The organism is Curtobacterium sp. RM9 (assembly GCF_054956955.1).
Map to the genome: position 1 here is coordinate 1,982,318 of NZ_CM143271.1, position 57,363 is coordinate 2,039,680.

The window sequence follows — 57,363 nt, forward strand, 5'->3', positions numbered from 1 at the left end:
GGGCACTCCTCGCCGCGTCGGGCAACGCCGTGTTCACGCACTTCGCGGGCACCGTCGAGGCGCTCCTGCGCACCCGGACCTCGGAGTCGCGGGACACCATCACGGGGTGGACGCGCGCGGCGGCGGCACGGCACGAGACCGTCGGGCACGCGCTCGTCGCGGGCGACGCGGCGACGGCGTCCGCCGCGACCGCGGAGCTCGTCCGGGTGACGCGCGACGAGTTCATCGCCGAGGCGCCCGAGCGCTGAGCGCACTGCGTCCAGCGCGGCCGTCGTGGCGAGGGTCGCTAGCCCCGCCCGCGCTGGAACAGCCGGGGCCCACGCAACCGCAGGCGCATCGTGACGGTGCCGAGCCACCGGTCGTACTTGTAGCCGACCTTCCCCATCCGGCCGACCTCCTCGAAGCCGAGCCGTTCGTGCAGGCGGATCGAGGCCTCGGCCTGCCGGTCGGCGATGACGGCGACGACCTCACGGACGCCGGCGGCGCGGCACTCGTCGAGGAGCGCCTCCATGAGTGCCCGGCCCAGGCCCTTGCCGCCCGAGGCGGCCCCGAGGTAGATCGAGTCCTCGACGACGCGGTTCGAGCGGTCGCGGGGGTTCCACGGGTCGACGAGGGCGTACCCGAGGATCTGCCCGGCGGGGTTCTCGGCCACGAGGAACGGCAGGCCCCGACGCCGGATCTCGTCGTAGCGGCGCTTCCACGCGGCGAACGTGAACGCGGACGGGTCGAACGTCACCGATGAGTTGCGGACGTAGTGCGTGTGGATCTCGCGGACGTCCGGGAGGTCCCGCGGCTCCGCGGCGCGGATCGTGTACGTGAACGCGGCCTCCTGCGGGACGGGCGCGCGCAGGTGCCGGGGCAGGACCCGTCGTCGCTGGTATTCCTCCTCGAGCACGGGTCGAGCCTACGGGCTGTGCCCGCGCCGTCGCCGCCGCCGCGCGCCGTCGCACGGGCACCCGTGCGCCGTCGCCGCCGCCGCGCGCCGCCGCACGGGCACCCGGCTCGGCGGATCAGGCGGGGAGGGTCCAGTCGATCGGCGCGGCACCCTGCTCGGCGAGGAGCGCGTCGACCTGCGAGAAGGGTCGGCTGCCGAAGAACCCGCGCGACGCGCTGAGCGGGGACGGGTGCGCCGACGCGACGACCGGCGTGTCCCCGAGCAGCGGCCGGACGGTCGCGGCCTGCGCACCCCAGAGCACGGCGACCAGGGGCTTCCCACGCGCGACGAGCGCACGGACGGCCTGGTCGGTCACGGTCTCCCAACCCTTCCCGCGGTGGCTGCCCGCGGCGCCGGCCTCGACCGTCAGCACGCGGTTGAGCAGCAGGACGCCCTGCGACGACCACGCCCGGAGGTCACCGTGCTGCGGCGGCGTCACCCCGAGGTCGTCGTGCAGCTCGCGGTAGATGTTCGCCAGGCTCCGCGGGACCGGGCGCACGTCCGGGCCGACCGCGAAGGACAGGCCGATCGGGTGTCCGGGGGTCGGGTACGGGTCCTGGCCGACGACGAGCACCCGCACGGCGTCGAACGGGTCGGTGAACGCGCGGAGGACGTGGTCGCCGGCGGGCAGGTAGTGCCGTCCGGCAGCGACCTCGCCGCGGAGCCAGTCGCCCATCCGGTGCACGTCGGCCTCGACCGGCGCGAGCGCCTCGGCCCAACCCGGGTCGACGAGGTCGGCGAGCGGTCGGGGCTGCACCACGCTGGCTACGCGCCCATCGTGGCGACGCTGACGGACTCGTCGCCCGCCACGACCCGCCAGACGCTGCCGGTCCCCCGGACCTCGAGCGCGCCCTCGCCGACGACGAGCGTGGTGTCCTCGTCGATCGCGAGGCCGGCCGTCACGAACTCGGCCTCAGCGCTCGCGATGAGCCTGGTCAGGGTGCCGGCCTGCACGGCGTGCACGTCGACGGTGAGGTCGACGAGCCCGAGGCCCTCGCGCAGCTCGACCTCGTCGAGCCCCTCGGAGGCCTCCTGCGGGCAGATCTCGACGCCCCCGATCCGCCAGCCGCCGACGAGGGCCCGGTCCGACGCGATCATCGCTCCGGCCGAGTAGCCGAGGTAGGGCAGGCCGTCGGAGACGAGCAGCCGGATCTGGTCGACGAGCGGGGCGATCGCGTCGAGGTAGTGCGGGGTGACCCCTCCGCCGACGACGAGCGCGTCGAGGTCACTGAGGACCGCGGTGCTGAACACGGCTCCGGGCGCGACCTCGGTGACGAGGACCTCGGCCTGGCGCGCGCCGCCGAGGACCTCGGCGATGTCGGCGGTCGACGACGGCGACTCCCCCGAGTCGCGGGCGACGGAGAGCAGGCCGATGCGGGGCACGGTGCGGCCGACGGCGGCGCCGCGGGCGGTCGCCTCGGCGAGGAAGGGCGCAGCGGCGTCCGAGGCGACGAGGGGCCCGCCGCCGACGAGGTGGATGCTCACGACTCGGCCGTCACCGGCGCGAGGGCGCTCCACGGGAACGTGATCCAGCCGTCGACGCGACGCCAGACGTGGTCGGGCTCGAGCACGGTGCCCGGCTTCGAGTAGAGGCAGGCGCTGCGGACGTCGCCGCCGGCGTTGCGGATGATGTCGACCACGAGCCGGAGCGTGCGGCCGGAGTCGGAGACGTCGTCGACCACGAGGACCCGCTTGCCCGCCAGGCTCGGGGCGTCGAGCGCCGGCGACAGGATGACGGGCTCCTCGAGGCGCTGCTCGACGTCGGTGTAGAACTCGACGTTGATCGAGCCGCACTCCTTCGTGCCGAGCGCGTAGGCCACGGCACCGGCGATGATGAGGCCGCCGCGCGCGACGGCGACGACGACCTCGGGCTCGAAGCCGGACGAGAGCACGTCCTTCGCGAGGAGGCGTGCGGCATCGCCGAACTCGAGCCACCCGAGCACCTCGGGCCCGCTCGTGACGGTCACGGTCGAGGGAGCCTGGGCGGGTGACCCGGAGTCGCTGCTGATCGGCATCCGACCACGGTACCGGCACCGAGCCCCTGCCCGCGACCCGTGCACGCCACACGGCAGCGCGGCCGCACGTCAGGCAGGCGCGTGCCTGCACGCCCTGCTGACGCGCGGCCGCCCGTCACGCAGGCGCGTGCCTGCCCGGTGCTCAGCCCCGCGGGGTGAGCGGCCCGCGCGCGAGCTTGTGCTGCGCCGACTGCGCCACCGGCCGGACCGTGACGAGGTCCAGGTTCACGTGCGGCGGCAGCTCCACCGCGTGCACGATCGCCTCGGCGACGTCGTCGGCCACGAGCGGGTCCGGCACGTCCGCGTACACGGCGGCGGCCTTCTCGGCGTCGCCGCGGAAGCGCGTGAGGGCGAACTCGTCGGTCTTCACCAGGCCGGGGGCGATCTCGACGACCCGGATCGGCTCGCCGTTCAGCTCGAGCCGCAGCGCCGCCACGAGGGCGTGCTCGGCGAACTTCGCGGCGTTGTACCCGCCGCCGTTCTCGTACGCGACGTGTCCGGCCGTGCTCGTCACGGTGACGACGTCCGCCGTGCCCGCGGTGGCGGCGCGGCGACGCAGGTGCGGCAGGAGCGCCGACACGACGCGCTTGGTGCCGATCACGTTCACCTCGAACATCGCGCGCCAGTCGTCCACGTCGGACTCCTCGACGCTCGCCGAACCGAACGCGCCGCCGGCGTTGTTGACGAGCACGTCGGCCCCGCCGAGCTCCTCGACCCGGGCGGCGAGCGCGGCCACGTCGTCGGCGCTCGTGACGTCGCCGACCAGGACGTCGGCGCCGGTCTCCGCGGCGAGCGCCTCGAGCTTCTCCCGGCGGCGGGCGACGGCGAGCACCTCCCACCCGTGGTCGCGGAAGCGGCGGACGGTGGCGGCGCCGATGCCCGAGCTGGCTCCGGTGACGACTGCGCGACGAGGCATGGGGACTCCAAGTGGGGAGGACGGGAGGGACCGGTCCCACCGTACCGATCCCCGGTACCGTGGCCCGCGATGACGACCGACGCCGCTGCCACCACGCGCCTCGAACCGGGCCGCGCGAAGCGCCGCATCCCGATGTGGGACACGGCCCGTTTCCTCGCGGTCACGCTCGTCGTCATCGGCCACGCGATCCAGCGGCAGACGCCGGGCAGTGAGCACGCGTTGGCGCTGTACACGTTCATCTACGCGTTCCACATGCCGGCGTTCGGCGTGATCAGCGGCTACTTCTCGTCGGCGGACACCCCGACGGCGCAGCGCATGCGTCGGACGATCACCGACATCGTGGTGCCGTACATCATCATGCAGACGATCTGGACCGTGGTGCAGGCGATCGTGGAGGGCGGCAAGACCTTCAACCCGACCCAGCCGACGTGGACGCTCTGGTTCCTGCTCGCCCTCGGGATCTTCCGGCTGATCCTGCCCTACCTCGCCCAGCTGCGGTGGCCGCTGTTCTGGGCGGTGGTCTTCAGCATCGGTGTCGGCTACTTCGACAACGTGGACTCGACGCTGTCCCTGTCGCGCGCGATCAGCCTGCTGCCGTTCTTCCTCGTCGGCTGGCAGGTCAAGCAGTGGGGGCTCTTCGAGCGCTGGTACGACGCGCCGCGCCGGGTGGTCGTCCGGGTGCGGGTGGTCGCGGCGGTGGTCTTCGCGGCGTGGGCGGCCTCGTGTGCGATCTGGATCCCGCAGTTCAAGGAGTTCGACCTGCACCACTGGTTCTTCTACGACGACTCGTACTCCGGGCTCGGCGAGGACACCTGGTGGGCCGGCGGCGTGCGCTTCGGGCTGATGCTGCTCGCGGCGCTCCTGACGACGTCGTTCCTGCTGCTCGTGCCCCGGCGGACCGTCTGGCTGACGCAGTTCGGCGCGGCGACGATGTACGTGTACCTGCTCCACACCTTCCTGCTCTACCCGATCCGCGAGAGCGGCATCCTCGCCGGGGAGCACTCGGCCTGGCCGTACGTGCTGCTGATGGTCGCGATCGCGTGCCTCGTCAGCCTGTTCCTCGCGCAGCCCTTCGTGCGGCGCGGGATGCGCTGGCTGCTCGAGCCGCGCGTCGATTGGCTGTTCCGGAGGGACGCCGCCTGACGGCGGTCCCGCTGCGCCGGTCGGTCGGACGGGAGGCGCGGATCGCCTGCGCGACGAGCGTTACGTCGTGAGGCGGCCGCGCTGGTGCCCGGCTGCCCACCTGGATACCGTGGCCTCCGACGTGCAGGTGCGCCGTTCCTCCGCAGCCGGCGCCGACCCGACACCCGCCGCACCGGACAGGAGAACCGCATGACCCAGAACGACGCCGCCACCTGGCGCTTCGAGACCGCGCAGGTCCACGCCGGTGCGCAGCCGGACCCGACGACGGGTGCCCGGGCCACGCCGATCTACAAGACGACGTCGTACGTCTTCGAGAACTCGGACCACGCCCGCGACCTGTTCGCGCTGGCGCAGCCGGGCAACATCTACTCGCGGATCATGAACCCGACGAACGACGTCGTCGAGCAGCGGATCGCGGCGCTCGAGGGCGGTTCGGGTGCGCTGCTGGTGTCCTCCGGGCAGGCCGCGGAGACGTACGCGGTGCTCAACATCGCCGGCGCGGGCGACCACATCGTCTCGTCGTCCTCGATCTACGGCGGCACGTACAACCTGTTCAAGTACACGCTCGCAAAGCTCGGCATCGAGACCACCTTCGTCGAGGACCAGGACGACCTCGAGGAGTGGCGCCGCGCGGTCCGCCCGAACACGAAGCTGTTCTTCGCGGAGACCATCGGCAACCCGAAGATCAACGTCCTCGACATCACCGGGGTGAGCGACGTCGCGCACGAGTCCGGTGTCCCGCTCATCGTCGACAACACGATCGCCACCCCGTACCTGATCCGTCCGTTCGAGCACGGCGCGGACATCGTGGTGCACTCGGCCACGAAGTTCCTCGGCGGCCACGGCACGGTGATCGGCGGCGTCATCGTGGACGGCGGCCGGTTCGCCTGGTCCGACCACGCCGAGCGCTTCCCGGAGTTCAACACCCCGGACCCCTCGTACCACGGCGCCGTCTTCGCGCAGGCCGTCGGCAACGAGCTGGCGTACGTCGTCAAGGCGCGCGTGCAGCTGCTCCGCGACCTCGGCGCCTCGAACTCCCCCGACACCGCGTTCGCGCTCCTGCAGGGCATCGAGACGCTCTCGCTCCGGATCGAGCGGCACGTGTCCAACGCGCAGGAGATCGCCGAGTGGCTCGACCGGCACCCGGACGTCGCGACCGTGGCGTACGCCGGACTGCCGACGTCGCCCTGGTACGCCGCGGCGAACCGGTACGCGCCGAAGGGCGTCGGCGCGGTGCTGTCGTTCGAGCTGAAGGGCGGCGTGCCCGCGGGCAAGGCGTTCGTCGACAACCTCCGGCTGTTCTCGCACCTGGCGAACATCGGCGACGTGCGCTCCCTCGTGATCCACCCGGCGTCGACGACGCACTCGCAGCTCACGCCCGAGCAGCAGCTCACGACCGGGGTCACGCCGGGGCTCGTGCGGCTCTCGGTGGGGATCGAGAACGTCGAGGACCTGCGGGCCGACCTCGAGGCGGGGCTCGCGGCGGCGCGTGCGGTCTCGCAGGAGGGCCTGCGCGCGTAGGTCATGTGCGTCCGTCGCGGTGCGTGTGCGGCCCTGCAGCCGGCGACGCGCCCGACGTGACGTAACACGGCGGTGGTGGGGCGCGCCTCCCGGCAGACTGGACGCACGATGGACTGGCAGACGACCCCCGAGGACTCCGTCCCGTCCACCCTCGTGCCCGGCGCCGAGCTCGGCACCATCGGCAAGCCGCCCGTGACCGGGGCCTGGCGCCCGGGCGACCCGCCCGGAGCGCGCCACTTCGCGACGATCGGCGAGCAGTGGGTGCGCGGGGGGCGCCTGCCGGCCGTCCGCATCGCGTACGAGACGTGGGGCGAGCTGAACGCCGCACGCGACAACGCCGTGCTGGTCTTCCACGCGCTCACCGGTGACTCCCACGTGGCCGGTCCCCCGGGGCCCGGCCACCGCACGGCCGGCTGGTGGGGCGACGTGGTCGGACCGGGACGGGCGATCGACACCGACCGGTGGTTCGTGGTCGCGCCGAACATGCTCGGCGGGTGCCAGGGGACGACCGGGCCCTCGTCGGTGGCGCCGGACGGCCACGAGTGGGGGTCTCGCTTCCCGTTCGTCACGGTGCGCGACCAGGTGGCCGCGCAGACGCAGCTCGCCGACGCCCTCGGGATCGACGTCTTCGCGGCGGTGGTCGGTGGCTCGATGGGCGGCATGCACGCGCTCGAGTTCGCGGTCACGCACCCCGCACGGGTGGAACGGCTGGCGGTGCTGGCGAGCACGGCGCAGACGACCGCCGACCAGATCGCGGCGAACTCGCTGCAGCGCGCCGCGATCCAGATGGACCCGGCGTTCGCGGGCGGCGACTACCACGAGGCCGACGCCGGCGACGGGCCGCACCGCGGGCTGGCGCTGGCACGGCGGATGGCGCTGATGACCTACCGCGCGTCCGACGAGCTGAACGGCCGGTTCGCCCGGTCCTGGCAGAGCGACGTCTCCCCCCTCGGCGACGACGGCCGGTTCTCCGTCGAGAGCTACCTCGACTTCCACGGCAACAAGTTCACCCGGCGGTTCGACGCCTCGTCCTACGTGACGCTGACGCACGCGATGGACTCGCACGACGTCGGGGCCGGGCGTGGCGGGGTGGACGCGGCGCTCGGTCTGGTGACGGCCCGGACGCTCGTGGTCGGGGTGTCGAGCGACCGGCTCTTCCCGGTCGAGGACCAGCACCGCATCGCCGCCGGCGTGCCCGACACCCTCGACGGCGACCGGGCGGCGGTCATCGAGAGCGAGTTCGGACACGACGGGTTCCTCATCGAGCACGAGGCCGTCGGGGCCCACCTGCGTCGTCTCCTCGAGGCCTGATCCAGGGCCGGACGGACCCCTCCGACCACCCTCCTCGTAACGATCCGAGACCCAACCGTTCCACCCCCGCGCGCCGAACACCCCCCAACGGGTGTCGCGCGTGGAATGATGGCGGGGAACTCGGCATGATCGAGGCTCGGTTTCCCTCCGGGTCGAACCACCACTCCGTCACCAACCAGGACATCGATGGACTTCATCGCACAGGAACGCGACCGCTTGCTGCGGTCGACCACCCGTGTCGTCGGCATCGTCTGCGCGCTGCTGTCGGTCATCGCCGTGCTCTGCGCCCTCGCCGTCCCGACGGTCCCGCTGCTCGGCGCGCTGGCCTGCATCGCCATCATGATCGCCGGCCTGCTCGCCACGGGCTACAACGCGTCGACGTGGTGGACCGTCCTCACGCTCGCCGGCGGCCTCGGCGCGGTCGCCCTGCTCCTCACGGGCGTCGAAGCGGACGTCCGCCCGGTCATCGCCTCGGCGATCGTGCCCCTCGCGTCGGGCGGCCTCTCGGCCCCGCTCATGGCGCAGCGCGGCAAGCCGATCGGACTCGGGCTCACCGTGCTCGCCGGAGCGGCAGCACTCGTCGCGGTCGTCTGGGCCAGTGGCAGCCCCGTGTCGGGCACCGCCGCCGCCGTCGCACTCGGCTGGATCCTCATCGCGGTCGTGACCGTCTGGATCTCCCGCAGCATCCCCCGGGTCGCCCGGCGGATCGCCAGCATCGGCACCGCGCACCGTGCCGAGCGGCAGGCGAGCGAGACCGAGGCGCAGCGCCGCCAGGGAGCGCGCCTGCTGCACGACACCGTGCTCGCGACCCTCACCCTCCTCGCGCACTCCGGCGTCGGCGTCTCCGAGCAGGCGATGCGCGAACAGGCCGCCGAGGACGCCCGGCTCCTGCGCCACCTCCGACTCGGCGCGACCCCGCAGCCGCAGCAGTCAGGCGACTACTCGCTCACCCGCGAAGAGGAGTCACCCCTCGGGCAGACCCTCGAGTCGGTGAAGCAGCGGTTCGGTCGGATGGGCCTCGAGGTCAGCTGGCACGGCACCGGCCAGGTCCTGCTGCCGTCGCACGTCCTCGACGCCTTCCTCCTGGCGCTCGGCGAGTGCCTCGAGAACGTCCGCCGGCACGCCGGGGTCGGCGAGGCCCACGTCACGATCGTCCACGACAACGAGATGGTCCGGGCGATGGTCACCGACTCCGGTGTCGGCTTCGACCTCGAGGGCATCAGCGCCGAACGCCTCGGCTTCAAGGAGAGCGTGGTGAACCGCCTCCGCGAGGTCGGCGGCGACGCCAAGCTCTTCTCCGCGCCGGGTTCCGGCACCACCGTCGTGCTGGAGGCACCGCGATGAGCCGCATCCCCGAGGACACCATCAGCCGTGGGCTCCCCGGCGAGACCGTGCAGCCCGCTCCGCGGACCAGACGGGAGGCGCGGGAGCGGTACCGGGGCAGCGAGCGTCGGCAGGCGCGCGGCCTCCCCTCCACCTCGACCGGTGCGCGCTCGCTGCGGCAGGCCGCCAAGCCCGGCGCGTCCCTCGGTGCCGGCTACCTCGGACTCGGCGCCGCGGTCCTCACCGCGATCCAGGGCGTGCTCGGCATCGCGTTCTTCATCAGCCGCTGGTCCGACCTCAGCCACCCGTGGTTGCCGGCGGCCGCGTGGGGGCTCTACGTCGTCGCTGCGATCGGCGTCACCCTCAGCCTCCTGACCTACGGGGAGCGGCTGACGGGCCTGGCCTTCGTGCTCATCTGCGTGGTGCTCGCGTGCGTGGTCACGCTCGACTTCGTCGGGATCTTCCCCGAGCACATGATCACGCGGACGGCGTCCGCCTCGGTCGCGGCGGGCTTCGCGCTGCTGCCGATCGCGACGCTCCGCCCCGTGCGCGAGGTCGCCGCCGCGATCGCCGTGCTCGGGCTGGCCTTCATCGGGATGGCCGCGGTGTCGACCCCGGTGACGACGGACACGCTCCCGGGCATGGTGTCCCTCATCGCCCTCGTGGTCGTGCCGCCGTCGGTCGCGCTGTACGTGGTGCACCGGTTCCGGCAGCTCGTGCAGCGCGAGCTCGACCGGGTCCTCGTGCAGAGCAACGTCGGGGCGCCGCAGTTCGCCGTCGGCATGCTCGCGTCGGACGAACTCGCTCGGCTCGACCTCGCCGCCGAGAAGCTCCTCGACGCGGTCGCGAACGGCAGCGACCCGCTGCCCCTCTCCGACGCCTCGGCCTCGGTCGCGGCGTCGCTCGCCACCGAGCTCCGGCTGCACCTCATCGAGGGCCGGCGTGAGACGTGGCTCTACCACGCGATCACGGAGTCCGACAACCTCGGCCGGTCCGTCAGCGTCGCGGACCCGCAGTCCCTCGCGGGGCACCTCTCCCCGAAGCAGCGCGACGGCCTCCTGCAGGCCCTCTGGCAGATGGTCGGCGACGGGCGCACGGCGCAGCCCGGCTCCCCCGTCGTGTCGGTCACGCTCGGGCCCGTGGGCTCCGACGGGCACCCGGTCACCGACGAGACGATGGACGTCCCGGTCGTCTTCGAGTCGCGCGGCGTCCCCCGCCGCCGACTCGGCCCGACCGCCTGGAGCGCCCTCCAGCGGATCGGTCCCTACACCGACACCGTGCGGGACGGTGTGCTCCACGTCACCGCGCACTGCGTCGTCGACCGGCATCCCTCGATGTAGCGGTCACGCGACCCCGGTCGACCCGAAGTGCCGGACACCCTGTCCCACCTGCCCGTGCGGACGCCCCGCTCCCCCTAGGATCGGCCGAGACCGCCCCGAGAAAGGACGCCAGCATGGCGACTCCAGAGGAACCCATCCGACTCGCCCTCGTCGACGACCACAGGATGCTCCTGGGCGCGCTCACCGAGTGGATCCGCAACGCGGCCGACGACATCACCCTCGTCGCCGCCGTGACGACCTGGCCCGAGCTGCTCACCAGCCCGGCGTTCCCGGTCGACGTGGTGCTCCTCGACCTCGACCTCAAGGACTCGATCCCGGTCTCGCTGAAGATCTCGACGCTCAAGACGGCCGGCGTGAAGACCGTCGTCATGAGCACCTACTCGGAGCCGAACGTCGTCCGTGAGGCCCTCGCGTCCGGCGCCCTCGGCTACCTCGTGAAGAGCGAGGACGCGGACATGATCGTCGAGGCGATCCGCTCGGCCCAGCGTGGCGAGCAGTACGTCTCCGCCGAGCTCGACCTCGCGATCAACAGCGGCGACGTCGGCGGTGTGCCGAAGCTCAGCGCCCAGGAGCGTCGCGTCATGGCGCTCTACGGCGGCGGTGAGCCGGTGAAGAGCGTGGCGTACCAGCTCGGCATCTCCGAGGAGACGGCGAAGAGCTACCTCAAGCGCATCCGCGAGAAGTACCGCGTCGCCGGCTTCGACGTCGGCACGAAGGTGGCGCTCCGGAAGCGGGCGATCACCGACGGCATCATCGTGCAGGACGGCAGCCCGCTGGGCCTGTAGCCCGCCCTGCCTCTCCTCTTCCGCGGGAGCGACAGATCACCGCGCTCCGGCCGCACCGATCTGTCGCTCCCGCGTTCCGTTCGGGCGCCCACAGCCCGGCCGGCCACCTGGCAGGCCCTCAGCCGAGCGGGACGGGCGCCGTGATCGGCCCCGTGGACGGCGCCGACGACCGCAGCTCGGCACGACGCCGGCTCCGCCGCTCGACGCCGTAGCTGATCGCCGTCACACCGACGCCGAGCAGCGCGAGCACGATGCCCAGCCAGCCCGGCGCACGGTAGCCGAAGCCCGCGGCGATGACCGCACCGCCGAGCGCCGCTCCGAGGGAGTTGCCGACGTTGAACGCGGAGTGGTTGAGCGCCGCCGCGATCGTGCGGGCGTCTCCGGCGACGTCCATCAGACGCGACTGCACCGCCGGCGGGATCGCCGACGAGGTCGCTCCGATGAGGAACGCGCTGACGAACATGCCGACGACCCACTGGGCCGTGAGCACCGTGATGACGAGCGCGACGATGAGGGCGAGCAGGCCGACGTAGATCGTCCGCTTGACGCTGTGGTCGGCGAGGTGGCCGCCGATGACGCCACCGACGACCATGCCGAGGCCGACGACGACGAGGACGAGCGGCACGGCGGCCTCGGGCAGCCCGGTGACGTTCTGCACGAGCGGGGAGATGTACGAGTAGACGGCGAAGAACCCGCCGAAGCCGATCGCGCCGAGGCCCATCACGATCCAGACCTGCGGGACGCGGAAGGCCCGGAGCTCGCGGCCGATCGTCGCGTGCTCGTCGCGCGGCGCCCGGGGCACGAAGGCGGCCACGGCGAGGAAGGTCGCGGCGAAGAGCGCGGTGACGACGCCGTACGCGATCCGCCAGCCGGCCACCTGGCCGACCCAGGTGATCGCCGGGACGCCGACGACGTTGGCGATCGACAGGCCGAGCATGACCATCGCGATGCCCTTGCCGCGCTTGCCGGGGCCCATCATGTCGCCGGCGACGATCGAGGCGATGCCGAAGTACGCGCCGTGCGGCAGCCCGGCGACGAAGCGCGCCACGAGCACGAGCCCGAACGACGGCAGCAGCGCCGAGGCGATCGTCGCGAGCACGAAGCCGACGAGCAGGACGAGCAGCAGGCCCTTCCGCGGGAACTTCGCGGACATCGCGGCGATGGTCGGCGCACCGACGACGACGCCGAGCGCGTAGGCGCTGATGAGCATCCCGGCGTGCGCCTCGGTGCCGGCGGGATCGGCGGCGTACTGCCCGGGCAGGAGCGCCTGGGCGATGTTCGGCAGGAGGCCCATCGCGACGAACTCGGTCGACCCGATGGCGAACCCGCCGAGGGCGAGGGCGACGAGCGCGAGGGTGCGTCGCGCCGGCGTGAGAGTGGTCATCGATCCTGATCTCGACGGGGCGAACGGAGAACGGGCGCACGAGGCACCCGCTCCGAGCAGTGTAGACCGCTCCAACGCCACCGTGGAAGTCGTGGCGCGAATCGATTCGACCGACTCAGGCCGCGCGACGCTCCGCGCCGGAGGGGGCGGGCTCGGCGAGTTCGGGCAGCTCGTCGCGGTGCACCCACCCGGAGCCGCACTCGCTGCACGTCGCCCAGGCGTGGTCGCCCTGCTCGTCGGTGTCGATGACGACCGTCCGCAGGTCGCAGTCGGGGCACCAGCCGTCGTGCATCATGACGCGCTCCTCGTCGTCCGGGAACCACCGCGTGTGGCTCGATGCGGACCATGAGACACCCGGCCACCGACATCCGAGGAACGTCCGCGGCGTGTCGGGCGAGGCCACAGGAAGGACCGAGGGACCCGCCGGTGGCGCGGCCCCTGGCCCGCCGTTCAGTCCCCCAGCGCCGCCTCGAGCCGCTCGAGCTTGCCGTCGATCTCGCCGGTGTGCCCCGGTCGGATGTCGGCCTTGAGCACGAGCGACACCCGCGTGCCGTACGCCCCGACCGCCTCGGTGGCGCGCTTGACGACGTCCATGACCTCGTCCCACTCCCCCTCGACCTCGGTGAACATCGACGACGTCCGGTTCGGCAGCCCGCTCTCGCGGACGATCCGCACGGCCGCGGCGACGGCATCGTGCACGGAGCCGTCCGAGGCCGCGGAGGGACCACCGGACGGAGCGACGGAGAAGGCGACGATCATGCGTCCATCCTGCCCCGGTCCGCCTCGGCCGGCGCAGACGGGACCGCACGCGCGCTCACCGGAGTCGACGGCGGAGCCTGCACTCCGAGCCGCGCGAGCCCGACCACGCTCCACACCAGCAGCACCACCTCGAGCAGGTTCCGCAGCGTCAGCACGACGAGGATCCCCGGCCGCACCGCGAGCACCTGGTCGTAGTACGCCGGGTAGATCGCCTGCGTCAGCGCCGCCGTCACGAGCGCAACGACCGCGATCGGCACGAAGCGCCGCGCACTCGACCGCCCCGCCGCGAGCCCCCACACCACCGGCACGGCGAACCACCCGATGTACTGCGGCGACCCGACCTTGTTCGCGGCGATGAGCGCGGCGACGAACAGCAGCGCGAGCAACGGCGCCGCCTCGGACCGGTGCGCGCCGCGCCGCACGGCCCAGAGCGCCAGGAGCGCGCCGCCGGCGACCGCGACGAGCATGAGCGGTGTCGACACGGCCGCGGCCGCGTGCGTCCCCGCCCCGGTCACCTCGAAGGTCAGGATCTCGTGGTCGTACGCGACCGCTGCCCCGCCGGTGCCGAGCGACGCCATCCACATGAACGGGGTCGCCAGCGGCGCCTCGATCTGCAGCGAGCGCCCGGTCTGCTGCCCGATGAACGAGAACAGGTGCGCGGCCCCGCCGTAGAGCACGTCGACGAGGACGATGAGCGCCGTGACGACGAGTGCCCCGGTGAGCACACCGGCCCGGTGACCGCGGCGGAGGAGCAGCAGCACCCCGACGAGCGCGGCCGGCCAGACCTTGGTCCAGGCACCGGCGGTGAACAGGGCGGAGGCGACCGCGGGACGCGTCGCGACGAAGGCCACGCCGACGAGGGCGAGCACGGTCGCGACGGAGTCGATCCGGCCGAGGGCGATCGGTCCGAGGGCGGCGAGGAACGCGAGCCACCACCAGACGACGCGGACGCCGAAGGCCCGGAGCCGCCAGAGGCACGCGCAGGCGACGGCGTCGAGCACGACCATGAGCGCGAGCCACCCGGTGCCGATCGAGGCGACGCCACCCGCTGCGGCAGCGGCCATCGGCACGATCGCGAGGATCGGGTACACCCAGTCGGAGTCGATGCCGACCCAGTAGTGGTCGGTGTGCCCGGTCTCGATCCACCGGCGGTAGGTGAGCAGCACGTCGCCGATCGGCTGGTTCGGCACGACCCGCGCCAGCCACCAGAGCAGCGCGTGCACGCCGACGAAGGCCACCACGAAGCCGACCGGACCGAGCCACCGCGTCGACCGCTTCCCCTGTTCCGAGACCACCGACCGAGCGTACCGGGGCGGTTCCGCCCCAGCCGCCGGAGGCCGGCTTCCCACGAGGAGTCACAGGGTCCCCCGAGCATGACGTGTCACCGTTCCCCCATGACCTCCGTACCGCCCCGTGGGCGCCGCAAGGCCGTCGTCTGGATCTCCGTCATCGCCGCCGTCGTCGTCCTCGGCGTGGTCGGGGCGGTGGTCGCGACGAACGTCTACACGTCGAGCGAGAACGCAAAGGCCTCCGCAGCACCGAGCGTCGCCGCGACCCGTGCTCCGTCGACGATCGACGCCGCGGACCTCTCCGGCGAGTGGTCGGTCGGCGGCGACTCCGAGGCCGGCTACCGCGTGCACGAGGTCCTCAACGGCTCGGGCGTCACGGTCACCGGTCGCACCGACAGCGTGACCGGCAGCGCCACGGTCGACGGCTCCTCGATCACGAAGGCCACGATCACGGTGCAGGTCGCCGACATCGCGACCGACTCGGCGCAGCGCGACTCCTACTTCCGCGACTCCGCGATGGACGCCTCGGCCTTCCCCACCGCGACCTTCGCCCTCGCCGAACCGGTCGCCGACGCCGTCCCGAGCGGCTCCGGCACGACGACCGTCCGGGCCACCGGCGACCTCACCCTGCACGGCGTCACGAAGCGGGTCACCGCCGAGCTGCAGGTCGGCCTGAACGGCGACGGCGTCGACATCTCCGGTACGGTCCCGGTCACCTTCTCCGACTACGGCGTGCAGGCACCGAACCTCGGCTTCGTGAAGGTCGACGACGCTGGCAGCGTCGAGTTCCTCGTGCACGCCGCCCCGCGCTCGTAGCGCCGGGCGCGACCACCCACCGGTCGGGAGGCGCGGTGCCGGCCCGCCCCGCGCCTCCAGACCGTTGTCGGTGCCGTCTACCCGCGTGCGTCGCCGTCGACGACGAGGTCGCGGACGACGCCGGGGAGCTGCTCGACCAGCATCGTCATGGTGAACGGGCCGCCGCGCGACGCGCGCCGCGCCGCGACACCGTGCACGACCGCCGCGGTCGCCGCGAGGTGCGCGAGGTCGGACGGCGTCAGCGTCGAAGCGGCGGCCTCGGCCGCCCCCTGCCGCGCGGCGACGAGGGCGCCGAGCACCCCGCCGAGCACGTCACCGGCACCGGCCGCGGCGAGCCAGGGGGTCGCCGACGAGGCGACGAGGCGCACCGCCCCGTCGGGTGTCGCGACGTGCGTCGCCGAGCCCTTGAGGAGCACGACGCTGCCGGTCCGTGCAGCGGCGCGGACGGCGGCCGCCGCCGGGTCCTGCTCGATCTCCTCACGAGGGACGTCGAGCACCGCGGCGAGCTCGCCCGCGTGCGGGGTGAGCACGGCGCGCGGTCCGAGGTCGACGAGCGGGATCGCCCCGGCGTCGACGACGACCGGCACGCCGTCGTCCGAGGCGTGTGCGAACGCCGCGGCCGTGGTCGGGTCGAGCTCACCGAGCGAGCCGGCCGAGATGCCCGAACCGACGAGCCAGGACTGGACGCGGCCGACGCCGGCGACCGCCTCGGGTCGTCGCTGCAGCACGTGGTCGGACGCCCGTGCCGGACCGACGTAGCGGACCATGCCGACCCCGGTGTGGACCGCGGCGTCGACGCCCATCACGGCCGCGCCGGGGTACTGGTCGGAACCGGTCGCGACGCCGAGCACCCCCCGCCGGTACTTGGTCGACTCCCCGTGCGGAGCGGTGGTCCAGGCGGCGGCGTCGGACGGGGCGAAGGGGACGAAGTCGTTCACGTGCGCCACGTTACGGTGGAGCGCATGAGCCTGTTCCTGCCCGGTCGTGTGGTGGTCTTCGACTACGGCGAGGTGATCAGCCGGACCCCGCACGCCTCGCGCGACGCCCTGGTCGCGGCGACGGGCGTCCCCGCGCCGGAGCTCTTCCCCGTCTACCAGGAGCTCCGCCACGACCTCGACCGGGGCGACCTCTCCGTCGTGGCGTACTGGCGCGCGATCGCCGACCGGACCGGACGGTCCTGGAGCCTGACCGACATCCACCGCTTCTGGGCGATCGACTTCACCGGGTGGTTCGAGGTCGAGCCGGAGACCCTCGCGATCGTCGAGGAGCTGCACGACGCCGGCACCCGCCTGGCCCTGCTCTCCAACGCGGGCTTCGACTTCGGCGACCCGTACCGCCGCTCCCCGATGGGCTCACTGTTCGAGACGGTCGTGGTGAGCGCCGAGGAGCACGTCCTCAAGCCCGACGCATCCGTCTACCGCGTCACGTGCGACCGACTGGGAATCGAGCCGGAGCAGATGGTGTTCGTCGACAACAGGGCCGAGAACGCCGCCGGCGCGGAAGCGATCGGGGCGCTCGGCCACCACTACACCGCACCGGCTGGCCTGCGGACCTTCCTGCAGGACCTGGCCGGGCGCGTCCCCGAAGGAGCCACCGCGTGACCCACGCCCTGTTCGAGCCGATCACCGTCCGCGACCTCACCGTCCGCAACCGCATCTGGGTGTCCCCGATGTGCCAGTACTCGGTCGAGCGGCAGGACGGCGTGCCGACGCCGTGGCACCTCGTGCACCTCGGCGGGTTCGCGAAGGGCGGTGCGGGCGCGGTCGTGGTCGAGGCCACGGGCGTCGTGCCCGAGGGTCGGATCAGCCCGCAGGACCTCGGCCTGTGGAACGACGAGCAGCGGGACGCCTTCCGGCCGATCGTCGACTTCATCCACGCGCAGGGCGCCGCGGCGGGTGTCCAGCTCGCACACGCCGGGCGCAAGGCGTCGACCTTCCGCCCGTGGGAGGACACGCACGGCACCGTCCCCGCCGAGCAGGGCGGTTGGTCCACGGTCGCCCCGTCGGCGGTCGCCTTCGACGGGTACGACACCCCTCGCGGCCTCGCCACCGAGGACATCCGCGTCGTCGCCCTGGCGTTCGCCGCCGCCGCGCGCCGGTCGATCGAGGCCGGGTTCGACCTCGTCGAGATCCACGCCGCGCACGGCTACCTGCTCCACCAGTTCCTCTCGCCGCTGAGCAACCACCGCACCGACTCCTACGGCGGGTCGCTCGAGAACCGCGCCCGCGCGCTGCTCGAGGTCCTCGACGCCGTGCGCGCCGAGGTCGGCGAGGGCTTCCCCGTCGTCGTCCGGTTCTCCGCGACGGACTGGGTCGACGGTGGTCTCACGCTCGACGAGACCACGCAGGTCGCCCGCTGGGCCGCCGAGCACGGCGCCGACCTGGCCGACGTGTCGACCGGCGGCAACGTCGCGAGGGCGTCGATCCCGGTCGGACCGGGCTACCAGGTGCCGTTCGCCGCGGCGGTCAAGCGCGACGCGGGCATCGGCACGATCGCCGTCGGCATGATCTCCGAGGCCTTCCAGGCCGAGCAGATCGTCGCGACCGGGCAGGCCGACGTCGTCATGGTGGGGCGCGAGTTCCTCCGCGACCCGGCGTTCCCGCTCCGCGCCGCCGTCGAACTCGGCGTCTCCGTCGACTACGAGCCGCAGCAGTACCACCGCGCCCGTGTCACGGCCTAGCGGCCTTCCTGTACGTCCTCTCGGTCAGGTCGGGCTCCAGCCGCTACCATGATCAGCACTGTGGACGATCCCCCGAATGCATCTTCGCCCTCCCACTCATCCGGCGCTCACACGGTGAGCTGCCCCTCCTCCCCTGCACCGGGGGGTGAGGAATGAGTCCCGTCGACGTCGTCATGCTGGTCGGCGGCATCCTGCTGACGCTCGGCACGGGCGTGTTCGTCGCGTCCGAGTTCGCGCTCGTCAACCTCGACCGCGCCGAGGTCGAGGCGCGTCGTGACCGCGGCGAGTCCGGCCTCGCGCCGGTCATCGGCGCGCTCAAGGTCACGTCGACGCACCTGTCGAGCGCGCAGCTCGGCATCACCCTGACCACGCTGCTCACCGGGTACCTGCTCGAACCGTCGATCGCGAAGCTGCTCGAGGCGCCGTTCCTCGCGCTCGACCTCCCCGAGGCCGTCGTCGAGACGGTGGGCTCGATCGTGGCGCTCGTCATCGCGACCCTGCTGTCGATGATCCTCGGCGAGCTCGTGCCGAAGAACTTCGCGCTCGCGCTGCCGCTGCAGACCGCGCGGCTCGTCGTGCCGCTGCAGGTCGCGTTCACGACGGTCTTCAAGCCGGCCGTCGCCGTGCTGAACGGCACCGCGAACGCCGTGCTGCGCGCGATGGGCATCGAGCCGCAGGAGGAGCTCTCCGGCGCCCGCAGCGCCGAGGAGCTCACCTCGCTGCTCCGCCGGTCCGCGTCCGAGGGGTCGCTCGAACAGGACACCGCGACGCTGCTCGAACGCACCATCTCGTTCTCCGAGCGCAGCGCCAGCGACGTCATGACGCCGCGCCCGCGCCTGTCGACGATCCGCGTCTCCGAGTCGGCGGAGGACGTCATCGCCCTCACCCGACGGACCGGGTACAGCCGCTTCCCCGTCATCGAGGAGGACGCGGACGACGTCGTCGGCATCGTGCACGTCAAGCAGGCGGTCGCCGTCCCGCGCGAGAAGCGCGCCGAGGTACCGGTCGGCGCGCTGATGACCGACGCCGAGCGCGTGCCCGAGACCATGCCCGGCGACACCCTGCTCGCCGAGGTCCGCAGCCGCGGCTACCAGATGGTCATCGTCGTCGACGAGTACGGCGGCACCGCCGGTGCGGTCACGCTCGAGGACCTCGTCGAGGAGCTCGTCGGCGAGGTGTCCGACGAGCACGACCGGGCGCGCATCGACGTGGTCCGCTCCCGCGGTTGGCTGACCTTCCCCGGGCTGCTCCGTCCCGACGAGCTCGAGGACCGCGCCGGTGTGACGGTGCCCGAGGACGGCCCGTACGAGACCGTCGGCGGGTTCCTGATGGCCCGGCTCGGTCGGCTCCCCGTCGTCGGCGACGAGGTCGCCCTCGAGGACGGCGTCTTCCGCGTCGAACGCCTCGACGGCCGCCGGATCGACCGCATCCGCTGGACGCCGACCCACCCCGACCCGACGCCGACCGGCAGCACCGCGACCACGCAGCGCCCGGCCACCGGCATCATCATCCCCGTGACGAAGGAAGGCAGCCGATGAGCGCCGCGTCCGTGCACGACGGCATCGTCCTCGCCGCCGGTGAGTCCGCCTCGACGGGCTCCGATTGGTGGGGCATCTTCTGGCTGTTCGTGCTGCTGCTCGGCAACGCCTTCTTCGTCGCAGCCGAGTTCGCCGTCATCTCCGCTCGTCGCTCGCAGATCGAGCCGCGGGCAGAGGCGGGCTCGAAGGCCGCGCAGATGACCCTGTGGGCGATGGAGCACGCCACCCGGATGCTCGCGACGACCCAGCTCGGCATCACGGTGTGCTCGCTGCTCATCCTCAACGTGTCCGAGCCGGCGATCCACCACCTGCTCGAGGTGCCGCTCGGTCTGACCGGGTGGAGCGTCGAGGTGATCGGCATCGTGGCGTTCGTGTTCACGCTGCTGCTCGTCTCGTTCCTGCACGTGGTCTTCGGCGAGATGGTCCCGAAGAACATCTCGTTCTCGATGCCGGACCGCGCCGCCCTGATGCTCGTCCCGACGCTCTGGTACATCGGCCACGGCCTGCACTGGGTGGTCGTCGGCCTGAACGAGGCGGCGAACGGTGTGCTGCGTCTGTTCAAGGTCGAGCCGAAGGACGAGGCGGTCAGCGCCTACACGGTCGAAGAGGTGCAGACCATCGTCGAGCAGTCCCGGCGCGAGGGCACGCTCACCGACGACGGCAAGCTCATGATGGCGTTCGAGTTCACGGAGAAGAAGGTCAAGGACGTCGCCGTGCCGATGTCCGACCTGGTCACCCTGCCCGAGGACGCCACCCCGGAGGACGTCGAGCGTGCCGTCGCCCAGCGCGGGTTCTCGCGGTACGTGCTCGTGGCCGACGGTGACCCGACGGGCTACGTGCACGTGAAGGACGTCATCGACCTGCGGCCGGACGAGTTCGACGTGCCCGTGCCGCCGAAGCGCATCCGCCAGCTCATCTCGCTCTACACGGAGATGGACCTCGAGGACGCCCTCGCGACGATGCGCGCCGCGGGTCGGCACGTGGCGCGGGCGTTCGACGCCGACGGCCGGACGGTGGGCGTGCTCTTCCTCGAGGACATCCTCGAGGAGCTCGTCGGCACCGTCGAGGACGCGACCCGGCGCCGGTAGACGGGAGCCCGCAACGGACGGAGGCGCGGTGCCAGCTGGCACCGCGCCTCCCGTCCGTCTGTCAGCGCGAGTCTCGCGCCGCCCGCGGCGCGCTACCAGCTGACCGGCAGCGGCTTGCCCTCCTCGTAGCCGGCGGCCGACTGGATGCCGACGAGGGCGCGCTCGGCGAACTCGCGCAGCGAGGACGCCCCCGCGTACGTCGCCGAGCTCCGGATGCCGGTCGTGATCATGTCGAGCAGGTCCTCGACGCTCGGCCGCTCCGGGTCGAGGTAGATCGTCGACGACGAGATGCCCTCGGCGAAGAGCGCCTTCCGCGCCCGCTCGTACGGGTCGAGCCGCTCGAAGCGCTCGCGGACGGCCTTGGCGGACGCCATCCCCCAGCTCTCCTTGTACGCCTTGCCCGCGGCGTCGCGACGGAGCACGCCGGGCGCCTCGAGCGTGCCCGCGAACCACGAGCCGATCATCACGGCGGACGCTCCGGCGGCGAGGGCGAGTGCCACGTCACGCGGGTACCGCACACCGCCGTCGGCCCAGACGTGGGCGCCGAGCGAGCGTGCCGCGGCGGCCGTCTCGAGCACGGCGGAGAACTGCGGGCGGCCGACGGCGGTCATCATCCGCGTGGTGCACATCGCACCGGGGCCGACGCCGACCTTGATGATCGAGGCCCCGGCGCCGACGAGGTGCGCGACCGCGTCGGCGGTGACGACGTTGCCCGCGACGATCGGCAGCCCGAGGTCCAGCGCGGAGACGGTGCGCAGGGCGCGGAGCATGCCCTCCTGGTGGCCGTGCGCGGTGTCGAGCACCAGGACGTCGACGCCGGCTGCGGCGAGGGCCTGCGCCTTCGCGGCGACGTCGCCGTTGATGCCGACCGCGGCGGCGACGCGCAGGCGGCCGGAGGCGTCGACGGCCGGCGTGTAGATGTCCGAGCGGATCGCGCTCGTCTGGCTCACCGTGCCGACGACCTTGCCGTGTCGCATCACCGGCGCGAAGTCGACCTCGGCCGCGCTGAGCACGTCGTACACGTGCCGCGGGGTGCCGGCGTCCTCGGCGTCGATCGCGGTGGACGGTCCGTGCAGCAGGTCGCGCAGCGTGGCATCGGGTCCGGCGGTGCCGAGCCGCGAGGCCGGGACGCAGCCGAGGTACTCCCCCGCCGCGTCGCGCACGACGACCCCGCGCCCGGCGACCGGCAGCAGCTGCTCGCTCGCCTCGGCCACGGTCGTCTGCTCGCCCATGTCGTACGCGGTGTCGAAGTCGACCGGCTGAGCCTTGACCCACCGGATCGCGGCGTCGAGGTCCTGCAGGTGCATGTCCTGCGGCAGCACGCCGAGGCCGCCCCGACGGGCGAGCGTGGCGGCGAGGCGCGGGCCGGTCACCGAGTTCATGTTCGCGCTGACGATCGGGATCGTCGCGCCGGTGCCGTCGTTCGTGGCGAGGTCCACGTCGAAGCGGCTCGTCACGTCCGAGCGGCTCGGGACGAGGAAGACGTCGGAGTAGGTCAGGTCGTGGGTCGGCCGCGTCTCGTAGAACCTCATGACCCCCACTGTACGGCTCCGCCGACGCCCCGGATCGGGCCCGCCGGGTCCGGTCCGACGTCGACACGCGCGGACATCCCGGGAGGCGCGACCCGCCTCCGCCTCGCACCGAACGGTCATCGCCGAGCGGCTAGGCTGGCGTGCAGTGCGGGGCAGGGCTGCCGCGCACGACACACACGAGCATCTATCGACGGAGAGTGGGCGATCGGCTGTGTCGAGCCATCTGACGGGTACGGACGAGACCGCTGGGGAATTCGGGGCGAACGAGTGGCTCGTCGACGAGCTGTACGAGCAGTTCGTCGCCGACAAGTCCTCGGTCGACGAGTCCTGGTGGCCCGTGCTCGAGAGCTACCACCGCTCGCAGGTCGGCAAGGCCGCCGCCGACGCCGCGCCCGCCGCCTCGTCGCCGACGTCCGCTCCGGCTCCCGCGCAGCCCGCGGCGACCGCTCCGGCCGACGGGAAGCCCGGCACGATCCAGGCGAAGACCACCTCGCGCCAGCCCACCCCGCAACCGATCCCCGCCGAGGCCAACGACGAGGCCGGTGAGCACGAGGAGACCCACGAGGACGTGGCGACCCCGCTCCGCGGCATGGCGAAGACCCTCGCGTCGAACATGGACGCCTCGCTCAGCGTGCCGACGGCGACGAGCGTCCGGACGATCCCGGCCAAGCTCATGATCGACAACCGGATCGTGGTGAACAACCACCTCCGCCGGGCCCGCGGCGGCAAGATCTCCTTCACGCACCTCATCGGGTGGGCGATGGTGCAGGCGCTGAAGGACTTCCCGAGCCAGAACGTCTCCTACGAGGAGCGCGACGGCAAGCCGTTCGTGGTCCAGCCCGCCCACGTCAACCTCGGCATCGCGATCGACGTCCCGAAGAAGGACGGCACCCGCTCGCTCCTCGTCCCGAGCATCAAGCGCGCCGAGACCCTGACGTTCGGCCAGTTCCTCTCCGCCTACGAGGACCTCGTCAAGCGCGCCCGCGACAACAAGCTCACGCCGGCGGACTTCCAGGGCACGACGATCTCGCTGACGAACCCGGGCGGCATCGGCACCGTGCACTCGGTGCCGCGCCTGACGAAGGGGCAGGGCTGCATCATCGGCGCCGGCGCGCTCGAGTACCCCGCGCAGTTCCAGGGCTCCGCGGAGAAGACCCTCGTCGAGCTCGGCATCGGCAAGACCATCACGCTCACGAGCACCTACGACCACCGCGTCATCCAGGGCGCCGGGTCGGGCGAGTACCTCAAGAAGGTGCACGAGCGCCTCATCGGCGGGCACGGCTTCTACGAGGGCATCTTCGCGGCGCTCCGGATCCCGTACAAGCCGATCCAGTGGGCGAACGACATCAACGTCGACCTGGCGCACCGCGTCAACAAGACCGCCCGCGTGCAGGAGCTCATCAACAGCTTCCGCGTCCGCGGTCACCTGATGGCGGACATCGACCCGCTCGAGTACCGGCAGCGCACCCACCCCGACCTCGAGATCGAGAGTCACGGGCTGACCTTCTGGGACCTCGACCGCGAGTTCGTCACAGGTGGTCTCGCCGGCACCACGAACGCCCCGCTGCGCGACGTGCTCGGCATCCTCCGCGACGCCTACTGCCGCACGACCGGCATCGAGTACATGCACATCCAGGACCCGGAGCAGCGCCGCTGGGTGCAGGCCCACATCGAGGTCCCCTACTCGAAGCCGTCGAAGGACGAGCAGCTCCGCGTCCTCGGCAAGCTGAACGAGGCCGAGGCCTTCGAGACCTTCCTGCAGACGAAGTACGTCGGTCAGAAGCGCTTCTCGCTCGAGGGCGGCGAGTCGACCATCGCGTTCCTCGACACCCTCATCCAGCACGCCGCGACCGCCGGACTCGACGAGGTCGCGATCGGCATGGCGCACCGTGGTCGCCTCAACGTCCTGACGAACATCGCGGGCAAGACCTACGGCCAGATCTTCCGCGAGTTCGAGGGCTCGTCACTGCCGGGCTCGGTCTCCGGGCAGGGCTCCGGCGACGTGAAGTACCACGTCGGCACCGAGGGCGTCTTCCGGGCGAGCGACGGCACGGCCATCCCGGTGACCATCGCCGCGAACCCGTCGCACCTCGAGGCCGTGGACGGCGTGCTCGAGGGCATCGTCCGCGCCAAGCAGGACCGCGAGGCCCCGGGGACGTTCGGCGTCCTGCCGGTCCTCGTGCACGGTGACGCGGCGATGGCCGGTCAGGGCGTCGTCGTCGAGACCCTGCAGATGTCGCAGCTGCGCGGTTACCGCACCGGCGGCACCGTGCACCTCGTGATCAACAACCAGGTCGGGTTCACCACCCCGCCGGAGTCCGCCCGCACCTCGGTGTACTCGACCGACGTCGCGAAGACGATCCAGGCGCCGATCTTCCACGTGAACGGCGACGACCCCGAGGCCGTGGCCCGCGTCGCCGAGCTCGCCTTCGCGTACCGCGAGGAGTTCCACCGCGACGTCGTCATCGACCTCATCTGCTACCGCCGTCGCGGGCACAACGAGGGCGACGACCCGTCGATGACGCAGCCGCTCATGTACAACCTCATCGAGGCGAAGCGCTCCGTCCGCACGCTGTACACCGAGGCCCTCGTCGGCCGCGGCGACATCACACAAGAGGAGTACGACGAGGCGCACCGCGACTTCCAGGACCGCCTCGAGCGTGCCTTCGCGGAGACACACGAGGCACAGACCGGCACGATCCCGGTGATCCCGGTCGACGACGACGGCGCCGTGCAGGACCTCGAGCGCCCGACCGCGCAGCGCGACGACTCCGAGCACGAGGTGCACGACACCGCGGTCTCCGAGGAGCTCGTGCGGAAGGTCGGTGACGCGCACAGCAACCCGCCCGCTGGCTTCCAGGTCCACCCGAAGCTCCAGCAGCTGCTGTCGAAGCGCACCGAGATGACGCGCAACGGCGGCATCGACTGGGCGATGGCCGAGCTCATGGCGATCGGGTCGGTGCTCGTCGAGGGCAAGCCGGTCCGACTCGCCGGGCAGGACGCCCGACGCGGCACGTTCGTCCAGCGGCAGGCGGTGTTCCACGACCGGGTGAACGGTCAGGAGTGGCTCCCGCTCGCCAACCTGACGGAGGACCAGGCACGCCTCTCCATCTACGACTCGCTGCTGAGCGAGTACGCGGCGATGGCGTTCGAGTACGGCTACTCCGTCGAGCGACCCGAGGCCCTCGTGCTCTGGGAGGCGCAGTTCGGCGACTTCGCCAACGGCGCGCAGACCGTCATCGACGAGTTCATCTCCTCCGCCGAGCAGAAGTGGGGACAGCGCTCCGGCCTCGTCCTCCTGTTGCCGCACGGCTACGAGGGCCAGGGGCCGGACCACTCGTCGGCGCGGATCGAGCGGTACCTACAGCTCTGCGCCGAGGACAACATGGTCGTCGCTCGTCCGTCGACGCCGGCGTCGTACTTCCACCTGCTCCGCCGTCAGGCATGGGCGAAGCCGCAGAAGCCGCTGATCGTGTTCTCCCCGAAGGCCATGCTGCGACTGCGCCAGGCGACGAGCCCGGTCGACGCGTTCACGAGCGGTTCCTTCCAGGAGGTCCTGGACGACGACCGCGTGGCCGACCGGTCCGCCGTGCGCCGCGTCGTGCTGCACTCGGGCAAGGTGCACCACGACCTGCGCGCCGAGGTCGAGAAGCGCGGGGCGACGGACATCGCCCTCGTCCGGCTGGAGCAGCTCGCGCCGCTCCCCCTCGAGCGTCTCCTCGAGGTCCTCGGCGGCTACCCGGGCGCCGAGGTCGTGTGGGCGCAGGAGGAGCCGGAGAACCAGGGTGCCTGGCCGTTCGTCTGCATGAACCTCTCGCCGCACCTCGGCGGTCGGGCGCTCTCGGTCGCCGCGCGTCCGGCGTCGGCGGCCCCGGCGACGGGCTCGTCGAAGCGTTCGGCGCTCGAGGCCGCCGACGTCATCCGCCGCGCGCTCGACTGAGCCGCAGCTCCCCCCGACGCACGAAGCGCCCCGCAGCAGCGGGGCGCTTCGCGCGTTGCGGGTCGTTGGCCCGCTACCTGAGCTTCGTGTAGCGGACGCCGGCCTCGTGGTACCCGCGCCGCTGGTAGAAGCGGTGGGCGGTGTCCGTCGCCGCTGCGCTGACCGCGCTGAGGCGACGTGCGCCCTGCTCGGCCGCCCACGTCTCGAACGTGTCGATGAGCGCGGAACCGGTGCCGTGCCTCCTGGCTGACGGGTCGACCACGAGCAGGAGGAGCTGCGCCGTCGGTTCGTCGCTGGCGTAGGACCAGGTGACCTGCGCGCCGGCGACTGCCACGGCGCGGCCGTCGGCGTCGCGGACGAGCCATGTGACGTGTCCGGCACCGGGTGTGAGCCGCTCGAGGCGCTGCCGCATGGCGGCGGCATCGACGTCGTGTCCGAGGAGGCGGACGAGGGCGGTGACGTCGGCGACGTCGGTGTCGGTCCAGGCGGTGGTCGGCTCGGCGACGAGGGGCATGGTCGGACCCTACCGGGTCCTCGCGGCGGTCCGCGTCGTGTGACACCGAGCGATCAGCAAGCGCTTGCCCTACGCGGTGATATGTCTTACTCTGCGTATGTCACATTCCTCCTCCGAAAGGGATCCCCATGCACATCTCCGCCGACCGCAGCCGACGCGCCGCCTGGATCGCCCTGCCCCTCGCGGTGGTCGCCAGCGGTGTCATCGTCGGCACCTCGTCGTACGCCGCCTTCTCGGCCACGACGGACAACGCCGGCAACGCCTGGCGCACCGGCGTCGTCGAGCTCACCGACGACGACCAGGGCGCAGCACTCTTCGACGTCGACGACCTCGTGCCCGGCGACTCCGGCTCGGACGTCGTCACCGTCACCGCGAGGACCTCGAAGCCGTCGACCGTGAAGCTCTACACGAAGGACTCCGACGACGCCGACGCGATCGCCCAGCACCTGCAGATGACGGTCGAGCGTGGCCACCTGTCCACCCCGGGCGACGACACCTCGTTCGTCGCCGACACCACGGTCATCGACGGCACCCTCGCCGACCTGCAGGCCGCGACGTCGTTCGGGACCGGTCTCGGGGCTTGGGACCCGACCACGGGCGACGAGTCCGCGACCTACCGGTTCTCGTACGAGCTCGACACCGCGACGCCGAACACCGCGCAGGACGCCGAGACCGGCACGACGTTCGTCTGGGAAGCCCAGAGCAACTAACCACCCGGAGCACCGGTACCGGCCCATGAGACGAGACGAGGAGCAGCTGTTGCCGACCACCCGCCGATCCCGATGCAGCAGTGACCTGTTCCGGCTGCTCCTCGCCCTGTCCGCCAGGACGGTCCTCGCCACCGCGGCCGCCCTCGTGCTCTGGTCGGTGCTGCCCGCCGCCCTCGGCTGGCACGTCACGACCGTCGTCTCGGACTCGATGTCCCCCGCGATCCGCACCGGTGACGTCGTCGCCGCCATGCCGACCGACGAGCCCGAACCGTCCGTCGGACACGTGCTCCTCGTGCACGACCCCGACCACGCCGACCGGCTGCGACTCCACCGGCTGGAGCGGATCGAGGACGACGGGACGCTCCGGCTCCGCGGCGACGCCAACCCGGTCGCCGACGCCACGACCGTCGAGCCGGAGCACGTCCTCGGGACCGGGGTCCTCCGGGTGCCCTGGATCGGCCTGCCTGGCACCTGGGTCCGATCCGGCGCCTGGGTCGACCTCGTCCTGGCGCTCGTGGTCGCGGGCGTCCTCGTCACCGCGACCCGTGCCGACCGTTCCCTCCGAGCGGGCGCTCCGTGTCCAGGGTGCGGCACGCCGCGGTGGACGATCCGGAGCCACGTCCGGCAGACCGGTTCCGGGCGCACCGGGACCCTCCGCCCCACGATCCGGACCGGCGCACTCGCAGCCGGTGCCGCGGTCCTCGCGTTGGCGCTGCTCGCCGACGCGGGCGCGACGTTCTCGGGGACGACGACCACGACCGCACGGCTCGCGGACAGCGATGCCTTCCCGTGCTTCGCCAAGCCCGTCGACGACGCCGTCCTCGCGTGGGACTTCGACGAGCGGGACACCCGGGTGCGCGACGACAGCGGCCACGGCAACACCGGTGCACCGTTCGGCACCGTCGGCGGTGTGGGCGGGCCGTGCGGGACCGACCCCTACGTGTCCTTCACCGACAGCAGCGGGGGCCCACGCATCGTCTCGGGTCTGCTCGTCCCGGGACCGTCGACCTACAGCGTCGAGGCCTGGTTCCGGACCGACCGGCCGCAGGGCAGCATCATGTCGTTCGGCAACAGCCGGTCCGCGGCGTCCGGACGGAAGGACCGCCGCTTCTACGTCAGCGAGTTCGGCGCCGCCGTGTTCGGCACGAGCAGCGCGTCGTTCAACTTCACCGTGACGTCCACCGGTCGTGTGGACGACGGCCGGTGGCACCACATCGTCGGCACGTCCCGCCCCGGGCTGATGACCCTGTACGTCGACGGGGTCGCGCAGCAGTCCCGGACCGACAACACCGCGCCGTACCTGTACGACGGGTACTGGCGGGTGGGACGGGAGTCGGTGGGTGGCTGGCCGCACCAGACCGACCCGGTGTTCATCGGCGACGTCGACTCGGCGCGCGTCTACGACCGTGTGCTCGACGAGGCCACCATCGCGGCACACGCGGCTCGCGGACGGTGAACACCGGCACCGCCGGAGGACGATCGTGTCCTCCGGCGGTGTCGTGCGTCAGTGGGTGGCCTGCTCCTGCCGGATGCGCGACAGGATCTCGCCGCGCAGCTCCTCGGGAGCGGTCTCCCTGCACGCGCGGCGCACCGTCTCGATGAGGACGACCCCGACACGGTGCTCGGACGTGCAGTCCTCGCAGTCCTCCATGTGCTGACGGATGTCCGCCGCGTCCTCGCGGCAGAGCTCCCCGTGCAGGAACTCCTCGAGCTCGGCCTTCGCCTTGGAGCAGTCGCAGCCGCTCATCGTGCTTCCTTCCCGTCGACGCGACCGGCGGTCGCAGCAGTCTTCCGGCTCCGCCCGCGCATCGTCGCCGTCGACGCTGCGTCCGGGACGATGCCGGTCTCACGTGCGTGGTCTGCCAGGAGCCCGCGGAGGAGCCGGCGGCCACGGTGGAGACGGCTCATGACCGTCCCCACGGGGGTCTTCATGATGTCCGCGATCTCCTGGTACGAGAAGCCCTCGACGTCGGCGAAGTACACCGCCATCCGGAAGTCCTCGGGGATCGCCTGCAGCGCGTCCTTCACGGCGGAGGACGGCAGGTGGTCGATCGCGTCGGCCTCGGCGGACCGCGCCGAGATCGACTGCGTGACGCTCTCCGCACCGCCGAGCTGCCAGTCCTCGAGCTCGTCGATGGTGCCCTGGTACGGGTTGCGCTGGTTCTTGCGGTACGTGTTGATGAACGTGTTCGTCAGGATCCGGTAGAGCCACGCCTTGAGGTTCGTGCCCTGTCGGAACTGCCGGAAGGCCGCGAACGCCTTGACGAAGGTCTCCTGCACGAGGTCGGACGCGTCGGCTGGGTTGCGGGTCATCCGCATCGCGGCACCGTAGAGCTGGTCCATGAACGGCAGCGCCTGCGTCTCGAACAGGTCGCGCAGCTCTGCCTCGGACACCGTGGTCTCGTCGGCGACCTCGAGCTCGTCGTCGTCCGACGACGCGGCCTCGGCCTCGGACTCCACCGCGTCGAGCTGCTCCTCGGTCTCCTCGACCAGGTGCTGGGGTACGGCGTGCGGTTCGTCGGTGGTCATCACCGACGAGTCTAGGCTGCGGCCCATCGTCGTCCGCACGGCCGGCAGGGCCGTCCGTGACCGCGCGAGTGTTGCTGTCGCCAATGATCCTCCCGGTGCGTTCAGTACCCTGGTGAACCGATGGCCGACACGACGCATTCCCACCAGTCCGATCCGTGGATCGCCCCCACCGCCCGCGGCCCGCTCCGCGGTGACGTCTCGCTGCCCGGGTCGAAGTCCCTGACGAACCGGGAGCTCGTGCTCGCCGCCCTCGCCGACGGCCCGTCCACCATCCGGCTCCCGCTGCACTCCCGCGACTCCGCCCTCATGATCGCCGGCCTCCGCCAGCTCGGCGTCGGCATCGAGGAGCTCGCCCCGGCGCCCGGTGCGGAGCCGAACCCCTACGGCCCGGACCTCCGGATCACCCCCGCGCCGATGCACGGCGGCGTGCGCGTCGACTGCGGGCTCGCCGGCACCGTGATGCGCTTCCTGCCGCCGCTCGCCGCACTGGCCACGGGCTCGGTGACGATCGACGGCGACCCGTACGCCCGGAAGCGCCCGATGCACGCGATCATCCGCGCGCTCGCCGACCTCGGCGTCGACGTGACGGACGACGGCGACGGCGCGATGCCGTTCTCCTTCACGGGCACCGGCTCGGTCCGCGGCGGCGCCCTCGCCATCGACGCCTCGGCCTCGTCGCAGTTCGTCTCCGGCCTGCTGCTGTCGGCCCCGCGCTTCGACGAGGGCCTGCACCTCACGCACGTCGGCGAGCGCCTGCCGAGCCTGCCGCACATCGAGATGACGGTCGCCGCCCTCCGTGCCCGCGGCGTGCGCGTCGACGAACCGGCCGTCGGCGAGTGGGTCGTGCACCCGGGGCCGATCGCGGCGCGCGACCTCACCATCGAACCCGACCTGTCGAACGCCGCACCCTTCGCGGCCGCCGCACTCGTCGCGGGCGGCACCGTCCGCATCCGCACCTGGCCCACCGAGACGACCCAGGTCGGTGCGGACCTCGAGACGCTCCTGCCCCTGTGGGGCGCGACCGTCACGCGGGACGGCGAGGACCTGGTCGTCGACGGCGGTCCCGGTGTCCGGGGCGGCGCCTCCCTGCCGGGTGTCACGCTCGACCTGAGCCGTGGCGGCGAACTCGCCCCGGCGCTCGTCGCGCTCGCCGCGCTCGCCGACGAGCCGAGCGAGATCACCGGCATCGGCCACCTGCGTGGCCACGAGACGGACCGTCTGGCGGCGCTCGCGACGGACCTGAACCGGTCTGGAGGCGCGGTGCAGGAACTCGACGACGGCCTGCGGATCGCGCCCACGCGCCTCCACGGCGGCCCGTGGGCCGCGTACGACGACCACCGGATGGCGACCGCGGGCGCGATCGTCGGCCTCGTCGTCGACGGCGTCGCCGTCGACGACATCGGCTCGACCGCGAAGACGCTCCCCCAGTTCCCCGAGCTCTGGGCCGCGCTCGTCGCGTCGGGCGCCCAGGTCGACGGCGACGGGGCGTGACCCGATGAGCTGGTGGGACGACGTCGACGGCGACGACTCCGACGCGGACGAGCCGTACGGGCAGTACGACGAGTCGAGCGTCCGGGTGCGCCCGAACCCGAAGGGCAACCGACCGCGGACGAAGACCCGGCCGACGTACGACGACGCCCCCGTCGGGTGGGTGACCAACGTCGACCGTGGCCGGTTCGGCGTGTTGATCGACGACCACGTCATCACCGCCACGAAGGCCCGCGAGCTCGGCAAGAAGTCCGTCGTCACGGGCGACCACGTGTCGCTCGTCGGGGACGTCTCGGGCGACCCCGGGTCGCTCGCGCGCATCGTGAAGGTCGCCGAACGCACCACGCTGCTGCGACGGAGCGCCGACGACACCGACGAGGTCGAGCGCGTCATCGTGGCGAACGCCGACCAGATGCTCATCGTGGTGGCCGCCGCCGACCCCGAGCCGCGCACCCGCCTGATCGACCGGTACCTGGTGGCGGCGTTCGACGCCGGCCTCGATCCGATCCTCTGCATCACGAAGACCGACCTGGCCGACCCGGCTGCGTTCCTGGCGCACTTCGCGTGCCTCGACCTGCGGATCGTGACGAGCCGTTCGGACGACGTCCCGTTCGCGGCGCTGCACGAGCTCCTGGACGACAAGGTGACCGTGACCGTCGGGCACTCAGGGGTCGGCAAGTCGACCCTGGTGAACGCCCTGACCGGGTCGACGCGGGCGATCGGCGTCGTGAACGCCGTGACGGGTCGCGGGCGGCACACGTCCTCGTCGTCGCTCGCACTGCGGGTGCGGGACGGCGGTTGGATCATCGACACCCCGGGCGTGCGGTCGTTCGGCCTCGGGCACGTCGACCCGGCGAACGTCTTCCGCGCCTTCGCGTCGCACGCGGTGCCCGTGCGGGAGCCCGTCGACGGCATCCCGTTGGACCAGGCCCACGACTGGGAGATCGTCGACCGGGTGCAGGACGGGGAGCTCGGGCCGACGGGCATCGAGCGGCTGGACTCGTTCCGGGCGCTGCTGACCGGCATGGGCGCCGACGACCCCGGCGCCGACTGAGCCGGCCCGCCGCTGACTGCGGCGGCGGCGGGCGGTGCGGCGGCGGCGGGCGCCGGTGCGGCGGCGGCGGGCGCCGGTGCGGCGGCGGCGGGCGCGCGGAGCCGGTTCGCCGCATCGAGCGTGCACGACGTGCCGCTCAGTTCCGGCGGGCGTGCCCGATGTTGCACGTCCGGCTCGTCCGGACGGCACGTTGCGCACGCTCGCCGTCAGGAGCCTCGCGCGTCGACAGTCGCACGGGACAGCACGGCGGACCTCGACAGGACTCCGACCCCGACCCACGAACGGGCACGACATGCCGCTCGTGTTCGCCGCCCGTGCAACACCCGTCAGGCTCGAGGCCGAGGGTGACGGAAAAGGCACACTCGGGGCGGCGGGTGACGGCGCGTCGCGCAACCGGAGCAGCGCGTATGCTTGCCGGGTGTCTGAAGTTGCAAAGTACAACTTTGCGCCGACGCCCGTCGTCGACGCCCCGTCCTCCCCCAGCACGACGACGACGTCGCACGCAGCCCCACCCCACCCCCACCACACGCACGCCGCACCCCGCGCGGCTCGGCGACCCGGCGGCCCGTCCGCCCTCCGCCCCGACCACCTCGCGAGCACCCTCCGCTCGTTCGGCTCGCACATCCTCGTGCCGCTGTTCCTCGCGGTCGGCATGGGCTTGGCCTACCTCGGCGCCTTCCACGCGCCGACCCCGCACGAGCTCCCGGTCGGCATCGTCGGTCAAGGTCCGACCGTGCAGGTCTTCGCCCAGACCGTGACGGACGAGTCCGACGGCAAGCTCGTCGCACACGTCGTCGCCTCGACGGCCGACGCCGAGCGGCAGGTGCGCGACCGCGACCTGGCCGCGGTGTACGCGCCGGGCACGACGGGTGCCACGCTCTACGTCTCCACGGCTGCGAGCGAGACGACCGCCACGGCGGCACAGAAGGTCTTCCTGCCCATCGCCTTCCGGCAGCACCTGCCGTTCACCGTGCAGGACGTCGTGCCAACCGGCAGGGAGGACCCGACCGGCCAGGGGCTGTTCTTCCTCCTCGTCGGCCTCAGCGTCGGCGGGTACGCCTCGGCCATCGCGGTCGCCGCGTTCGCCACCCGCCTGCGGGCGCTCTGGACCGTCGTCGTCGGGGCGGTCACGGCGGGCGTCGTCGCGGGGGTCGGCATCCTGATCGCCGGACCGCTCTACGGGGTCATCCCCGAGCACCGGTGGGAGGTCTTCCTCTTCGCCTGGCTCTACGACGCCGTGATCGTCGCGCTCGGGGTCGGGCTGCACCCGCTGCTCGGCCGGTGGACGACGCCGGTCCTCACGATGCTGTTCGTGATGCTCAACTTCACGAGCTCGGGCGGGATCTTCCAGCCGTCGTTCCAGCCCGGCTTCTTCGCGGCCCTCAACACGTTCTGGAGCGGTGCCGCCTGGCTCGAGGCGGCGCAGGACCTCGTCTACTTCCCGGGTGCCTCACTGGGGCGCGCGTCGCTCGTGCTCGCCCTCTGGCTCGCCGTCGCGGTGCTCCTCGGCGTCGTCGTGCACGGCCTCGCAGCCCGACGCACGCGGATCGCCCGCGAGCGCACGGTGACCCGGCTCGAGGAAGAGGAGGTCGTGGCGGCCTAGCCACTAACCTGGCCCCCGTGGACCTCAGCGCCGACCTCGACTTCGCCCGTTCCCTCGCCGACACCGCCGACGCGATCAGCCTGGAACGCTTCCGTGCTGCCGACCTGCACGTGTCGAAGAAGGCCGACAGCACGCACGTCACCGATGCCGACCAGGCGGTCGAGCGGGCGCTCCGCGAGCGGCTCGCCGCCGAGCGACCGGACGACGCCTTCCTCGGCGAGGAGACCACCGCGGAGGCCGGCGGCGACGCCGTGAGCGAGGGGCACCGGCAGTGGGTGGTCGACCCGATCGACGGCACCGCGAACTACCTCCGCGGCGTCCCGGTGTGGGCGACCCTCGTCGCGCTGGCCGTCGACGGCCGCCCGGTGCTCGGCGTGGTGAGCGCGCCGGCCCTCGGCAAGCGCTGGTGGGCCGCCGAGGGGCTCGGGGCGCACTCCCTCGACGGACCCCTGCGCGTGTCCGGCGTCGCCGAGCTGTCCGACGCGAGCCTCAGTTACAACAGCATCCAGCAGTGGGACGAGGACGACCGCCTCGACGCCCTCGTCGCGCTGTCCCGGAAGGTCTGGCGGACCCGGGCCTACGGCGACATGTGGTCGTACATGCTGGTCGCCGAGGGCGTCCTCGACGTCGCGGGCGAACCGGACCTCAAGCCGTGGGACATGGCCGCGCTGGTGCCGATCGTCGAGGAGGCCGGTGGCCGCTTCACCTCGCTCGACGGCGATCCCGGCCCCTGGCACGGCAGCGCACTCGCGTCCAACGGACTCGTGCACGATGCGGTCGTGGAGATCGTCCGACGGTGACGCTCCGCTCCGCGAGGGACGCTCGCGGAGTCGAGGCGTACCCCCGCGCGCAGCGGTTGCAGCACGGAACTCCGGACGGCTGCGCAGGCCGATGACCGGCCGTCTGGCCGCGGTGGACCGTTCTGTACCCCGAACCGTTCGGGCCGGCCCGAGCTGCCCCCCGAAGGGTGCACGCGTGTCCCCCCGTACTGGGGGCACGGATCGGGGACAGCGACACTAACGGGACCCCCGCACCGTGCAGAACCTGAGTTATCGTGCTGGGAGACGGCAGGTCAGGAGACGTCTCGGATTCCCTAGATCCGGGGTGTGCTCGGACCCGTCGTGTTCGTCCGAAGACCCTAACCCGAGGGGTGATACAGACGATGACCTCATCGTTCCCGAGCGGAACCGAGTGCACCCTCACTCGTTCTCCGCATTCCGCAACCTCCGATCGTTCCGCTGCGCTCCCTGGCGCCGCTTCCCCGGTCGAGCACGTGCTCCACGCCCGTGGCTCCTCCCGGATCTCCTCCGTCGCATCCGCTTCCGGGCCCGGAGGCCGGTGAGTCATGGCACTCACCGGTCGCCGTCTCGAGGTCGACCGGATCGCGACCCTCGCCGTACTCCCTCGGGAGTCCGCGATGGTCGTCGTCGGCGACCCTGGTTCCGGACGCAGCAGCGTCCTCGATGCGGTCGCTGACCGCGTCTCCCTCCCCGTCGTCCGCGTCGGCGTGAACGGCAGCGAGTCCCACTGGCCCCTGGCCGGCGTGACGTCGCTGTTCACCGCGCTCGACGACCCCCGTGCGACGGCACACATCGCCCACCTCCTGCAGGGAGGTGCCGCGTCCGCCCAGCAGACCGCCGGGCTGGCCGCAGCACACGACTTCCTCGACGCCGTGCACGCGCTGACGCTCCCGCCGACGCTCGTGCTCATCGACGACCTGGACCGCATGGACACGGAGAGCCAGGAGCTCATCGCGTTCCTGGCGAGCCGGCTCGCGGGCACCGCCCTGCGCGTCGTGTCGACGGTCCGCACCGTCCCGGCCGGGAGTCCGCTCGCGGCCCTCCCGACGCTCCGCATCGAGCCACTGCCCGCCGACGAGGCACTCGCCCTCGCCCGGGCGATGGCTCCGGAGGACGCGAACGACGGCGTCCTCGCGGTCCTCGCGGGCGAGACCGGCGGCAACCCCGGCGCGCTCCGCGAGCAGCTCGCGGTGCTCACCCGGGCGCAGCTCACCGGTGCGGAGCCGATCGTGCTCCCGCTCCGCCCCACCCCGACCACCGAGGCCATCGCGGCCCTGGCGATCGACTCCGTACCGGGACATGATCTGGACGTCCTGGCACGGTTGGCACTCGTCCCCGTGGCGAGGGTCGGCGGCTGGGACCGCGACGAGCTCGACGAGCTCGCCAACGCCGGGCTCACCACGGTCAAGGGGCAGACGGTCTCCGTCCGCGACCCCCTCGTCCGCTCGTCGCTGTACTGGCGGATGCCCGCACGCGACCGTCGGGCCGCCCACACCGAACTCGCCGAGGCGAGCGCCGAGACCGACCCGCGCGCCGCCGCGTGGCACCGCAGCTTCGTCGACGACGTCCCCGACGTCACGGCGCTGCTCCGCGCCGCGCGGTCCTACGTGCAGGACGGCAACGCCTCGGCGGCGATCGCGCTCACGGAACGCGCACTGCACGTCGGCGGCGGCACCGAGGACGAGCACCTGGCGCTCCTCGGCGTGGCCGAGGCGATGCTGGGCGGTCGCCTGCTCGGCTTCGCCGCACGGTACCTCGCGGCGATCCGGCCCTTCCGGGCCGTCCCCGACGAGGTCCGCCGGCTCCGCCTGCAGTACTCGGTGCAGTACCTCAGCGGCGACGCCGTGCACGCGGACGAGCTCCTCGTGCCGGTCGACCCGGAGGACGCGTCCGAGGCGGACGCCGTCGGCGGGCTCCTCGCGATGGTCGCCTGCTTCCGCGCCGAGGCGTGGGAGATCGACCAGGCGAAGGACCTGCTCGCCCGGGCGGAACCGCTGCGGGGTTCGGCATCGACGCACACGCTGGAGATCGCGGGCACCGCTCGCGACCTCATCGCCGCCGTCGACGGCAGTCTGCCGCCGGACAGCGAGCTGCACGACGGCCTCGCGACGAGCACCCTGCTCGGCATGTCCGACCCGGCCCTGCTGCTCCTCGCCCACGCACTGAGCATCGGTGAGCGGTACCGGAGCGCCAGGCGGGTGTTCGCACTCGTCCTCGCCCGGGGCACCGAGACGGCGGCGGTCTGGACCGAGGCCGCCCGTTACCTGTCCGCCGAGAACGAGGTGCGCTCCGGGAACTTCCGGCAGGCGCTCCGCGCGATCGACGTGTGGGAAGCGGGGTCGAGCACGGTGGAACGCCTGCGCGAGCCCTCGCGGGCCATCGCCCTCGCCTGGCGGCACTTCGCCGAGGGCCGGTCCGCCGAGGCGCTCGAGGTCGTCGACCGGTGCCTGCGGCAGCGGTCCACGAACCGGCTCTGGGGTGCCACGGCACGCCTGTACGCGCTCCGCGGCCGGGTGCTGCTCCTCGACGGTCGACTCGACGAGGCGGCCACGTCCCTCGAGGCGGCCGACGCGATCGGCCGTCCGCTCCGCAACCCGGCGGTGCTCCGGCACCTCGGCGACCTGGTCGAGGTGTACAGCCGCCTCGGTCGGATCGACGACGCCCGGACGGTCGCCGCGCGTCTGGCGGCGGACCACCACGCCCGTCCCTCGCGGTGGGGCGCCCTCGTGCTGGCGCGGAGCCTCGCCCTCGTCGCCGACGACACCACCCGTGAGCCGTCCCGTCGCCGCGCGCTGGAGCTGTTCCAGCCACACGACTCGCAGTTCGAACGAGCCCGGACGCTCGCGGCCCTGGCGGCCGTCGGCTCCCCCACCGAACGACCGCGTCTCGGTGCCGCCGCTGCGGCGGCGTACGAGGCGGCTGGCATCCGCCGTCCGCTCGCCACGCCGACCGCGACGGTCGCGATGCCCTCGGTGGGTGCCGTGGGCTCGCTCCGCTCCGGTCCGGTGCTGTCCGGGCCGATCCCCGGCACGCCGCGCAGCGCCCCGGACGCGTCCGCGGTGCTCACCTCGCTGACCGCCGAGGAGCGCGCCGTGGTGCAGAAGGTGACGGAGGGGTACCGCAACCGCGAGATCGCCTCGTCGCTGTTCATGTCACAGCGCACGGTGGAGCTGCGGCTGACGCAGATCTACCGCAAGGTGGGGGCGCGCTCGCGGTCCCACCTGGTCGCGCTGCTCACCTGATCGGGACGCGACCGACCGACGGACGGGAGGCACGGTGCCAGCTGGCACCGTGCCTCCCGTCCTTTCTGCGCGCACCCCGACGGCCGCAACCCGCTTGCGCGAGTCCGCACGCGTCGGGCCCGCCTCGCACGCTGCGCGCGGTGAACCGCAAGAGGGGGCCACGGCCGTTGCCGTGTCACCGACCGCCGGGGGATTCTTCTGGTGCACCGACCGCCGTGCCCCTCCGGGGGACCGCCCGTGGTACCCCGTCCGGTACCCGAACCGTCGGCCGAGAGCACCGTCGTCCGTCCCCGCCTGATCCGGGGACGGGCGCCGGCTCCCAGCTGGCGGACCGGACGCACGGCAGACCCGACGGCGGTCGGTGCCGTCCCGTCCTCCCCGGACACCTCCAGCTCCCAGCGCTGTCTCCCACCCGAAGGGACCCCGAATGTGCGGCATCATCGCGGCTCGCGTCAGTGACGACGCGACCCCCTACCTGCTCGACGGACTCGAACGACTCGAGTACCGCGGGTACGACTCGGCCGGTGTGGCCGTCCGGACCGCGTCCGGTGCGACCGAGACGCTGCGCTCGGTGTCGCGGGTCGGTGACCTGCGAGCGCTCGTCGCAGCCCGGTCCGGCGACGCGCTCACCGGCGTCGGCATCGGCCACACCCGCTGGGCCACGCACGGCGTCGTGCGTGAGGCGAACGCACACCCGCACGCGGACTGCTCGGGCCGCATCAGCATCGTGCACAACGGGATCATCGAGAACGCGGACCAGCTCCGCGCCACTCTGGAGCGCCAGGGCCACGTCTTCCGCTCCGACGTCGACTCCGAGGTCATCGCGCACCTCGTCGAGCGCGCCCTCGCGGTGGACCCGGACCTCATGCTCGCGGTGCAGATCGCGGCCGCGCAGCTCGAGGGGTCGTGGGCGATCGTGGTGCTCGACGCCCGCGACGGCCGCATGGTCGTGGCGGCGGACCGCTCCCCCCTCGTGGTGGCCCGCTCGGCCCGCGGCGACTTCGTGGCGAGCGACATCGGCGCGATCGCCGAGTGGTGCGAGACCTTCGTGGCGCTCCGCGACGGCGACGTGGTGGAGCTCGGTGAGGCGTGGTCGTGGTCCTCCGGCGGCATCTCGGTGCCGGTGCCGTTCCCGACGCCCTCGCCCTTCGCTGCGACCGCGCTCGACCTCGGCGACCACCCGGACCACATGGCCAAGGAGATCGAGGAGCAGCCCGCGGTGGTGTCCTCGATCCTCGACCGCATCGGGCGACGCGCGGCGGACGGCAGCATGTGGGTGGGCCTCGGGCTGCCCGGCTTCCACCGGCTCGCGGTGGTCGCGTGCGGGACCTCCCTGAACGCGGGGCAGGTCATCGCGACGGCGCTGCGCGGCATCGGCGGCGTGCCGACGGACATCGTCGTGGCGAGCGAGGCGGACCAGGCGGTGCTCGCACCGGGGACCCTGGTCGTCGCGATCAGCCAGTCCGGCGAGACCGCGGACGTGCTGCGCGCCCTCGACCGGTTCGAGGACCGGCACCCCGTGCTCGCCCTGACGAACAACGTGCACTCCTCGCTCGCCCGTCGCGCCGACGCCGTGCTGGACTGCCACGCCGGCCCGGAGATCGGGGTCGCGGCGACGAAGACGTTCACCGCGCAGGTCCTCGTCGGCGTCGCGGCGATGATCTCGGCGCTCGTCGCCTCCGGCCGGATCGACCCGGCCCGGGCGTCGGCGCTCGTCGGCGAGCTGTCGGACCTGCCGGAGCGCCTGGAGCACGCGGCGGCGATCGCCGCAGACCGCATCCCGCTGCTCGTGTCGAGCGTGAAGGACGCCTCCGGCTTCCTGTTCCTCGGCCGCGGCGTCGGGCTGCCCTACGCGGCCGAGGGCGCCCTGAAGCTCAAGGAGCTGAGCTACCGGTGGGCCGAGGCGTACCCGGCCGGCGAGCTGAAGCACGGCCCCCTGGCGCTCGTCGACGACGGAACCCCGGTCGTCGTCGTCGACCACGGCGAGCCCCGGCTGCAGGCCAACGTCGCCGAGGTCCGCGCCCGCGGCGGGTTCGTCATCACGATCGGCGGCGAGGGCTCCGACATCCCGGCGCTCGGGCAGCGCGCGCACGGCGACCTCGCCTGGGGGCGGGCGACGGCGCCGTGGGGACCGCTCGAAGCGGTCGTGCCGCTGCAGATGCTCGCCCGGGAGCTCGCGCTCCAGCTCGGGTGCGACGTCGACAAGCCCCGGAACCTCGCGAAGTCGGTGACGGTCGAATAGCCAGGCACACGCGCATGAACCGCCTGACGGTGTTCCTCGTCGTCCTCACCGGCCTGGCCGTGCTGGCGACGGCGTTCGCCGTCGCCCTGGCGCTCGTCCCGTCGATGCTGTCCACCCTGACCTCGACGTCGGTCGCGGTCGTCGGGCACGGCTCGTTCCTGGGTGGGGCTGCGATGCTGGTGGCTTGACCACCGCAGCCCCGCCCCTCGTCGTCGTCGCCCTCCTGGTGGGCGCCGTCCTGCCGTTCGTCCCGTTCCTCGGACGCGTGGCCCGGATCGCCGCCACGATCGTGCACGAGGTCGGCCACGCCGTCGTCGTCGTGCCGTTCGGCGGACGCATCCAGCGCATCGAGCTGCACGCCGACGGTTCCGGCGAGGCCTGGGTGCAGCTCGGTCGCGTGCCCGGCGCGATCCGGTGGGCGGTCCGCATCGCGAACCTGTTCGCTGGCTACAGCGCGCCGCTCTGGGCCGGGCTCCTGCTCGTCACCGGGGTGCTGCACGGGTCACGGTGGCTCCCGGTCGTCCTGCTCGGCGTCGTCGGGCTCGTGGCGCTCGCGTTCGTCCGGAACTGGTTCGGGCTGCTGGTCGTCGTCGGGTTCGACGCGCTGGCGCTGTGGGTGGCGCTCCGACCGTCCGAGGCGACGGTCCTCGTGGTGGCCGGGTTCGGCGCGGCCCTGGTCGTCGACGGGCTCCGGTCGGTGCTGCACGTGGCGCGGTGGCTGCTGACGGGGGCTCGGGTGCAGACCGACTTCCACATCGCGGCCGCGGAGCTGCGCCTGCCGGCCGTGCTGTGGTTCGTGCTGTTCGTCGCCGTGAACGCGCTGGCGGTGTGGCTCGCGCGGGCACCGCTGTCCGCGGTGTGGGAGACCATGGCGGACGGGGTGCCCGCGCTCGTCTGAGCGCTGCACGGGTGTCGGCGCAGCGTCACGCGGGCTTCGGTGCCGTGTCGCGCGGGCTCCGGTGCCGCGTCAGGCGGGCGTCGGCGTAACGCGGCGCCGCAGAACGCGGGTCCCTGTGCCGGGGGTGCGAGAGTACCGCTCATGACCCACGAGCAGCACGGTTTCGCGACCGAACAGGTGCACGGCGGCTTCCTGCCCGACACCGCACACGGCGCCCGGGTGCCCGCGATCCAGATGTCCTCGGGGTTCCTCTTCGACGACTTCGACCAGGCGCGCGACCGCTTCGCCGGCACCGACGACGGCTACACGTACACCCGGCTCGGCAACCCGACCAACGCGGACGTCGAGCGCCGGGTCGCGCTGCTCGAACGCGGCACCGAGGCGATCCTCGTCGGCAGCGGCCAGGCGGCGGTGACGATCGCGTTCCTCGGGCTCCTGCAGGCCGGAGACCACGTCGTCGCGGCACGGAGCATCTACGAGGGCACGAAGGGCCTGCTGCTGCAGAACCTCGGTCGGCTCGGCATCGCGGTGGACTTCGTCGCCGACCAGCGCGACCTCGACGAGTGGGCGCGGCTCGTCCGGCCGGAGACGAAGGCGTTCTTCGCGGAGACGATCCCGAACCCGAAGAACGACGTCCTCGACATCGGCGGTGTCGCGGGCGTCGCGCACCGGGCCGGGGTGCCGCTCGTGGTCGACAACACCCTCGCGACGCCGTACCTCGCCCGTCCGTTCGAACACGGCGCCGACATCGTGGTGCACTCCGCGTCGAAGTTCCTGTCCGGGCACGGTGCGGGGCTCGGCGGCGTGCTCGTCGACGGCGGCACGTTCGACTGGTCCGCCGCGCCGGAGCGCTGGACCCACCTCACCTCCCCGGAGCGTTCGCTCGGCGGGCAGAGCTACGTCGATCGGTACGGCTCGCGAGCGTTCGTGGTCTACACGCGGGACGTCGTCGCCTCGCGGATCGGACCGGCACCGTCGCCGTTCAACGCGTTCCTCATCCGCCAGGGCCTCGAGACGCTGAGCCTGCGCGTCGAGCGCCACGTCGCGAACGCGCTGGCGGTGGCGACGTGGCTGGAGCAGCAGGCGGAGGTGACGAGCGTCGACCACGCGGGGCTCGCCTCCAGTCCGTACCACGACCTCGCGGAACGGTACCTGCCCCGCGGAGCCGGGTCGGTGTTCGCCTTCACGCTCGCCGGCGGTGAAGCCGCCGCGCGGACCGTCGTCGACCACCTCCGCCTGTTCAGCCGGATGACCCACCTCGGCGACGTCCGCTCGCTCGTGTTGCACCCCGCCACCACGACCCACGCCGGCCGGACCGCCGCGGAGCGGGCCGAGCAGGGCATCGACGACGGCCTCCTCCGCCTGTCGGTCGGCATCGAGGACGTCGCGGACCTGGTCGCGGACCTCACGCAGGCGTTCGCCGCGCTGCGCGCCGGGGACGGTCTGGAGGCGCGGCACGCGCCCGCCACGGACGTCGCGGCCGGAGGGGCTTGAGATGGCGGACCTGCAGCACTTCGGGTACTTCTTCTCGCGCGGGTTCGGACCGCAGGCGTGGGGCCGGGCCGACTGGGACTGGGGCCACGACTGGACGAAGCCGGCCCTCTACCAGCAGTCGGTGCGGCTGCTCGAGGACGCCGGCATGGACCTGGTCATCGCGGAGGACGCCGTGTCGCTCGGCAACCCCGCGACGCTCGACCTCCGGATCCGGCAGGCGTACGGGGGCCCGAAGCACGACCCGCTGCTCCTCGCGCCCTACCTCTTCGCCGCGACGTCGCACATCGGCATCGCTCCGACCGTGAACGCGGGGATCACCCCGCCGTACCTCGCCGCCCGGCAGTTCGCCACCCTGGCGCACCTGTCGTCCGAGCGGCTCGGGATAAACGTCGTCACGGACACCGGCAGCGCCCGGCACGTCGGCCGTGAGCCGATCGGCCACGACGCCGCGTACGACCGCGCGGAGGAGTGGATCGGGCTCCTCCGTCGGCTCTGGGGTTCCTGGGGCGACGCGGGGTACGTCGGCGACCGGTCCTCCTGGCACTTCGCGGACGGCGACGCGCTCGACGCCTTCCACCACGAGGGACCGCACTTCACCGTCGACGGCCCGCTCAACGCGCTGCCGCTCGACGCCGACCCGGTGGTGGTCTCCCCCGGCGGCTCCGGCCGCGGACTCGCCTTCGCGGGCACGCACTCCGACGTGCAGCTCGCCCTCGCACCGCTGTCCGCCGCCGCCGTCCGGGACTACCGGGCCCGGGTGCACGCCGCAGCGGCCGAGGCAGGGCGCTCCCCCGCCGACCTCCGCGTGCTGTTCGTGCTCAAGCCCGTGATCGTGTCGTCGTCCGACGAGGCCGACCGTCTCGTCGCGGCGTCCGAGCACCCGTCCGACGCCGACCTGCGCGCCGCCGCGGTCGCATGGTCGAGCGACTCCGAGACCGACCTGCTCGCCCTCGACCTCGACGCGCCGATCCCCGACGGGACCTTCGGCGAGCACGTCTCCGCGGGGACCGTGCGCGGGCTCGTCGGCGACACGCCGGACGCACCGCTGCGCGAGCTCCTCACCCGCAAGGCCCGGCAGGGCCGGATCACGACGCGCTCCGGGTTCGTCGGCACCGCGGACGAGTTCGCCGACTTCATCGAGGAACTCGGCAGCGACGCGGGCAACGACGGGCTGATCTTCTCGGGTGACCTGCACCCCGCGCAGGTGTCCCGGATGTTCGGGGACCTCGTGCCGGTGCTCCGCCGCCGCGGCCTGCTCCGCTCCGGGTACGGGGACGGCGGGCTCCGGACGAACCTGTTCGACTTCTGACGTCACGAGGACGGGCCCCGGGCGACTGCCCGGGGCCCGTCCTCGTGACGCGCCGTGTCCTGTCTGTCTGCCGGGCCGTCGGACCGTCGGACCGTCGGACCGTCGGACCGTCGGACCGTCAGTGTGTGACGGGCTCGACCACGCCGGACTCCTCGGTCTCGCGGACGTCTTCGGCGGTGCGGAGGACCTCCTCGCGCGGGCTCGCCGAGTTCACCGCCCAGTAGTAGACGATCAGCGAGAACACCGCGACGACGACGATGTCGATCCACAGCGGGAACACCGGGTGCGCGAGCGGGCCGAAGTCGCTCAGGAACACGATGAGCCCCATCCCGACCAGGTACGGCAGGAGCCACTGCGCCGCCTTCCAGTCCCAGCGCGGCCGGACGCTCGAGGCCCCTCGGAACACGTTGTTGAGCACGATGACGACGGCGCCGAGGAGGATCGCGACGCCGAGCTTCCAGTCCGTGTCCCACCCGGTCCACAGGATGATGAGGTTCGCGACGATGAAGGCGAGCGGCGAGAGCACCGACGCGATCGGCAGCCGGTACGGTCGCTCCACCTCGGGGATGCGCTTCCGGAAGGCCCCGAGCGCGAGCGGCGCCCCGGCGTACATGAGCACCGACGCGCTCGTGATGAGGCTCACCAGGCCCTGCCAGGACGGGAACGGCGCGAAGCACGCGCAACCTACGACGAACGCCACGATCAGCCCGACCCACGGCACGCCCTGCTTCGTGGTCCACTCGAACGCCTTCGGGAAGTACCCGTTGCGGCTCAGCCCGTAGGAGATGCGGGACGTCGCCGTGACGTAGATGAGTCCGGTGCCGGCCGGCGAGACGATCGCGTCGATGAAGATGACGACCGCGAGCCAGCCGAGCCCGGCGGCCATCGCGAGGTCGGCGAACGGGCCGGTGTACTTCGTGAAGTCGGCGGTCGCCCAGTTGCCCTGGATCGCGTCCGAGCGCAGCACGCCGAGGAACACGACCTGCAGCAGCAGGTAGATCACCAGGCCGATCACCACGGAACCGATGACGGCGCGCGGGATGTCCCGCTTCGGGTTCTTCGCCTCGCCCGCGAGCTGGTCGGCCTGTTCGAACCCGAGGAACGCGAAGATGATGCCAGAGGTCGACACCGCGGCGAGCACGCCCTTGGCGCCTTCGGGCATGAAGCCGTTCGCGGCCGTGAAGTTGTCGCCGTGGAAGCCGCTGAACGCGAGCACGATGATGACGAGGAGCGGGATCGCCACCTTCCACCACGTGGCAGCGGAGTTCGTGTTCGCGAGGATCCGGACACTCAGCAGGTTGATGACCGTGACGACCGCCATGAGCACGATCGCCACGGCGATCCCCGCCCCGGTGAGCAGCTGCTGGGTCTCGCCGGCGACGACGACGGTGTGCAGCCACGGGTGGGCGAACTGCCAGTGCTGTGCGTACTTGATCATCGCTTCGACCTCGATCGGGGCGACCGTGACCGACTGGAGCCACGAGAACCAGCCGAACGAGGCACCGGCGATGCCGCCGAACGCGATGTGCGGGAACCGAGCGGTTCCGCCGGCGATGGGGAACATCCCGCCGAGCTCGGCGTGCACGAGCGCGAGCACGAGGATCGCGACGCCGCCGATCACCCACGAGATGATGGCGGAGGGGCCGGCGGTCTTCAGCGCCTCCTGCGAGCCGAACAGCCAGCCGGAGCCGATGATCGAGCCGGTGGAGGCCCAGATGAGCCCGATGAAGCCGACGTTGCGCTTGAGGCCGGAGTCCGGCAGCGCCTGGGTGCGGGTCGTTGTGTCCACGGTTGCTCCTGTCGATCGTCATGGCCCCGCGGACGGGGGCCACGCACGTCGATGCTGGCACCGGGACAGCACATTCGGTGGATTGTTTTACACGACTGAAACAAATGTGCTGTACAAGGACTCAGGCTACTTCTTCTTCGACTTCTTCTTCTTGTCGTCCTTCTTCTTGTCGTCCTTCTTCTTGTCGTCCTTCTTCTTGTCAGACTTCTTCTTCGCCTTCTTCTTGCCGTCGTCCTGCTGCTTCGACGTGGGCTCCGGCTTCGTCGCAGGCGCGGGTGCCGGCTCGGGCTCGGACTCGGGCTCGGGCTCGGGCTGCACGACGACCGTGCTGCCGGTGTCGCGCAGCACGTCGACCGGCTGTTCCTCGACCACCGTGGCGAGAGCGTCGTCCACCCGCTCGACCACGACCGACGCCCCCTCCTCGGCGAGCCGCAGGAGCGCCTGCGCCGCGCGGAGCCTCGTGCTCGAGCGCCGAGCGAGTGCGTCGGCACGAGCTCCTTCGAGGAACGTCCGCAGCGACCGTTCGACGACCGACCGGCCGCGAGGCGCCGCACGGTCGAGACGGTCGAGCCCGCCGGCGACGTCGTCCGCGACGCGCTCCTCGCGGATCGTCTCGACCAGAGCGGCGACGGCGGCGGCGGCGCGCTCGACGTCGGCGCTGCGCTGGTCGAGCACGACGAGCATCTCGACCGTCGTGCCGTACGTGGCGGTCTCGAGACGCACCGGCTCGGCCCCGCGACCCCGGACCACCAGCCGAGCATCGGGAGTCGGCAGCCAGGCGATCACCGCGGCGACCGTGGCGACGGCACCGACGAGCCGTTCGTACTCCGCGAGCCCCACCCGCTCCTGCTCGTCCAGACGGACTCGGATCGCGATCTCCTGCACCATGCAGCGCACCTCTCGTTCGGGTCGACGCGGGCGGGCCCCGCGTCTGCTCCGGAGCGTAGTCGCGGCGCGGTCGTGGAACAGCGAACGCCCCGGCAACGTCCAGGGACGATGACGGGGCGTTCAGGGCGACTCGGCGTGACAGCGGCTCGACGACCGGCGATGGTGGAGATGGGGGGAATCGAACCCCCGTCCATCGCTGCGGTTCGACGTCTTCTACGGGCGTATCCGGATGATGCGTTCTGCTCGGCCCCGTCCTTTGCTACCGGCTTCTAGGACGACGGGCCCAGTCTCAGTGCAAGTCCCGCACGGCCCTGAGGCGCAACCGTGCAGCAAGTCCTCTGGATGACGCCGGAACTCAGGTCAGAAGACGATCACCTGGCCGACGGACTTCATGTGCTGGGCTGCTTACGCAGCGAGAGCGAAGTCAGTGCGCTTGGAATTGGCACTTGTTGTTTTCCACGGATCGTTCACGAGATGACCGTGGGTCCTCGGCCCGCTTCCCGTCGGCACACAGGCAATGTCGAAACCGATCATCCCCGTACGGGCCGGAAGTGCGAGCCGCTGTCACGCTGTTGAGTTGCCAAGCTCCCGGAGGAACGTCCCCAAGACTAGCGGGGTGTCCTGGGCGATGCCACCAGCGTTCGCTGCAGGCTCACCCGCGGGTCACTCGCCGAGGCGGTTGCGGGAGCGCATGGCGCGTTCCGCCTCGCGCTTGTCGGTCTTCTCCCGCAGCGCCTGACGCTTGTCGAACTCGCGCTTGCCCTTGGCCACCGCGATCTCGACCTTCGCCCGGCCGTCGTGGAAGTAGATCTGGAGCGGGACGAGCGTGTACCCGCCCTGCGCCGTCTTGTGCGAGATCTTCACGATCTGCTGCTTGTGCAGCAGGAGCTTCCGCTTGCGCCGCGGCGCGTGGTTGTTCCACGTGCCCTCGGTGTACTCCGGGATGTGCACGGCGTCGAGCCAGGCCTCTCCCCCGTCGATGAAGGCGTAGCCGTCGACGAGCGACGCGCGGCCTTCGCGGAGGGACTTCACCTCGGTGCCCGAGAGCACCATGCCCGCCTCGTACGTGTCCTCGATGAGGTAGTCGTGGCGCGCACGGCGGTTCGTCGCCACGACCTTCTCGCCGCGTTCCTTCGCCATGACGGCTCCTCTCGCCTGTCCTGCGCCCCGGCCTGGTGCCCAGCGCAGCCTTACAGCCTAGCGGACGTCAGACCTTGAGGTAGCGACGGATGGCGACGAACGCCGAGAACCCGGCGAGCACGACGCCGATCACGATCACCGCGGGCACCACCACGGCCGCGTCACCCATCCCGATGAACGCCGTGCCCGAGAACCGCTGGGCCAGGTAGTTCCGGACGAAGAACCAGACGACGGCCACGATCGCACCACCCGCGAGGACCGCGCCGATGGCCGCAGCGATCACCCCCTCGAGCACGAAGGGTGTCTGGATGAACCGATTCGACGCCCCCACGAGCCGCATGATGCCGAGCTCGCGCCGTCGACTGAACGCCGAGAGGCGGATCGTCGTCGCGATGAGCAGCACCGCCGCGACGAGCATGAGCGAGGCGATGCCGATGGCGGTGTACGACGACGCGTTGAGCAGGTTGAAGATCGGCTGGAGGTAGCCGCGCTGGTCGACGACGCTCTGCACGCCGGCGACCTTCGACAGGCTCTCGACGAGGACGTCGGCCTGCGACGGGTTCTTCAGGTTCACCCAGAAGGTCTCGTTCAGGTACTCGGGCTTGACGAACTCGGTCGCCGGCGAGTCCTTGAACTGCTGCTTGAACCGGTCGTACGCCTGGTCCTGGTCCTCGTAGTACGTCTTCTCGATGTACGGCTTGAGGGTCGAGGACTGCAGCTGCTCCTGGACCTGCTTGCGCTGGTCCTCGGTGGCCTTCGCCCCCGTGCAGTTGCCGGTCGTGTCGGTGTCGGTGCAGAGGTAGACGGCCACCTGGGCCCGGTCGTACCAGTAGCCCTTCATCTGGTTGATCTGCATCTGGAGCAGGATCGCGGTGCCGACGAAGGTCAGGGAGATGAACGTCACCAGGACGACCGAGACCACCATCGACGCGTTGCGCCGCAGGCCCGAGCCGACCTCGGACATGACGAGCCCGAGCCTCATCGGATGATCCCCGGGATGGTCTGGATGCCCGTGGTGGTCGAGACGGCCTCACGCTGGATCGGGACCGCCTGGGTCTGGTACCCACCGGACTGCTCGTCCCGCAGGATCGTGCCGTTCGAGAGCTCGATGACGCGACGCTGCATCTGGTTGACGATGCTGGCGTCGTGGGTCGCCATGAGCACGGTGGTGCCTCCCTGGTTGATGCGCTCGAGGAGCGCCATGATGCCCGCGGAGGTCGTCGGGTCGAGGTTGCCGGTGGGCTCGTCGGCGAGCAGGATCGCCGGCTTGTTGACGACCGCACGCGCGATCGCGACACGCTGCTGCTCACCACCGGAGAGCTCGTGCGGCATGCGCGTGGCCTTGCCCGCGAGGCCGACGAGCTTGAGGACGTCCGTCACGGCCTCGCTGATGAAGCCCTTGCTCTTGCCGATCACCTGCAGCGAGAACGCGACGTTGTCGAAGACCGTCTTGTTCGGCAGGAGGCGGAAGTCCTGGAAGACGACGCCGAGGTTGCGGCGGAAGTACGGGACCTTCCGCGAGGACAGGGCACCGAGCCGCTGGCCGAGGACGTGGATCTGCCCGCGGGAGGGCTTCTCCTCCTTGAGCACGAGGCGCAGGAAGCTGGACTTGCCGGAACCGGAGGCGCCGACGAGGAAGACGAACTCGCCCTTCAGGATCTCGAGGGAGATCGCGTCGAGCGCGGGACTCGGGTTGCCCGAGTACACCTTGGTGACCTGGTCGAATTTGATCATGACCGGATCAGGGTAGGTCGAGCGGGCCGGAAGTCAACCGAGGCGCGCGGCTCAGGAGTCGTCGCCCTGCTTGCGCCACCGGATGCCGGCGTTGATGAAGCCGTCCAGGTCACCGTCGAACACGGCTGAGGGGTTGTTCACCTCGTGCTCGCTCCGGAGGTCCTTCACCATCTGGTACGGCGCGAGGACGTAGGAGCGGATCTGGTCGCCCCAGCTCGCCGTGATGTTGCCGGCGAGCTCCTTCTTCTTCGCGTTCTCCTCCTCCTTCTTCAGGAGCAGCAGGCGCGACTGCAGCACGCGCATCGCGGCCGCACGGTTCTGGATCTGCGACTTCTCGTTCTGCATCGAGACGACCGTGCCCGTGGGGATGTGGGTCAGTCGGACGGCCGAGTCGGTGGTGTTGACCGACTGACCACCGGGGCCGGACGACCGGAACACGTCGACGCGGATGTCGTTCTCGGGGATGTCGATGACCGCGGTCTCCGGCATGAGCGGGATGACCTCGACCGCAGCGAAGGACGTCTGGCGCTTGCCCGCAGCGCCGAACGGCGACATCCGGACGAGCCGGTGCGTGCCGGCCTCGACCGACAGGGTGCCGAAGGCGTAGGGCGCGTCGACCTCGAACGTCGCCGACTTGATGCCGGCTTCCTCCGCGTAGGAGGTGTCCATGACCGTGGTCTTGAAGCCGTGCTGCTCGGCGTAGCGGAGGTACATCCGGAGGAGCATCTCGGCGAAGTCCGCGGCGTCGACGCCACCGGCACCGGCGCGGATCGTGATGACGGCCGGGCGTTCGTCGTACTCGCCGTCGAGGAGCGTCTGCACCTCGAGGTCGCTCATCGTCTTCTGGATCGTCTTGAGCTCGGCGGCCGCCTCGTCGGCGGACTCCTGGTCGTCCGCCTCGTTCGCCATCTCGACCAGGACCTCGAGGTCGTCGATGCGCCGCTCGGTGTCGGTGATCTTGCGCAGTGCCGCCTGCCGGTGCGAGAGCGCGCTCGTGACCTGCTGCGCGTGCTCGACGTCGTCCCAGAGGTCCTGCGCACCCGCCTGCTCGCTGAGTTCGGCGATCTCCCGCTGCAGGCGGTCGACGTCGACCACCGAGCGGATGTTGCCGAAGGTCTCGCGGAGGGCGGAGATCTGCTCGGTGAAGTCCAGTTCGACCATGGTCCCCGAGTCTACCGACCGAGCAGCGGCTCCCGTGACGCCATCCCCGCGGCTCCGGCCCGAGCGACCGCGTCCGGCAGCGCCGCGAGGAAGGCGTCGACGTCGGCGTCGGTCGTCGACCGGCCGAGCGTGATGCGCAGCGCCCCGCGGGCGTCCTGCTCCGACAGGCCCATCGCGAGGAGCACGTGCGACGCCTCGGGCACACCGGCCTGGCACGCCGAGCCCGTGGAGACCGCCACCCCGGCGGCGTCGAGCAGGAAGAGCAGCGAGTCACCCTCGCACCCGGGGAACGTGAAGTGCGCGTTGCCGGGCAGCCGGTCGACGGGATCGCCCATCAGCTGCGCGGACGGCACGACCCGTCGCACGCCCGCGACGAGCCGGTCACGCAGGAGCGAGTGGTCGTGCAGCCCCGCTGCGGCCGCGACCCCGAAGGCGGCCGCAGCCGGGGCGTCCTGCGTGCCGCTCCGCACCTGCCGCTGCTGCCCGCCGCCGTGGATGAGCGGCTCGACCGTCGCCCGCCGTCCGAGCACGAGCGCCCCGATGCCGACCGGCCCGCCGATCTTGTGCGCCGACACGCTCAGCGCGTCGAGGCCGGACGCGCGGAACGAGACCGGGACCTGCCCGTACGCGGCGACGGCGTCGCTGTGCACGGGCACGCCGGCGGCGTGCGCGAGCTCGACGATCCGGGTGACCGGCTGCACGGTGCCGACCTCGTTGTTCGCCCACAGGAACGTGACCAGGGCGACGTCCGTCGGGTCGGCGAGTCGCGCCTCCAGACCGGCGAGGTCGACGCGACCCTGCGCGTCCAGCGGGACCACGTCGACGACCGCGCCCTCGTGGCGCTCGAGCCACTCGACGGTGTCGACCGTCGCGTGGTGCTCGCCCGCGGGGACCACGATGCGCGGCCGCGGCCGGTCCTGCTGCCGGGCCCAGAACAGCCCCTTGACCGCCAGGTTGATGCTCTCGGTGCCGCCGGAGGTGAAGACGACCTCGACTGGCTCGGCGTCGAGCGACGCGGCGACGGCGGCGCGGCCGTCCTCGAGCAGCATCTTGGCGCGCTGGCCGGCACTGTGGATCGACGAGGGGTTGCCGACGGTGCCGAGTGCCGCGGTGTACGCGGCGAGCGCCTCCGGCAGCATCGGCGTGGTCGCGGCGTGGTCGAGGTAGACCGGCATGGCTGCACCCCCTGTTCGAGCGTTTTCAGGATACCCGCCGGTCCTCGTACCCTGGTCTGCATGCAGGAGACCGCGATCGAGGAGACGCCCGGGTTCCGTCTCGGGGACGGCGACCCGCGGTTCTCGGCCAGGACGGCCTCCGCGACGAGCGTCGTGCTCGTCGTCGAGCGACCGGGTGAGGCGCCGCGGCGCTTCCCGTTGGAGCAGGTCACGGGGACCGACCGCTGGGTCGTGACGACCCCGGGTGTCGCCGTCGGCGACCGGTACCACCTGCTCGTCGACGGGCCGACGGGGCCGCGGCACGAGTTCGACGCGGCCCGGGCGCTGCTCGACCCCTACGCGCGCGGCATCGTCGCGCCGGACGCGCCGGTCGCACCCACCGCGCCGCGGTGGACCGCCGAGGTCGTCGACGACGCCTTCGACTGGGGCGGCGTCGGCAAGCCCGTCGTCCCCCTCGACCGCGCCGTCGTCTACGAGGCCAACGTCCGCACCCTGACCCAGGCGAACCCGCACGTCCCCGAGCACCTGCGCGGCACGTACGCGGGCGTCGCCCATCCGAGCACGATCGCGCACCTGCACCGGATCGGCGTCACGACGCTCGAGCTCCTGCCCGTGCACGCGTTCGACACCGAGGCGTGGCTGCGCGAGGCCGGACGCGAGAACGCGTGGGGGTACAACACGCTCGGGTTCTTCGCCCCGCACGCCGGCTACGCCTCGGCGGACGCCCGGGCCGCCGGAGCCTCCGGGGTGCTGCGGGAGTTCAAGGGGATGGTGCGGCTGCTGCACGAGGCCGGCATCCAGGTGCTGCTCGACGTCGTCTACAACCACACCGCCGAGGAGGGCCTCGGCGGCCCGACCTCGTCACTGCGCGGCCTCGACGGTGCGAACCGGTACCGCTGGACGACCGACGACACGGCGTACTACGACACGACCGGGTGCGGGAACACGCTCGACACCTCCGTGGAGGCGACCGCCGACCTCGTCGTCGACAGCCTCCGGTACTGGGCACGCCAGGTGCAGGTCGACGGCTTCCGGTTCGACCTGATGGCCGCGCTCGCCCGCGACGCGCAGCACGCCTTCGACCCGGCGCACCCGCTGCTCGACCGGATCCGCAACCACCCGGACCTGCAGGACGTCCTCGTCGTCGCCGAGCCGTGGGACGTCGGACCGGACGGGTGGAAGACCGGCTCCTTCGGCGCCCGGACGAGCGAGTGGAACGACGGCTTCCGGAACACGGTGCGGCAGTTCTGGCTGGCCGACATCGCCGACGAGCGACGCAACGGTGCCCCCGCGACCGGCATCGGCGGACTGGCCGAAGCCTTGACCGGGTCGCGGAGCGTGTTCGGCGCGGACCGTGGTCCCCTCGCCGGCGTGAACTTCGTCACCGCGCACGACGGCTTCACGCTCCTCGACCTGGTCTCCCACGACACGAAGCACAACGAGGCCAACGGCGAGGACAACCGCGACGGCTCGAACGACAACCGCTCGTTCAACCACGGCGTCGAGGGCGACACCGCCGACCGCGGGGTCCGTGCCGCCCGCGGCCGGTCGATGCGGAACCTCGTCGGGACGCTCATGCTCTCGGCGGGTGTGCCGATGCTCACCGCGGGCGACGAACGCAGCCGCACGCAGCACGGCAACAACAACGCCTACGTGGTGTCCGAGGACCTCACGCCGGTGGACTGGTCCGACGACGAGGACGCCGAGGCCATGACGAACGCCGTCGCTGCCCTCGCCCGGCTGCGCGCCGCGCACCCCGCGCTCCGGCCGACGCGTTTCGGCGTGGAGGGGACGGAAACGCCCGGAGCGTCGCGGATGTCCTGGTACGGGCCGGACGGGCAGCCGATGACGGCCGAGGGCTGGGACCAGCCGATCCACCGCGCGCTGCAGTACTTCGTCGAGTCCACGCCGGAGCACGAGCCGTTCGACCGTGTGCTCGTCGTGGTGCACGGCAGCGGGCGCACGCGCGACCTCACCCTGCCGGTGCGCCAGGACGTGCTCGGCTACCGCCTCGCGTGGTCGAGCGAGAAGCACCGGGACCACGAGCGGCTCCGCGCGGCCGGGCAGGTCTTCACCGCCTACGGCCCGGGCATCCACGTGTTCGAGGTCGCGTAGGGCGCACCGCCGCGCCGGGCGCTGGGCGCTGGGCGCTGGGCGCTGGGCGCTGGGCGCTGGGCGCTGGGCGCCGGGCGCTTTCGGGCGTGCCTGGTGCTTCCGGGCGTCCCTGGCGGTTCCTTCCGACCAGCTCCGCCCGGTCTCGCCTCCCATCGCGGCCGAGATGGAGAGGAACGTGCGCGACCATGCCGGGTGCGGCCCGGCCACGGGGCGGACGGGAGGCGCGGGGCGGCACCGCCACGCGCCTCCCGTCCGGCCCTCCACAGGTCCCGACAGGCCGTGGCGGGTCCACAGGACACGCCAACCGGAGAACGTCCGGGCGCTCGCCGGGTAGCGTCGGCTCCGTGGCCACTGCAGACCGACCTCGCCGACCCAAGATCGGGCGCATCCCGATCACCCAGCTCGCTCCGTCGACCCCGAACGGGTTCCCGGGCAAGGCCTTCGACGGCGAGGTGATCACGTTCGGCGCCACCGTCTTCCGCGAAGGGCACGGCGTGATCGGCGCCGACCTGGTGCTCGAGCGGCCGGACGGCGGCAGCCGCACCGTGCCGATGCTCCTCGCCGCACCGGGCACCGACCGGTACGAAGCGACCCTCCAGGTCGACCACGTCGGCGTCTGGACGTGGCACGTCGAGTCGTACGCCGACGACTGGGCCACCTGGATCCACGCGGCGCGACTCAAGATCGCGGCGGGCGTCGACACCGAGGCGACGCTCCTCGACGGCGCGCTGCTGCTCGACCGGCTCGCCACCGAGACCGACTCGCCCGCGGCCACCCGTGCCGCGGAGCGTGTCCGCGACACCGACCTCGACCCGGCGGAGCGCCTCGCGGCCGTCGACGACCCGCGCGTCCAGGCCGAGCTCGAGGAGGCCCCGCTCACCTCCCTCCGCACGCACTCCCCCACGCAGCTGCTCGACGTCGAGCGCACCCGTGCCGGCGTCGGCGCCTGGTACGAGTTCTTCCCCCGCAGCGAGGGTGCCAAGAAGAACCCCGACGGGTCGTGGAAGAGCGGCGACTTCCGCACCGCGGCGCGCCGACTGCCCGGTGTCGCCCGCATGGGCTTCGACGTCGTCTACCTCCCGCCGATCCACCCGATCGGCACCACCGCCCGCAAGGGCCCGAACAACACGCTGACCCCCGGGCCGTACGACCCGGGCAGCCCCTGGGCGATCGGATCGCCCGAGGGTGGTCACGACGCCATCCACCCGGACCTCGGCACCGAGGACGACTTCCGCGACTTCGTCGAGACGGCGAAGAACACCGGGATGGAGGTCGCGCTCGACTTCGCGCTGCAGTGCTCCCCCGACCACCCCTGGGTCGAGCAGCACCCGGAGTGGTTCACGGTCCGCGCGGACGGCTCGATCGCGACCGCCGAGAACCCGCCGAAGCGCTACCAGGACATCTACCCCATCCAGTTCGACTCCGACCCCGAGGGCATCGTCGCGGAGGTCCTCCGCGTGCTGCGCCACTGGATCGCGTTCGGCATCCGGATCTTCCGCGTCGACAACCCGCACACGAAGCCGCTCTGGTTCTGGGAGCGCGTCATCCGCGAGGTCCGTGACGAGCACCCGGACACGGTGTTCCTCGCCGAGGCCTTCACCCGTCCGGCGATGATGCGCGCCCTGGCCGAGGCCGGGTTCCAGCAGTCGTACTCGTACTTCACCTGGCGGAACACGAAGGAGGAGATCGAGGAGTACTTCACCGAGCTCTCCCACGAGACGAGCGACTACCTGCGCCCGAACCTCTTCGTGAACACGCCGGACATCCTCACCGAGTACCTGCAGTTCGGCGGCCGAGCCGGGTACAAGGTCCGAGCCGCCCTGGCCGCCACGGGTGCGCCGACGTGGGGGATGTACTCCGGCTACGAGCTCTTCGAGGACGTCGCCCGCCCGGGGTCCGAGGAGAACATCGACAACGAGAAGTACGAGTACAAGCCGCGCGACTTCGCCCTCGCCGAGGCCGAGGGAGCGTCGCTCGCCCCGTACGTGACGATGCTCAACCGGTTCCGCCAGGCGCACCCCGCGCTCCGGCAGCTCCGGAACCTGCACGTGCACCACGCCGAGGACCCGTCGATCGTCGTGTACTCGAAGCACCTGTCCGGCCGGTTCATCCGGTCCGGGCGCGACGACACCGTGATCGTCGTCGCCAACGTCGACCCGCACTCTGCCCGTGAGACCACCGTGCACCTCGACCTCGCCGCCCTGGGCCTGCCGACCGACCAGCCCTTCGACGTCCGCGACGTCGTGACCGGGCAGCGCTGGGTCTGGGGGTCGTCGAACTACGTCCGCCTGGATGCCTTCCAGGAACCCGTACACCTGCTCGTCGTGGAGGGACCGCACCGATGACCGACACCCGACCCGAGGACGACGGCCAGCAGCCGGACACCGAGCGTTCCGCCGAGACCCGACGCCCCCGTGGCGCGGGTCCCGCCGTGCCGCCCGTCCCGCCTCCGCCGCCGCCCGTCCTGCCCCGCCGGATGCCCGCGGACACGCCCCGACCGACCTTCCCGGCGCAGCACGTCGCACCGGGTGCGGACACCGGTGCCCCCGCGGCACCGGCCGCGGCGCCGCGCTACGAGCCGAACGTGTCCGCGCCCGGCGAGGACCTCCCCGGTGCCCCGCCGGCGAAGCGCGAGTCGCCCGACCGCGACGTGCCGGAGTCGGCGACGCTCGCCGGACACGCCGCGGGCGCCGAGCACCCGCGGCACGTCGCCGCCGAGGCCGCTCCCGGACGCACCGCTCCCGAGCGCCCCGCGGCCGACACCACCCCGTCCACCGCCGACGCCACCACGGCGGACGCCGCGTCCGCACCCGACGCCGGTCCCGGCGACGGCGCAGACGCCCCCACCAGCGAAGGCGGGTCCCCCATGGCCGCAGCAGCACCGACGGAGCCGGCCCGCGCCTCCGCCGCGACGACCGCGACGACCGCCGACGCCGACCCGCGTCCGGTGCCCCTCGAGGAGTGGCTCCGGCAGCAGGTCGCCGAGGCCCGCTGGTCGCAGCCGCACGACGTCCTCGGCCCGCACCCGGTCACCGGCGGTACGAGCATCCGCGTCGTCCGTCACCTCGCGACCGCGGTGCGGATCGTCCGCCCGGACGGCGACGACGTCGAGCTGACGCACGAAGGCGACGGTCTCTGGGCCGGTGCCACCCGCGGCGAGCTCG

The 57,363-nt window shown here is 72.3% G+C and carries 49 protein-coding genes and 1 other RNA gene (2 of these 50 only partly in view); 28 read left to right on the forward strand and 22 right to left on the reverse strand.

Going from position 1 to position 57,363, the window contains the following annotated elements; translation table 11 throughout:
- Window positions 1-248: the end of a FadR/GntR family transcriptional regulator gene (locus ACY3FI_RS09385; protein ID WP_462547259.1), read on the forward strand. 451 nt of this gene lie to the left of the window's left edge; the window shows 248 of its 699 coding nt (coding positions 452-699); its start codon lies beyond the left edge, outside the window; it ends in the stop codon at window positions 246-248.
- 38 nt (window positions 249-286) lie between these two features.
- Here ACY3FI_RS09385 and ACY3FI_RS09390 read toward each other — a convergent pair whose 3' ends face one another.
- The 5 genes from ACY3FI_RS09390 to ACY3FI_RS09410 form a co-directional block, all read right to left on the reverse strand.
- Entirely contained in the window at window positions 287-895 is a 609-nt protein-coding gene (locus tag ACY3FI_RS09390) for a GNAT family N-acetyltransferase (RefSeq protein ID WP_462547260.1), read from the reverse strand.
- A 115-nt stretch (window positions 896-1,010) separates the two neighbouring features.
- Window positions 1,011-1,691 (reverse strand): uracil-DNA glycosylase, encoded by a 681-nt coding sequence (locus ACY3FI_RS09395; protein ID WP_462550342.1) that lies wholly within the window; start codon window positions 1,689-1,691, stop codon window positions 1,011-1,013.
- 8 nt (window positions 1,692-1,699) lie between these two features.
- Entirely contained in the window at window positions 1,700-2,419 is a 720-nt protein-coding gene (locus ACY3FI_RS09400; RefSeq protein ID WP_462547261.1) for a Type 1 glutamine amidotransferase-like domain-containing protein, read from the reverse strand.
- Complete coding sequence (locus ACY3FI_RS09405; RefSeq protein ID WP_462547262.1) at window positions 2,416-2,949, reverse strand: phosphoribosyltransferase; 534 nt, start codon at window positions 2,947-2,949, stop codon at window positions 2,416-2,418. The genes ACY3FI_RS09400 and ACY3FI_RS09405 overlap by 4 nt, the downstream gene beginning before the upstream one ends.
- A gap of 142 nt (window positions 2,950-3,091) precedes the next feature.
- Window positions 3,092-3,865, reverse strand: coding sequence for an SDR family oxidoreductase (locus ACY3FI_RS09410; protein WP_462547263.1), 774 nt, complete (start codon window positions 3,863-3,865; stop codon window positions 3,092-3,094).
- A gap of 69 nt (window positions 3,866-3,934) precedes the next feature.
- Here ACY3FI_RS09410 and ACY3FI_RS09415 point away from each other — a divergent pair, with 69 nt between their 5' ends.
- From ACY3FI_RS09415 to ACY3FI_RS09440, 6 genes are all read left to right on the forward strand, one after another.
- Window positions 3,935-5,008 (forward strand): acyltransferase family protein, encoded by a 1,074-nt coding sequence (locus ACY3FI_RS09415; protein WP_462547264.1) that lies wholly within the window; start codon window positions 3,935-3,937, stop codon window positions 5,006-5,008.
- A gap of 189 nt (window positions 5,009-5,197) precedes the next feature.
- The gene (locus ACY3FI_RS09420) at window positions 5,198-6,529 is read left to right on the forward strand and encodes a bifunctional o-acetylhomoserine/o-acetylserine sulfhydrylase (RefSeq protein ID WP_462547265.1); all 1,332 of its coding nucleotides are present in this window, start codon (window positions 5,198-5,200) and stop codon (window positions 6,527-6,529) included.
- Between the two features lie 108 nt (window positions 6,530-6,637).
- Window positions 6,638-7,840: a homoserine O-acetyltransferase MetX gene (gene metX / locus ACY3FI_RS09425; RefSeq protein WP_462547266.1), complete on the forward strand. Its 1,203-nt coding sequence runs from the start codon at window positions 6,638-6,640 to the stop codon at window positions 7,838-7,840.
- A gap of 186 nt (window positions 7,841-8,026) precedes the next feature.
- Window positions 8,027-9,184, forward strand: coding sequence for a sensor histidine kinase (locus ACY3FI_RS09430; protein ID WP_462547267.1), 1,158 nt, complete (start codon window positions 8,027-8,029; stop codon window positions 9,182-9,184).
- Window positions 9,181-10,503, forward strand: a complete 1,323-nt coding sequence (locus ACY3FI_RS09435) for a hypothetical protein (RefSeq protein WP_462547268.1) — start codon at window positions 9,181-9,183, stop codon at window positions 10,501-10,503. The genes ACY3FI_RS09430 and ACY3FI_RS09435 overlap by 4 nt, the downstream gene beginning before the upstream one ends.
- 113 nt (window positions 10,504-10,616) lie before the next feature.
- Complete coding sequence (locus ACY3FI_RS09440) at window positions 10,617-11,288, forward strand: response regulator (protein WP_462547269.1); 672 nt, start codon at window positions 10,617-10,619, stop codon at window positions 11,286-11,288.
- 118 nt (window positions 11,289-11,406) lie between these two features.
- On the opposite strand, the gene ACY3FI_RS09445 is transcribed toward ACY3FI_RS09440, so the two are convergent.
- The 4 genes from ACY3FI_RS09445 to ACY3FI_RS09460 all read right to left on the reverse strand — a co-directional run bounded on the left by ACY3FI_RS09445 (window position 11,407) and on the right by ACY3FI_RS09460 (window position 14,726).
- Window positions 11,407-12,672 (reverse strand): MFS transporter, encoded by a 1,266-nt coding sequence (locus tag ACY3FI_RS09445; RefSeq protein ID WP_462547270.1) that lies wholly within the window; start codon window positions 12,670-12,672, stop codon window positions 11,407-11,409.
- A gap of 115 nt (window positions 12,673-12,787) precedes the next feature.
- A complete protein-coding gene (locus ACY3FI_RS09450; RefSeq protein WP_462547271.1) occupies window positions 12,788-12,967 on the reverse strand; it encodes a hypothetical protein in 180 nt (59 codons plus the stop codon).
- 155 nt (window positions 12,968-13,122) lie between these two features.
- Window positions 13,123-13,431 (reverse strand): thiamine-binding protein, encoded by a 309-nt coding sequence (locus ACY3FI_RS09455; protein WP_462547272.1) that lies wholly within the window; start codon window positions 13,429-13,431, stop codon window positions 13,123-13,125.
- On the reverse strand, window positions 13,428-14,726 hold the full coding sequence (locus ACY3FI_RS09460) for a glycosyltransferase 87 family protein (RefSeq protein ID WP_462547273.1): 1,299 nt from the start codon (window positions 14,724-14,726) through the stop codon (window positions 13,428-13,430). The genes ACY3FI_RS09455 and ACY3FI_RS09460 overlap by 4 nt, the downstream gene beginning before the upstream one ends.
- Before the next feature lie 99 nt (window positions 14,727-14,825).
- On the opposite strand from ACY3FI_RS09460, the gene ACY3FI_RS09465 reads away from it, so the two are divergent.
- Window positions 14,826-15,536, forward strand: a complete 711-nt coding sequence (locus ACY3FI_RS09465) for a YceI family protein (protein ID WP_462547274.1) — start codon at window positions 14,826-14,828, stop codon at window positions 15,534-15,536.
- 77 nt (window positions 15,537-15,613) lie between these two features.
- On the opposite strand, the gene ACY3FI_RS09470 is transcribed toward ACY3FI_RS09465, so the two are convergent.
- On the reverse strand, window positions 15,614-16,474 hold the full coding sequence (locus ACY3FI_RS09470) for an ADP-dependent NAD(P)H-hydrate dehydratase (protein ID WP_462547275.1): 861 nt from the start codon (window positions 16,472-16,474) through the stop codon (window positions 15,614-15,616).
- A gap of 24 nt (window positions 16,475-16,498) precedes the next feature.
- On the opposite strand from ACY3FI_RS09470, the gene ACY3FI_RS09475 reads away from it, so the two are divergent.
- The 4 genes from ACY3FI_RS09475 to ACY3FI_RS09490 all read left to right on the forward strand — a co-directional run bounded on the left by ACY3FI_RS09475 (window position 16,499) and on the right by ACY3FI_RS09490 (window position 20,842).
- Window positions 16,499-17,137: an HAD family hydrolase gene (locus ACY3FI_RS09475; protein WP_462547276.1), complete on the forward strand. Its 639-nt coding sequence runs from the start codon at window positions 16,499-16,501 to the stop codon at window positions 17,135-17,137.
- Window positions 17,134-18,216 (forward strand): NADH:flavin oxidoreductase/NADH oxidase, encoded by a 1,083-nt coding sequence (locus ACY3FI_RS09480; protein WP_462547277.1) that lies wholly within the window; start codon window positions 17,134-17,136, stop codon window positions 18,214-18,216. Before ACY3FI_RS09475 ends, ACY3FI_RS09480 begins: the two co-directional genes overlap by 4 nt.
- A gap of 152 nt (window positions 18,217-18,368) precedes the next feature.
- Window positions 18,369-19,754, forward strand: coding sequence for a hemolysin family protein (locus tag ACY3FI_RS09485; RefSeq protein WP_462547278.1), 1,386 nt, complete (start codon window positions 18,369-18,371; stop codon window positions 19,752-19,754).
- Window positions 19,751-20,842 (forward strand): hemolysin family protein, encoded by a 1,092-nt coding sequence (locus ACY3FI_RS09490; protein WP_462547279.1) that lies wholly within the window; start codon window positions 19,751-19,753, stop codon window positions 20,840-20,842. Before ACY3FI_RS09485 ends, ACY3FI_RS09490 begins: the two co-directional genes overlap by 4 nt.
- Before the next feature lie 92 nt (window positions 20,843-20,934).
- On the opposite strand, the gene guaB1 is transcribed toward ACY3FI_RS09490, so the two are convergent.
- The gene (gene guaB1, locus ACY3FI_RS09495) at window positions 20,935-22,374 is read right to left on the reverse strand and encodes a GMP reductase (RefSeq protein WP_462547280.1); all 1,440 of its coding nucleotides are present in this window, start codon (window positions 22,372-22,374) and stop codon (window positions 20,935-20,937) included.
- A 211-nt stretch (window positions 22,375-22,585) separates the two neighbouring features.
- Between guaB1 and ACY3FI_RS09500 the strand changes: the two genes are divergently transcribed.
- Entirely contained in the window at window positions 22,586-26,314 is a 3,729-nt protein-coding gene (locus ACY3FI_RS09500) for a multifunctional oxoglutarate decarboxylase/oxoglutarate dehydrogenase thiamine pyrophosphate-binding subunit/dihydrolipoyllysine-residue succinyltransferase subunit (protein WP_462547281.1), read from the forward strand.
- Window positions 26,315-26,387: 73 nt separating this feature from the next.
- On the opposite strand, the gene ACY3FI_RS09505 is transcribed toward ACY3FI_RS09500, so the two are convergent.
- Window positions 26,388-26,828: a GNAT family N-acetyltransferase gene (locus ACY3FI_RS09505; protein ID WP_462547282.1), complete on the reverse strand. Its 441-nt coding sequence runs from the start codon at window positions 26,826-26,828 to the stop codon at window positions 26,388-26,390.
- A gap of 128 nt (window positions 26,829-26,956) precedes the next feature.
- On the opposite strand from ACY3FI_RS09505, the gene ACY3FI_RS09510 reads away from it, so the two are divergent.
- Window positions 26,957-27,538: a hypothetical protein gene (locus tag ACY3FI_RS09510; protein ID WP_462547283.1), complete on the forward strand. Its 582-nt coding sequence runs from the start codon at window positions 26,957-26,959 to the stop codon at window positions 27,536-27,538.
- Window positions 27,539-27,587: 49 nt separating this feature from the next.
- A complete protein-coding gene (locus ACY3FI_RS09515; protein ID WP_462547284.1) occupies window positions 27,588-28,994 on the forward strand; it encodes a LamG-like jellyroll fold domain-containing protein in 1,407 nt (468 codons plus the stop codon).
- Between the two features lie 48 nt (window positions 28,995-29,042).
- Here ACY3FI_RS09515 and ACY3FI_RS09520 read toward each other — a convergent pair whose 3' ends face one another.
- Entirely contained in the window at window positions 29,043-29,285 is a 243-nt protein-coding gene (locus ACY3FI_RS09520; protein WP_462547285.1) for a zf-HC2 domain-containing protein, read from the reverse strand.
- On the reverse strand, window positions 29,282-30,067 hold the full coding sequence (locus tag ACY3FI_RS09525; protein WP_462547286.1) for a sigma-70 family RNA polymerase sigma factor: 786 nt from the start codon (window positions 30,065-30,067) through the stop codon (window positions 29,282-29,284). Before ACY3FI_RS09525 ends, ACY3FI_RS09520 begins: the two co-directional genes overlap by 4 nt.
- Before the next feature lie 120 nt (window positions 30,068-30,187).
- Here ACY3FI_RS09525 and aroA point away from each other — a divergent pair, with 120 nt between their 5' ends.
- The 10 genes from aroA (at window position 30,188) to ACY3FI_RS09575 (ending at window position 44,197) form a co-directional block, all read left to right on the forward strand.
- Window positions 30,188-31,558, forward strand: coding sequence for a 3-phosphoshikimate 1-carboxyvinyltransferase (aroA, locus tag ACY3FI_RS09530; protein WP_462547287.1), 1,371 nt, complete (start codon window positions 30,188-30,190; stop codon window positions 31,556-31,558).
- A 4-nt stretch (window positions 31,559-31,562) separates the two neighbouring features.
- Window positions 31,563-32,609, forward strand: coding sequence for a ribosome small subunit-dependent GTPase A (gene rsgA / locus ACY3FI_RS09535; protein WP_462547288.1), 1,047 nt, complete (start codon window positions 31,563-31,565; stop codon window positions 32,607-32,609).
- A gap of 418 nt (window positions 32,610-33,027) precedes the next feature.
- On the forward strand, window positions 33,028-34,212 hold the full coding sequence (locus ACY3FI_RS09540; RefSeq protein ID WP_462547289.1) for an ABC-2 transporter permease: 1,185 nt from the start codon (window positions 33,028-33,030) through the stop codon (window positions 34,210-34,212).
- Between the two features lie 17 nt (window positions 34,213-34,229).
- On the forward strand, window positions 34,230-35,012 hold the full coding sequence (locus tag ACY3FI_RS09545; RefSeq protein ID WP_462547290.1) for an inositol monophosphatase family protein: 783 nt from the start codon (window positions 34,230-34,232) through the stop codon (window positions 35,010-35,012).
- A gap of 545 nt (window positions 35,013-35,557) precedes the next feature.
- The gene (locus tag ACY3FI_RS09550; protein WP_462547291.1) at window positions 35,558-38,254 is read left to right on the forward strand and encodes a helix-turn-helix transcriptional regulator; all 2,697 of its coding nucleotides are present in this window, start codon (window positions 35,558-35,560) and stop codon (window positions 38,252-38,254) included.
- Between the two features lie 427 nt (window positions 38,255-38,681).
- Window positions 38,682-40,496 carry a glutamine--fructose-6-phosphate transaminase (isomerizing) gene (gene glmS, locus ACY3FI_RS09555; RefSeq protein WP_462547292.1) on the forward strand — a complete coding sequence of 605 codons (1,815 nt, stop codon included), beginning with the start codon at window positions 38,682-38,684 and terminating at the stop codon, window positions 40,494-40,496.
- A gap of 14 nt (window positions 40,497-40,510) precedes the next feature.
- Complete coding sequence (locus tag ACY3FI_RS09560) at window positions 40,511-40,684, forward strand: hypothetical protein (protein WP_462547293.1); 174 nt, start codon at window positions 40,511-40,513, stop codon at window positions 40,682-40,684.
- Window positions 40,681-41,394 (forward strand): M50 family metallopeptidase, encoded by a 714-nt coding sequence (locus ACY3FI_RS09565; RefSeq protein WP_462547294.1) that lies wholly within the window; start codon window positions 40,681-40,683, stop codon window positions 41,392-41,394. The genes ACY3FI_RS09560 and ACY3FI_RS09565 overlap by 4 nt, the downstream gene beginning before the upstream one ends.
- 141 nt (window positions 41,395-41,535) lie before the next feature.
- The gene (locus ACY3FI_RS09570; protein WP_462547295.1) at window positions 41,536-42,888 is read left to right on the forward strand and encodes an O-acetylhomoserine aminocarboxypropyltransferase/cysteine synthase family protein; all 1,353 of its coding nucleotides are present in this window, start codon (window positions 41,536-41,538) and stop codon (window positions 42,886-42,888) included.
- Window position 42,889: 1 nt separating this feature from the next.
- The gene (locus ACY3FI_RS09575; RefSeq protein WP_462547297.1) at window positions 42,890-44,197 is read left to right on the forward strand and encodes an LLM class flavin-dependent oxidoreductase; all 1,308 of its coding nucleotides are present in this window, start codon (window positions 42,890-42,892) and stop codon (window positions 44,195-44,197) included.
- A 118-nt stretch (window positions 44,198-44,315) separates the two neighbouring features.
- Here the strand turns inward: ACY3FI_RS09575 and ACY3FI_RS09580 are convergent, their stop codons facing one another.
- From ACY3FI_RS09580 to ACY3FI_RS09615, 8 genes are all read right to left on the reverse strand, one after another.
- Complete coding sequence (locus ACY3FI_RS09580; protein ID WP_462547298.1) at window positions 44,316-45,986, reverse strand: APC family permease; 1,671 nt, start codon at window positions 45,984-45,986, stop codon at window positions 44,316-44,318.
- Between the two features lie 126 nt (window positions 45,987-46,112).
- Window positions 46,113-46,874 (reverse strand): hypothetical protein, encoded by a 762-nt coding sequence (locus tag ACY3FI_RS09585; protein WP_462547299.1) that lies wholly within the window; start codon window positions 46,872-46,874, stop codon window positions 46,113-46,115.
- Between the two features lie 160 nt (window positions 46,875-47,034).
- Window positions 47,035-47,412: a transfer-messenger RNA gene (gene ssrA, locus ACY3FI_RS09590) on the reverse strand.
- A gap of 125 nt (window positions 47,413-47,537) precedes the next feature.
- Entirely contained in the window at window positions 47,538-48,014 is a 477-nt protein-coding gene (gene smpB, locus ACY3FI_RS09595; RefSeq protein ID WP_462547300.1) for an SsrA-binding protein SmpB, read from the reverse strand.
- A 67-nt stretch (window positions 48,015-48,081) separates the two neighbouring features.
- Window positions 48,082-48,996, reverse strand: coding sequence for a permease-like cell division protein FtsX (ftsX, locus tag ACY3FI_RS09600; protein WP_462547302.1), 915 nt, complete (start codon window positions 48,994-48,996; stop codon window positions 48,082-48,084).
- Window positions 48,993-49,748 carry a cell division ATP-binding protein FtsE gene (ftsE, locus tag ACY3FI_RS09605; protein WP_462547303.1) on the reverse strand — a complete coding sequence of 252 codons (756 nt, stop codon included), beginning with the start codon at window positions 49,746-49,748 and terminating at the stop codon, window positions 48,993-48,995. Before ftsE ends, ftsX begins: the two co-directional genes overlap by 4 nt.
- A gap of 51 nt (window positions 49,749-49,799) precedes the next feature.
- The gene (prfB, locus tag ACY3FI_RS09610; RefSeq protein WP_462547304.1) at window positions 49,800-50,909 is read right to left on the reverse strand and encodes a peptide chain release factor 2; all 1,110 of its coding nucleotides are present in this window, start codon (window positions 50,907-50,909) and stop codon (window positions 49,800-49,802) included.
- Between the two features lie 11 nt (window positions 50,910-50,920).
- Window positions 50,921-52,084, reverse strand: coding sequence for a cysteine desulfurase family protein (locus tag ACY3FI_RS09615; protein WP_462547305.1), 1,164 nt, complete (start codon window positions 52,082-52,084; stop codon window positions 50,921-50,923).
- A 60-nt stretch (window positions 52,085-52,144) separates the two neighbouring features.
- Here ACY3FI_RS09615 and ACY3FI_RS09620 point away from each other — a divergent pair, with 60 nt between their 5' ends.
- From ACY3FI_RS09620 to glgB, 3 genes are all read left to right on the forward strand, one after another.
- A complete protein-coding gene (locus tag ACY3FI_RS09620; protein ID WP_462547306.1) occupies window positions 52,145-54,199 on the forward strand; it encodes a glycogen debranching protein in 2,055 nt (684 codons plus the stop codon).
- 344 nt (window positions 54,200-54,543) lie between these two features.
- Window positions 54,544-56,544, forward strand: a complete 2,001-nt coding sequence (locus ACY3FI_RS09625; protein ID WP_462547307.1) for a maltotransferase domain-containing protein — start codon at window positions 54,544-54,546, stop codon at window positions 56,542-56,544.
- A protein-coding gene (glgB, locus tag ACY3FI_RS09630) for a 1,4-alpha-glucan branching protein GlgB (protein WP_462547308.1) crosses the window boundary here: on the forward strand, window positions 56,541-57,363 show its start. 1,946 nt of this gene lie beyond the right edge of the window; the window shows 823 of its 2,769 coding nt (coding positions 1-823); its start codon is at window positions 56,541-56,543; its stop codon lies off the right edge, out of view. Before ACY3FI_RS09625 ends, glgB begins: the two co-directional genes overlap by 4 nt.

What these genes read in the sequence shown, in the direction of transcription:
- ACY3FI_RS09450 (WP_462547271.1), bottom strand. Translation starts at nt 12,967, where the DNA reads ATGATGCACGACGGCTGGTGCCCCGACTGCGACCTGCGGACGGTCGTC.
- ACY3FI_RS09455 (WP_462547272.1), bottom strand. Translation starts at nt 13,431, where the DNA reads ATGATCGTCGCCTTCTCCGTCGCTCCGTCCGGTGGTCCCTCCGCGGCC.
- ACY3FI_RS09430 (WP_462547267.1), top strand. Translation starts at nt 8,027, where the DNA reads ATGGACTTCATCGCACAGGAACGCGACCGCTTGCTGCGGTCGACCACC.
- ACY3FI_RS09620 (WP_462547306.1), top strand. Translation starts at nt 52,145, where the DNA reads ATGCAGGAGACCGCGATCGAGGAGACGCCCGGGTTCCGTCTCGGGGAC.
- ACY3FI_RS09415 (WP_462547264.1), top strand. Translation starts at nt 3,935, where the DNA reads ATGACGACCGACGCCGCTGCCACCACGCGCCTCGAACCGGGCCGCGCG.
- ACY3FI_RS09510 (WP_462547283.1), top strand. Translation starts at nt 26,957, where the DNA reads ATGCACATCTCCGCCGACCGCAGCCGACGCGCCGCCTGGATCGCCCTG.
- ACY3FI_RS09550 (WP_462547291.1), top strand. Translation starts at nt 35,558, where the DNA reads ATGGCACTCACCGGTCGCCGTCTCGAGGTCGACCGGATCGCGACCCTC.
- ACY3FI_RS09420 (WP_462547265.1), top strand. Translation starts at nt 5,198, where the DNA reads ATGACCCAGAACGACGCCGCCACCTGGCGCTTCGAGACCGCGCAGGTC.
- rsgA (WP_462547288.1), top strand. Translation starts at nt 31,563, where the DNA reads ATGAGCTGGTGGGACGACGTCGACGGCGACGACTCCGACGCGGACGAG.
- ftsE (WP_462547303.1), bottom strand. Translation starts at nt 49,748, where the DNA reads ATGATCAAATTCGACCAGGTCACCAAGGTGTACTCGGGCAACCCGAGT.
- smpB (WP_462547300.1), bottom strand. Translation starts at nt 48,014, where the DNA reads ATGGCGAAGGAACGCGGCGAGAAGGTCGTGGCGACGAACCGCCGTGCG.
- aroA (WP_462547287.1), top strand. Translation starts at nt 30,188, where the DNA reads ATGGCCGACACGACGCATTCCCACCAGTCCGATCCGTGGATCGCCCCC.
- metX (WP_462547266.1), top strand. Translation starts at nt 6,638, where the DNA reads ATGGACTGGCAGACGACCCCCGAGGACTCCGTCCCGTCCACCCTCGTG.
- ACY3FI_RS09445 (WP_462547270.1), bottom strand. Translation starts at nt 12,672, where the DNA reads ATGACCACTCTCACGCCGGCGCGACGCACCCTCGCGCTCGTCGCCCTC.
- ftsX (WP_462547302.1), bottom strand. Translation starts at nt 48,996, where the DNA reads ATGAGGCTCGGGCTCGTCATGTCCGAGGTCGGCTCGGGCCTGCGGCGC.
- ACY3FI_RS09615 (WP_462547305.1), bottom strand. Translation starts at nt 52,084, where the DNA reads ATGCCGGTCTACCTCGACCACGCCGCGACCACGCCGATGCTGCCGGAG.
- guaB1 (WP_462547280.1), bottom strand. Translation starts at nt 22,374, where the DNA reads ATGAGGTTCTACGAGACGCGGCCGACCCACGACCTGACCTACTCCGAC.
- ACY3FI_RS09585 (WP_462547299.1), bottom strand. Translation starts at nt 46,874, where the DNA reads ATGGTGCAGGAGATCGCGATCCGAGTCCGTCTGGACGAGCAGGAGCGG.
- ACY3FI_RS09435 (WP_462547268.1), top strand. Translation starts at nt 9,181, where the DNA reads ATGAGCCGCATCCCCGAGGACACCATCAGCCGTGGGCTCCCCGGCGAG.
- ACY3FI_RS09465 (WP_462547274.1), top strand. Translation starts at nt 14,826, where the DNA reads ATGACCTCCGTACCGCCCCGTGGGCGCCGCAAGGCCGTCGTCTGGATC.
- ACY3FI_RS09440 (WP_462547269.1), top strand. Translation starts at nt 10,617, where the DNA reads ATGGCGACTCCAGAGGAACCCATCCGACTCGCCCTCGTCGACGACCAC.
- prfB (WP_462547304.1), bottom strand. Translation starts at nt 50,909, where the DNA reads ATGGTCGAACTGGACTTCACCGAGCAGATCTCCGCCCTCCGCGAGACC.
- ACY3FI_RS09475 (WP_462547276.1), top strand. Translation starts at nt 16,499, where the DNA reads ATGAGCCTGTTCCTGCCCGGTCGTGTGGTGGTCTTCGACTACGGCGAG.
- ACY3FI_RS09490 (WP_462547279.1), top strand. Translation starts at nt 19,751, where the DNA reads ATGAGCGCCGCGTCCGTGCACGACGGCATCGTCCTCGCCGCCGGTGAG.
- ACY3FI_RS09520 (WP_462547285.1), bottom strand. Translation starts at nt 29,285, where the DNA reads ATGAGCGGCTGCGACTGCTCCAAGGCGAAGGCCGAGCTCGAGGAGTTC.
- ACY3FI_RS09560 (WP_462547293.1), top strand. Translation starts at nt 40,511, where the DNA reads ATGAACCGCCTGACGGTGTTCCTCGTCGTCCTCACCGGCCTGGCCGTG.
- ACY3FI_RS09525 (WP_462547286.1), bottom strand. Translation starts at nt 30,067, where the DNA reads ATGACCACCGACGAACCGCACGCCGTACCCCAGCACCTGGTCGAGGAG.
- ACY3FI_RS09485 (WP_462547278.1), top strand. Translation starts at nt 18,369, where the DNA reads ATGAGTCCCGTCGACGTCGTCATGCTGGTCGGCGGCATCCTGCTGACG.
- ACY3FI_RS09575 (WP_462547297.1), top strand. Translation starts at nt 42,890, where the DNA reads ATGGCGGACCTGCAGCACTTCGGGTACTTCTTCTCGCGCGGGTTCGGA.
- ACY3FI_RS09570 (WP_462547295.1), top strand. Translation starts at nt 41,536, where the DNA reads ATGACCCACGAGCAGCACGGTTTCGCGACCGAACAGGTGCACGGCGGC.
- ACY3FI_RS09410 (WP_462547263.1), bottom strand. Translation starts at nt 3,865, where the DNA reads ATGCCTCGTCGCGCAGTCGTCACCGGAGCCAGCTCGGGCATCGGCGCC.
- glmS (WP_462547292.1), top strand. Translation starts at nt 38,682, where the DNA reads ATGTGCGGCATCATCGCGGCTCGCGTCAGTGACGACGCGACCCCCTAC.
- ACY3FI_RS09505 (WP_462547282.1), bottom strand. Translation starts at nt 26,828, where the DNA reads ATGCCCCTCGTCGCCGAGCCGACCACCGCCTGGACCGACACCGACGTC.
- ACY3FI_RS09405 (WP_462547262.1), bottom strand. Translation starts at nt 2,949, where the DNA reads ATGCCGATCAGCAGCGACTCCGGGTCACCCGCCCAGGCTCCCTCGACC.